Below are 55093 nucleotides of genomic sequence, written 5' to 3'. Positions count from 1 at the left end.
CCGCACCCCCTTCCCGGTTGTCCAGCGGAACGCCGGAGCCGCCCGTGAACCGCCAAGCCCGGATGCCGGGGAATCTCCCCGGAATCGGCTGGCGGGAATGGGTGGCCCTGCCCGAGCTGGGCATCGACGCCATCAAGGCCAAGGTGGACACCGGGGCGCGCACGTCCGCCCTGCACGCCTTCTTCGTGGAGCCCTATACCCACCGAGGGGTGCGGATGGTACGGTTCGGGCTCCACCCAGGACGGGAGGGGCACGCCGAGGTAATCACCCGGGCCCCCGCGTTGGACCGGCGGTGGGTGCGGGATTCCGGTGGGCACGGCGAGCGGCGCTATGTGATCGAAACCCTCGTGGTGCTGGGAGCCGCCGCCTGGCGGGTGGAGATGACCATCACCAACCGGGACACCATGCGCTTCCGCATGCTGCTCGGGCGGACGGCCTTGCGCGGGCGCTACACCGTGGACCCCGACCGCTCCTTCCTGAGCGGCCGTCCGGACCCGGCAGTCGCCCACCACAAGGGGAAGGAATGAAGCTGGCCGTCCTTTCGCGCAACCGCCGCCTCTACTCCACCCGCCGCCTGGCCGAGGCGGCGGTGCAGCGTGGACACGAGGTCCACATCATCGACCCCCTTCGCTGCACCATCGACATCGCCTCCCAGCGCCCCAGCATCCAGTTCAAGAAGCAGAGCCTCACCGGTTTCGACGCGGTGGTGCCGCGCATCGGCGCCTCCATCACCTTCTACGGCCTGGCGGTGGTGCGTCAGTTCGAGATGATGGGGGTCTACTCCCTCAACGAATCGGTGGCCATCGGCCGCTCCCGCGACAAGCTGCGCTCCCTGCAGCTCCTCGCCCGGTCCGGGGTGGGGCTGCCGCTCACCGGCTTCGCCCACTCCGTGGACGACACCGAGGCGCTGGTGGAGATGGTGGGCGGCCCGCCGCTGGTGGTGAAGCTCCTGGAGGGCACCCAGGGGCGCGGCGTGGTGCTGGCCGAGACGCAGAAGGCCGCGGAGAGCGTCATCGACGCCTTCCGCGAGTTGGACGCCAACTTCCTGGTGCAGGAGTTCATCGGCGAGGCCGCCGGGGCGGACATGCGCTGCTTCGTCATCGGCGACAAGGTGGTGGCCTCCATGAAGCGCCAGGCCAAGGAGGGCGAGTTCCGCTCCAACCTCCATCGGGGCGGGGCGGCCACCCTCACTCGGCTCACCCCCGAGGAGCGCTCCACCGCCTTGCGCGCCGCCAAGACCATGGGCCTGAACGTGGCCGGGGTGGACATCCTGCGCTCCAACCACGGCCCGGTGGTCATGGAGGTGAACTCCTCCCCGGGGCTGGAGGGCATCGAGGCCGCCACCGAAAGGGACGTGGCCGCCATGATCGTGCAGTTCATGGAGAAGAACGCCAAGCCCAACCACACCCGTACCCGGGGCAAGGGCTAGCGTCCCGGTGGCCCAGCCCTTCACCATCCACGGCCAGACCATCCGCCCCGGTACCCGGGCCACGGTGGACCTGCCGGTGGCCCAGCTCCACACCCACACCCCCGTGAACATGCCGGTGCAGGTGGTGCGCGGCCGCGGCGACGGCCCCCGCGTGTTCGTGAGCGCCGCCATCCATGGCGACGAGCTCAACGGCGTGGAGATCATCCGGCGCGTGCTGCGCCACAAGGCCCTCAAACGCCTGCGCGGCACCCTGGTGGCGGTGCCCATCGTCAACGTCCACGGCGTCCTCCACCACTCCCGCTACCTGCCCGACCGCCGCGACCTCAACCGCTCCTTCCCCGGCTCGGAGCGGGGCTCCCTGGCCGCCCGGCTGGCCCACCTGTTCATGAGCGAAGTGGTGGGCAACTGCGACTACGGCATCGACCTCCACACCGGCGCCATCCACCGCGGCAACCTGCCGCAGATCCGCGCTGACCTGGACGACCCCGAGGCGGACCGCCTGGCCAAGCTGTTCGGCGTTCCGGTGCTGCTCAACTCCGCCCTGCGCGACGGCTCCCTGCGCCAGGCCGCCGGCGACCGCGGGGTGCCGGTGCTCCTCTACGAGGCCGGGGAGGCGCTGCGCTTCGACGAGTTCTCCATCCGCGTGGGGGTGCGCGGCGTGCTCAACGTGCTGCGAGCCCTGGGCATGCTGCGCCCCAGCCGGCGCAAGCGGCCCCTGCCCGAGCCCTACGTGGCCCGCTCCAGCAACTGGGTGCGGGCGCCGCAGAGCGGCTTCCTGCGCACCACCGTCGAGTTGGGCGCCCTGGTGAAGAAGGGCGACCGCCTGGGCGTGGTCTCCGATCCCTTCGGCGAGCAGGAGGAGGCGGTGAAGGCCCTGGGGGAGGGCATCGTGGTTGGCCGCACCAACCTGCCCCTGGTAAACGAGGGGGACGGCCTGTTCCATATCGCCCGCTTCAAGGCCGCCGACGAGGTGGCCGCCGAGCTGGAGGCCTTCCAGTCCGAGGAGGAGGCCTTCTCCACCAACGAGCGGGGGGAGGAGTCGGAATAGGGGCTCCTCGCCGGGGCTCGGGCCGCCCGCGGAAGCCGCTAGCCACCAGCCGAAAGGAGGCCTGCATGCGCCGGTCAAACCGAGGCCCATCCTGTTTCCGTCTCCCGCTGCCCCTGGCCGCCCTTGGGCTCCTGGCGGGGAACGCCCTTGCCGGGGACCTCGACCTGCAGGAGGCCAACGTCGCCGAGGTGGCTGTGGCGGAAACGGGCGGCGCCTACCGCTTCGACGTGACCCTGTACCACGACGACGACGGCGAATCCGGCTACGCCAACTGGTGGCAGGTGGAGACCCTGGAGGGCGAGCGACTGGGCCGCCGGGAGCTGCTGCACGCCCACGGTACCCGGCCCTTCACCCGCTCCGACACCATCGAGGGCCCGGAGGAGCACACCCACGTGGTGGTGCGCGGCCACGACCAGGAGCACGGCTACGGCGGCCAGGCCGCGGTGGTGGAGCTGGAGACCGGCGCGGTGGAGCTGGTGGACCAGGGCCCGGAGCCGCAAGGCTTCGGCGGATACGCGGACAAGGAGGCCCGTGCGGGGGCGGACACGCTCGGGCTGTCCCAGCCCACGCCGTCGGCGGAGGATAGGAGCGACCGGGTGAACGCTACCGTGGTCGGGCATTCCGACGGCGCGCTGCTGGTGGCCCGGGACTGAACACGTGGCGGGTGGCCCGTCGCACCGCCTGATGGGGCTCCTGAACCGCTGGGTGGGGGTCCGGGAAGGGGAGGTGTGGGCCCTGGTCTGGGCCTTCCTGTACTTCTTCAGCCTCCTGGCCGCCTACTACGTGGTCCGGCCGCTGCGCGACGAGATGGGTATCGAGGGCGGGGTGGAGAACCTGCCCTGGATGTTTACCGCCACCTTCCTCGCCATGCTGGCGGCCGTTCCCCTCTACGGCGCCGCCTCCTCCCGCTTCCCCCGCCGCCGGCTGGTGCCGGGGGTCTACCTGTTCTTCCTGGCCAACCTGCTGGCCTTCTACGCCGCCTTCCGCATCGCCGAGGATCCTGCCTGGGTGGCGCGGGTGTTCTTCGTCTGGGTGAGCGTGTTCAACCTGTTCGTGGTGTCGGTCTTCTGGACCTTCATGGACGACCTGTTCACCAACGAGCAGGGCCGCCGGCTGTTCGGCGCCGTGGCCGCCGGGGGCAGCGCCGGGGCGGTGGCCGGTCCGGCGCTCACCACCGGGCTGGTGCAGGTCCTCGGCACCCACGAGCTGGTGCTCGTCTCCGCCGCCCTGCTCGCCTTTACCCTGCTGTGCATAAGTCGGCTTCTGGCGCAGGCCTCCCGGCTGCGCGCGGAAGGAAAGGCGGAGGAGGCAGGGGAGGGCGCCGGGCAAGAGGAGGTAGAGCGCGGGCTGGGCGGCGGCGCCTGGGCCGGGGTGCGTCTGCTGGCGCGCAGCCCCTACCTGCTCGGGGTGGCCGGCTACATCCTGCTGTACACCGCCACCTCCACCTTCCTCTACTTCCTCCAGGCCCACATCGTCGAGGACAATCTCGCCGACCCCGATGCCCGCACGACGCTGTTCGCGGCCATGGACCTGGCGGTCAATCTCCTCACGGTGGGCACCCAGCTTTTCGTCACCGGCCGGGTGCTGGCCCGGCTAGGGGTGGGCGTGGGCCTGGCCCTGCTGCCGGGGGTGGTGGCCGCCGGCTTCGCCGTCCTGGCCTTTGCGCCCGTGCTGGGGGTGCTGGTGGTCTTCCAGGTGCTGCGCCGGGCTTCCAACTACGCCCTGGCACGGCCCGCCCGCGAGGTGCTGTTCACGGTGGTGGGCCGCGAGGCCCGCTACAAGGCCAAGAACGTCATTGATACAGTGGCTTACCGGGGCGGGGACGCGGCCACCGGATGGGCCTTCGCCGGGCTCACGGGCCTCGGTCTGGGCCTGGCGGGGGTTGCGGCGGTGGCCGTGCCCCTGGCGCTGGTATGGCTGGGCCTCGGCCTGGCCCTGGGGCGGCGCCAGGAGGCCCTGCGCAGCGAATCCCATCCGGCGGCGGAACAAGGAGGGCAGGGATGACCAGCACCATACCCGGCATGAGCCGGCGCGCGGTCCTGAAACTGATGGCCGCCGCGGGCGGCTTGGCCGTTACCGGGGTGCCGTCGGTGGCGGCCCGGGAGGCCATGCGAAGCCGCGCGATTCCCTCCAGCGGCGAGGAGGTCCCCGTGGTGGGCCTGGGCACGGCGCGCACCTTCAACCTGGACCCCGGCGAGGAGCGGGAGCCCCTGCGCGGGGTGCTGCGGGAATTCTTCGCCGCCGGCGGGCGGGTCATCGATACCTCGCCCATGTACGGCACCGCCGAGACGGTGATCGGCGACCTGCTGGGGGACATGGACCACCCGGAGGTCTTCTACGCCACCAAGGTCTGGACCCGGGGGGAGGAGGCGGGCATCCGCCAGATGGAGGAGTCCGCCGAGCGCATGGGCACGGACGTCATCGATCTGATCCAGGTGCACAACCTGGTGGACTGGCGGACCCAGCTGAAGACCCTGCGCCGCTGGAAGGACGAGGGGCGCATCCGCTACCTGGGCATCACCCACTACCGGGTCTCGGCCTTCGACGACCTGGAGCGCATCATGCGCGAGGAGGGCCTGGACTGGGTGCAGCTGCCCCTGTCCCTGGCCACGCCCGACGCCGCCGACCGCCTGCTGCCCCTGGCCGCCGACCGTGGCATCGCCGTGCTGGTGAACCGCCCCTTCGAGAACGGCGGGCTGTTCCGCGCCGTTCGGGGCCGGGAGCTGCCGGAATGGGCGGGGGAGATCGGTGCCGAGAGCTGGGCCCAGCTGTTCCTGAAGTACATCCTCGGCCACCCGGAGGTGACCTGCGTCATCCCCGCCACCAGCGATCCGGAGCACGCCGCCGACAACATGCGCGCCGGCATGGGCCCGCTCCCCGACGCCGGACAGCGAAGGCGCATGCGGGAGTTGTGGGAGTCCCTGGTTTAGCCCCGGGAGGTCAGCGGCTGACTGAGGCCCCGGGGATGTCCTCCGGCCCGGCGGCGGTTACCTCCAGGTCGCGCAGCAGGCCGTCGTTCAGGGCGTAGATCCAGCCGTGGACCTGCAGGGGCTGACCGCGCTCCCAGGCTTCGCGCACCACCTGGGAGCGGCAGACGTTGGCCACCTGGTGGCTGACGTTGAGCTCGCAGAGCCGGCTCACCCGCTCCTCCTCGTCGAGGCCGTCCAGCTCCTCCCGGTGCCGGTCCGCCACGTCCCGGATCATCTCCAGCCAACCGGTGATGAAGCCCGAGCCCCCGCCCTTCAGGGCCGCCCGGATGCCGCCGCAGCCGTAATGGCCGGTAACGATCACATGGTGCACCTTCAGTACCTCCACCGCGTACTGGAGCACGGAGAGGTAATTAAAGTCGTTATGCGGGGCGAGGTTGGCGATATTGCGGTGGACGAACACCTCGCCGGGGGGAAGGTTGACGATCTGGTTGGCCGGGACCCGGCTGTCGGCGCAGCCGATCCACAGGTAGTCCGGGCTCTGTTGGTGGGCGAGCTGGGGGAAGAACTCGGGGTGCTCCTCCTGGATCCCTTCGGCCCAGCGGCGGTTGTTGTCGAGCAGGTTGCGGATTTCACCCATCGGAAGCGCTCCCATGCGAGAGGTCGTGCACACCCGGGCCCCAGGGTGGGCGGCGGGGTCGGGTCGGGCCATGATCGGCGTCAAGCCGGTTCTGCGCCCCGGGGCCCGGGTTTTGCCCAGAGCGGTCGAACGAGCCGGGCTAAGGCTACCACCGGTAAGGCCCGCAGGGGAGGCCCCCGCCCGGGTTGCCCCGTTACCTAGCGCCTTCACCGCGGGTATAATTCCCCGCAAACTGGCGGGGCCGCCGCGGGCGCGGCCCATCCAACCGGGAGTGAGCGATGCAACCGCTGGTAGGCCTGATCATGGGCTCGGCCTCCGACTGGGAAACCCTGCAGCACGCCGCGGAGACGCTGGAGCGGCTCGGCGTGCCCCACGAGGTGCGCGTGGTCTCCGCCCATCGTACCCCGGACCTGCTGTTCGAATACGCCGCGGAAGCGGAGGAGCGGGGTCTGGAGGTGCTCATCGCCGGCGCCGGCGGGGCCGCCCACCTGCCCGGCATGGCCGCCGCCAAGACCGCCTTGCCGGTGCTCGGCGTCCCGGTGCAGTCCAAGGCCCTGAACGGCGTGGACTCCCTGCTCTCCATCGTGCAGATGCCCGCGGGCGTCCCCACCGGCACCCTGGCCATCGGCCGTTCCGGGGCCGTTAACGCCGCCCTGCTGGCCGCGAGCATCCTCGGCAACAAGCACCCCGAGATCCGCCGGGCCCTGCACGACTACCGGCGGGAGCAGACGGAGGATGTCCTGGCGCGGCCCGACCCGCGCGAGGAGGGCTGAGGTGCGCGTCGGCATCCTGGGCGGCGGGCAGTTGGGCCGCATGCTGGCCCTGGCCGGGCATCCCCTCGGCCTGGAGACCACCGTGCTCGACCCGGGGGAGGCGCCCTGCGGGGCGGCGGTGGCCGCCCACCTGCGGGGCGAATACGACGACCTTGGGCTGCTGCGGCGGCTGGCGGAATGGGCCGACGTGGTCACCTACGAGTTCGAGCAGGTCCCGGAGGCCGCCCCCGCGGAGCTGGCGGGCCAGGTCCCTGTCCATCCCGGGCCGGAGGCCCTGGCCACCGGCCGCGACCGCCTCAACGAGAAGACCCTGTTCCGGGAGCTGGGGATCCCCACCGCCCGCTTCGCCGCCGTGGATTCGCGGGACGCTCTGAAGGCCGCGGTGGCCGACATCGGCCTGCCCGCGGTGCTCAAGACCCGCACCCTGGGCTACGACGGCAAGGGCCAGGCGGTGCTGCGCGAGGACGGCGACGTGGATGCCGCCTGGAACGAGATCGGCGGCGTGCCCCTGATCCTGGAGGAGGTGGTTCCCTTCGAGCGCGAGGTGTCCATGATCGCCGTGCGGGGCGCCGACGGCGCGCAGCGCTTCTACCCCCTCGCCGAGAACCACCACGAGCAGGGCATCCTGCTCGAGTCCCGGCCCCGGCCGGCCGACCCCCGCGAGGCGGACGCCGTGGATTACGCCGCCCGGCTGCTGGAGCGTCTGGACTACGTGGGCACCGTGGCGCTGGAACTGTTCGATGCCGGGGACCGGTTGCTCGCCAACGAGATGGCCCCGCGCGTCCACAACTCCGGCCACTGGACCATCGAGGGCGCCGAGACCAGCCAGTTCGAGAACCACCTGCGCGCCGTCTGCGGCCTGCCCCTGGGCGCCACCGACCCCGTGGGGCACAGCGCCATGCTCAACCTGATCGGGGTCCTGCCCGAGCGTGCCGACGTCCTCGCCGTTCCCGGCGCCCACCTCCACTTCTACGGCAAGGACTCCCGCCCCGGCCGCAAGGTGGGGCACATCACCGTGCGCGCCGACTCCGCGGCGGAGCTGGAAGGGCGGCTGGAGCGGGTGCGGCGCCTGCTCCCGGCCGCTTAGCCGGCGGCGGGGACCCGCGCTCCCCCATCCCATTCCTCCCAAGCAGCTCCCGGTCCCGGGGTGCATCCCTCCTAACCCATAGACGAAACTCTATTCCAGTCCTCGAAAAACTCGAATTTTCTTAATTCCTCATGACCGGCAGTCTTCCCGGGAAGAGGGGTAAGGCGGTACCTCAGTCCTTGACCGTCAGTAATGGGGAGACCAATGGACAGCGTTCTCAGTCCGGACTTCCGCCCGACGCAGGGGAAGGGGGCCGCCACGGTACTGGAGCGGATAGGGAACACGCCCTTGGCCCACCTGGAGGGGGTGTGGTGCAAGCTGGAGTTCCTGAATCCGTCCGGCTCGATCAAAGCGCGCATCGCGAAGCACATCATCGAGCGGGCCGAGGAGGCGGGTCAGCTGCGTCCGGGCGACACCATCGTGGAGGCCTCCAGCGGGAATACCGGCAACGCCATGGCCATGGTGGCGGCCGTGAAGGGATACCGCATGCTGGTGGTCCAGCCCGTGGGGATCAGCTCGGAGCGCCTGGCCCTGTCCCGGGCACTGGGGGCGGAGGTGATGGAAGTGGGCGACTTCCATGTCAACGAGGCCCTGGCGCGCGCCCAGGAGCTGGGCGAGACCGAGGGCTACTTCTGTCCCCGCCAGTTCGCTTCCGAATGGAACGTGGAGGAGAACCGGACGTGGCTGGGCCCGGAGATCCTACACCAGCTCCCCGAGGGCGCCGTGCCCGATGCGGTGGTGGCCGGGATCGGAACCGGCGGCACCCTGGTGGGTCTGGGGCAGGCCTTTCGGGCCGTCAATCCGGATTGCCTGGTGGTGGGGGTGGAGCCGACGGAGTCCCGCACCATCGCTACCGGAGCGGTGGGCCGCCACCAGATCGAGGGGATCTCCGACGGCTTTGTGCCGCAGATCCTCCAGGACCATCGGGACGAGGTGGATTATCTGTTGGCCGTCCCCAGCGCCGAGGCGGTGAGCGAGATGCGGCGCATCGCCCAGCAGCACGGGTGCTTCGTGGGGCCCAGTTCGGGGGCGCACTTGCTTGCGGCCAAGAAGCTCCAACGGGACCGTCCCGAGCTGAAGACCGTGGTCACCCTGTTCTGCGACGGTGGGGAAAAATACTTCTCGGAGCACTTCCTGTCGGCGGCGGTCCAGGGCAGCGAGTCGGGAGGGTAAAACGCGCTTGAATCCATCAATCCCCCCTTCGGGGGCGGCGAAGGAAAGGGGGCTGTCGTCATCTACAGGGAATTCAACGACGACCCGTGAAGTGTGAGTTCGGAACCAATTGTCCACCGGCGACGCCTCGCCGGCCTCAACCTCTGACCATAGGAGGGCGCCATGCGCTGGATCCCTTATAGAGAAGCCATCAATGACCTGTTCGCCCAGCAGCGCGACCGCCTCCGCCGCAATCACGAGGCGCTCGATGACATCGTCTGGAACGGTTATAGCGGCTTGACGAAGATGACCGCCGAGGAGGTGGGACGGGAATACGGGCGCGTATTTGGTGAGCCCGTGCGCATCGCCGTCGACCGCAGCTCGCCGGGGGACGACGAGGAGGTCGCCTGAGCGGCAACGGCCCACTACCCGGAAAGGGCCCCCCTGCGACACCAGGGGGCTCTTGGGATGGATTCGGTCTGGGGTCCTGATCCGGGCCGGAGGATACAGGAGGGCAGCCCCCATCGCCGGGCTGCCCTCTAGGTTTCGGCGGGGTTGATTTTGGCGCCCCCATGGGTGTGGATGGGGGTAAAGGGGCCCCATCCATTCCCCGGAGAACCCATGGCGGATGACGGATTGACCGGCCTGCTGTTCCTCGGCTTCGGGCTCGGCCTGCTGCACGCCTTCGACGCCGACCACATCATGGCCGTAACCGCCCTGGGTACGCGGCGTCCCGGCTGGCGGCGGGTGCTGCGCTTCTGCACCGCCTGGGCCCTGGGCCACGGTGCCACCATCCTCGCCATCGGCATCGTGGTGCTGGCCCTCGGCTGGCATCTTCCGGAGGGGCTGTACGCGCTGGCCGAGGGGGGTGTGGGCCTGGTGCTCATCGCCCTGGGCCTCTGGGTCTGGGCCGATCTGTGGCGGCGCGGGGTGCGCCTGCGCCCCCACCGGCACGGCAGCCGCCTCCACGTCCATCTGGCCACACCGGCCCATCTCCATCCACCCCGCACCGTCCGCCTGGCCGATCACAGCCCCACCATGGTGGGCATCCTCCACGGTTTCGCCGGCGCCGCGCCCCTGATGGCCCTGGTTCCCACCCTCCACCAGGGCGGTGCCTGGGCCGGTCTGGCCTACCTGCTGCTTTTCTCCCTGGGTGTGCTGGCCAGCATGCTCGCCTTCGGCCTCCTGTTCGGCGGCCTCCAGGGCTGGCTGGCCCGCCGCGGCGAGGCCCTCATGAACGGTTTCCGTCTCCTGGTGGGTGCCCTGTCCCTGGGGCTCGGCGGTGCCTGGCTGGCCGGGTGAGGGTCAGCCGTGGGCTTCCGGGAGGTCGTCAATGCCCTGGTCCAGATCCTGGAAGGCGTGGGGATCGCGGTCATCCTGGGCGGGTTCCTGGTGGCCACCGCCGTCTATCTGGGGCGTCTGCGGCACTGGTCCTCCCATCAAGCCTACCTGGAATACCGCCGGCGCAGCGTGCGCGGACTCATCCTGGGCCTGGAGTTCCTGGTCGCCGCCGACATCATCAAGACCGTGGCCATCGACTACACCCTGAACAGCGTGCTCATGCTCGCCATGATCATCCTGATCCGGACCTTCCTCGTCCTGGCCCTGCACCTGGAAATCGAGGGTCGGTTGCCCTGGGACGCCGTGGAGCAAGATGGCAAGGGCAGCCGCGGTGGTTCCGGTCGGGGGTAGCCGGGGCCACTACCGGCGCATTCCCGGCAAGTTGACCTTTTCCCATCTTGACCCGTAGTCTCTCCGGGTTCCGGGGATTCTTGCCCGACCGAGAATCCCAACCTGCTCCAGGTTCCCCGAGCCTCGCGGCCGGGGTGAAACGGGAAGTCCGGACGGCCCGCACGGCCCAACCGGCGCTGCCCCCGCAACGGTAAGCGAGTGATGGGCGGTCTTTGGCCACTGCGCCTGCGGGCGCGGGAAGGCAACCGTCCGGCGGCCCCGCCGCCAGCTCGTCAGCCCGGAGACCGGCCTGGAGCGGCTTGACCCACGGCGTCGCGGGGCGCGACGTGCGGGGAGCCGGCCCTTCCAGCCGCTGACCCGTCACTGACTCCCCCGCGCTGCCCGGAATCGCCCGATCCTGGAACCGGCGCAGCGGAGTTCTCATGTCTTTCCCGAATGCGGCGTGGCGCGCCGCACGAAGCGTCTTACTCCTTCTTCCCCTGCTAGCCGTCCTCCTGGCCCCGGCGGCCTCCGCCCAGGCGGCCAAGCTGGTGGGCGTCGTCTCGGAGCGCTCGGCGGCCATGGCCGCCGGCGGGGCGCACCGCTATCTGGACGACCATCCCAATCACGAGGTGGTGCTGCGGACCCCGAGCCAGCTCTCGGACCTCTCCGACGCCGAGGTGGCCGGGCTGTGGGCCGGGGCCGACGCCGTGCTCATGGCCGGGGTGTTCGGCGATGCCGCCGTGCGCCTTAAGCGGCTGCTGCGCCAGTCGCCTCCGCCCAAGGGGGCGCCGGTGTTTATCGTCAGCAGCACCCGCTCCCTGGTGCGCCAGTCGCGCCTGGACGGCGAGCGGCCGCTGGCCGATCTCTCCGGCGAGGCGAAAGCGGTGATCGGCGCCGATCCGGGGGCCGACGAGGATCCGCTGGCCTTCATGGAAGAGATGGCCGCCGAATACCCGGAGCAGGCCGAGTGGCTCCGTGGCCGGGCCTACTGGCGGGGGCGCGGCGCCGACAACGCCGCCAACCTGGTGGCCTGGCTATTGAGCAAGGGCGGGGTGGAGGTGAGCGCCGCCCCGCCGCAGCCGGCAGCCCCGCTGCGCTACCACCGCGACGGCGCGGTGGTAGCCGCCGACGAGCTGGACCTGCCCGAGGGCGAGCCGGCGGTGGCGGTGCTGGCCTACGACGACGGCGACGCCGCCGGCAAGCGCCGCCTTCTGGACGCCCTTTGCGAGGAGGTGGAGTCCCGGGGGCCGGCCTGCTTTGCCGTGCTGGCGCGCTGGGGCACGGCCAGCCGCCAGGCCGTGGAGCGCTTGAGCAAGGTGAGTGCCCCGGCGGACCTCGGGGCCGTAATCAGCCTGCAGGACTTCGTGGTGGGCGGCGGCGAGGGACGCGAGGCGGTGACCGGGGCCCTGAAGGAGCTGGACGTGCCCGTGCTCAAGGGCATCCGCCTCGCCGACCGCACCCGGGGCGAATGGCGGATGTCCGCCGACGGCCTGCCCCAGGACTCCATCCACTACCGTGTGGGCATGCCCGAGCTGCAGGGCGTCAGCCAGCCCCTGGTGCTGGCCGCGGCGGAGCCCGCGCACACCGACCCGCGCACGGGGCTGCGCTTCGCCACCACCCGCCCGGTGGAGCGGGAGGTGGCCGCCATAGCCGAGCGCGCCGCCAACTGGATCCGCCTGCGGCGCACCGACAACAGTGACAAGCGCGTCGGCATCCTCTACTACAACCATCCCCCGGGCCGGCACAACATCGGCGCCGACAACCTGGACGTGCCGCGCTCGCTGCTGCGCATCCTGCGCAACATGCGGGACGCTGGTTACGAGACCGGCGAGCTGCCCGGCTCCCCCGAGGCCCTGCTGGAGCGCATGCAGGAGCAGGGGGTGAACCTGCCCGAGAATCGCGAGGAGCTGGCGCGCCTGCACAGCGAGGTGCCCACCCTGTCGGCGGAGGCGTACCGGGAGTGGTTCGCCGGGCTGCCCGATCCGATCCGTGCCGAGATGCGCGACGGCCCCCTGGGCTTTCTGCACGAGACCCTGCGCGAGGCCGAGGAGTCGGGCCGGCTGGACCTGGGCCGGGACCTGCTGGAGCGCATGCACGGCGATCTGCGCCACTTGGTGGAGGGGGCGGACCATCCGGCGACCGCCCGTGCCCGGGACCTGCTGGACCAGCTGCGCGCCGAATACGAGTCCCTGCTCGCCGAGGAGCCCGATGCCAGCTGGGAGCAGGCGCAAAGGCTGGTGAACGGCCTGCGCGACACCGGCATCGAGGGCCTGCACGGCTGGGGTGAGCCCCCGGGGCGGGTCATGGTCCACGACGGCGACATGCTCATCCCCGGCCTGCGCTTCGGCAACGTCTGGATCGGCCCCCAGCCGCCGCGTGGTTGGGAGGTGAACGAGGAGCTGCTGCACGCCAACCTGGCCGTGCCGCCGCCGCACCAGTACCTGGGCTACTACCACTGGCTGAAGTCGCAGTTCGGCGCGGACGCCCTGGTCCACCTGGGCCGGCACTCCACCTACGAGTTCCTTCCCCGGCGCCGGGTGGGGCTCACCGACACCGACTATCCGCGGCTCATTGCCGGCGACATTCCCGGCGTCTACCCCTACATCGTCGACGGCGTGGGCGAAGGCCTGCAGGCCAAGCGCCGTGGCCTGACGGTGATGGTGGACCACCTCACGCCGCCGCTGTCCACCACGCCCCTGTACGACCAGCTTTTGGAGCTGCGTGGGCTGGTGGAGAGCTTCGAGTCGGCGGAAGGCCAGGGCAATACCCCCGCCCGTGAGCGCGCCCTGGACCGCATCCGCGACAAGATCGCCGAGCTGGACATGGTCTCCGAGCTGGAGTCGGAGCTGCGGGCCGAGCGGGGCAATCCCGAGCTGAGCCTGGACGAGGTGGGCGGCGACCTCCTGGTGCACGAGGTGGGCCACCACCTCACCGAGATGCAGGAGGAGTTCATGCCCCGGGGCCTGCACATCTTCGGCGCCGAGTGGGCCAATGAGGAGCGGCGGATGATGCTGGAGTCCATGGCCGGGGCGGGCGAGATCAAGGACAAATGGCGCAAGGCCCTGGCCGACTCGCCAGGTCGCGAGATGGACGGGCTGCTGGCCGGTCTGGACGGTCGATTCGTGGCCCCGGGCAAGGGCAACGACCCTGTCCGCACCCCCGAGGTGCTGCCCACCGGCCGTAACTTCTTCGGCTTGAACGGCAACCTGTTGCCCAGCCGCGTGGGCTGGGAGATGGGCGCGCAAATGGCGGCCGACGCCCGCAAGGAGGGCGATAACGGCCCGCCGCAGGGCAGCGAGGCGGTGGTGCTGTGGGCCTCGGATACGGTGCGTGACGAGGGCGCCATGGTGGCCTTCGGCATGGACATGCTGGGCATTAAGCCCGTGTGGAACAGCCGAGGTATCGTCGAGGGCATCGAGCGCCGGCCGCTGGAAGAAGGCCGCTACCGCCGTGACGTGGTGTTCACCACCTCCGGTCTGTTCCGCGACCTCTACGGCAACCTCAACGCCTGGCTGGATAAGTCCGTGCGCCTGGCCCTGGACGGTGCCAGCCAGACCATCCGGGAGAAGCATCCCGAGCTGACCCCGGCGCTGGAGGCGGCCCTGAAGCCCCTGGGCGAGCTGCGCGATGCCGGCACCGAGTCGCTAAAGCGCAATAAGGTGGCCGCCCATTGGGTGGCCGACGCCCGGCGGGGCGTGGAAGAGGGAGCCGAGCCGGCCGACGCCGGCAACCAAGCCATCCTGCGGGTCTACGGCGACGCCCCCGGCAGCTACGGAGCCGGCGTCAACCGCATGGCGGAGCGTTCCGGCTCCTGGGAAAAGCGGGATGAGGTGGCGGACACCTACCTGCGCCGTATGGGCCACGCCTATGGCGCCGGTGCCGCCGGCGAGGCCGCCCACGGCGATTTCCGGCGCAACCTGGGCCGGGTGGAGCGCACCTATCTGGGCCGGGCCTCCAACCTCTACGGGCTGCTGGACAACAACGACGCCTTCGACTACCTGGGCGGGCTGTCCATGGCCGTGGAGCAGGTCACCGGTGCGGCGCCGGATAGCCGCATCATCGACCATTCGGATCCGGAAAACCCGAGCATGCAGACCCTGGAGGCCGCCCTGCTGCAGGAGCTGCGCGGCCGCTTCCTCAACCCCGCCTGGCTCCGGGCCCAAATGGACCACGGTTACAGCGGCGCCCGCACCATGGGCTCCAAGTTCATGGAGCACCTATGGGGGTGGCAGGTCACCAATCCGGCGGTGATCGACGATTGGGTGTGGCAGGAGGTCAAGGACGTCTACCTCGACGACAAGCACGATCTGGACCTGGACGAATTCCTGGTCGAGGGCAACCGGGCCCACGTGCGCACCAACATGCTCGCCATCATGAATGTGGCCATCGCCAAGGGCTTCTGGGAGGCCTCCCAGGCCACCCAGCAGGAGCTTGCTGAGGAGCTGGCCCGGGCGGTTGTGGAAAACGGTCTGCCCGGCTCCGGCCATACCCGGCCCAAGCATCCCGTTTTCGACCACGTGAAGGGCCAGATCGGCGACGATCTGGCCGAGGCCCTGGACCAGAAGCTGAAAGCCGCCGGCGGCAAGCAGCCGGAGGAGCAGGGGCAGGCAGTGCAAACGGTAGCCGAGGTGAAGCAGGCCCCCGAAGCGCAATCGCTCGAAAGGAAGGATGCAGGAGCGGCGGCCCCCGCCGCGACCGAACGGGCCACCGAATCGGGGCAGGCCCGCCAGGTCGAGCGGAGCGAGGGCCGGCAATCCGACAGGGAATCGAACAAAGAGGCCCGCGATGGCGAAAGCCAATCCCGAGATCGCCACGTGCCCTGGTACCTGTGGGCCACGGCCGGACTGGCCCTGATCCTGCTCGGCGGCGGCTTCTATCGCGGACTACGCAGCGGAGGCAGCAATGTTTGACGGTGTCCTGGTGCAGTGGATCCACGCCGGCGTGAGCTGGCTGCTGGAGCCGGTGCTCGCCGCCCTGGCCGTGTTGGTGGCCCTGGCGGTATGGGAGGTGGGACAGGCTCTGGGCGAGGGCCTCGGCGGCCTGGCTCGCCTAAGCCGGATCGGTGACCGGGGTACGGTGGGCCGGGTGGGCCGGCGCCGCATCGAGCGGGCCGACCTCATCGCCCGGGTGGGCCCCATGCTCGGCCTCATGGGAACGCTCATCCCTCTCGGCCCGGGCCTGGCCGCCCTTGGGCGCGGCGAGCTGCAGACGCTCGCCCAAGCGGTGACGGTGGCCTTTGATACCACCGTCATGGGCCTGTTGGTGGGCATCGTCGGCTTCATCCTCGGCCGGGTGCGCCGACGCTGGTACGATTCCCTGCTTGACGCCCTGGAGGCCGGCGATGGCCGGGCGTGACTGGAGCCGGGGCCGCTTCGACGAGGCGGATGCCGAGCCCATGGGGCCCATGGCCAACCTGGTGGACATCATGCTGGTGTTCGCGGTGGGGCTCATCGCCGCCCTGGCCGCCAGCCAGGGGGGCAAGGACGCCCCGCTCGAGGAGCTGAGCAACCAGGAGATCACCAAGGGGCGTGAGCTACCCGAAGTGCCCGAGGGCATGGGCGGCGCCGGCTCCGGCTACGAGCCCATGGGCGAGGTCTACCGCGACCCGGAGACCGGCAAGCTCATCATGATCAAGGGCGGCGGAGGCGGGGAGTGACGGCCTTCTCCCAGCCCGAGATCGACGCCGTCTACCGCGCCATCGAGCAGCGCCGGGACATGCGCCATTTTCGCCCGGATCCGGTGGACCCAACGGTGCTGCGGCGGTTGCTAGGGGCGGCTCATCGGGCGCCCAGTGTGGGCTTCATGCAACCCTGGCGGTTCATTCGCGTCACCGATCCAGAGCTGCGCGAGGCCATCGCTGGGCTGGTTGAAGAGGAGCGCCGTCGCACCGCCGAGGCCATGGACGGGCGCAAGGCGGAATTCCTGCGTCTCAAGGTAGAAGGCGTGCGCGAGGCCGGTGAGTTGCTGGTGGCGGCCCTGGCCGACGGCCGGGAGCGGTTCGTGTTCGGTCGGCGGACCCTGCCGGAGATGGACCTGGCCTCGGTGGCCTGCGCCATCCAGAACCTGTGGCTCGCCGCCCGGGCCGAAGGCCTGGGTATGGGCTGGGTCTCGTTTTTCGATCCGCAGGCCCTGGGCGGCCTCCTGGGGCTGCCCGAGGGCGGCCATCCGGTAGCCGTGCTGTGCCTGGGCCATGTGGAGGCCTTCTACGAGGAGCCCATGCTGCAGCAGGAGGGCTGGGCCGAGCGCGAGCCCCTGGAGGAGCTGGTCTACGCCGATAGCTGGGGCAATCCGGGCGGCCTACCGGATTCCACGACCGAAATTGAGCAAGGAAACCATAAATGAGCGAAGGTCAGAGCGACGCCCGCTACGGTGAGCGCATGCAGAAGAAAAAAGAGATCATGGACAGCCGCATCGGCCAGGCCAATGACGAGCGCGGCGTGGTGATCGTCAATACCGGCACCGGCAAGGGCAAGAGCAGCGCCGGTTTCGGCATGGTGGCCCGGGCCCTGGGGCACGGCCAGCAGGTGGGGGTGGTGCAGTTCATCAAGGGCAAGTTCGCCACCGGCGAGGAGGCCTTCTTCCGCCAGTGCGACGGCGTGACCTACCACGTCATGGGCGAGGGCTACACCTGGGAGACCCAGGACCGGGAGCGGGACACGGAGATGGCCGAGGCCGCCTGGGAGAAGGCGCGGACGCTGCTGCAGGACGAGTCCGTCAGCCTGGTGCTGCTCGACGAGCTGAATATCGCCCTCAAGAAGGAATACCTCGACCTGCCCACGGTGATCGAGGACCTGGCCGGGCGTCCCTCCATGCAGCACGTGGTCATCACCGGCCGCGGTGCGCCCCAGGACCTCATGGAGGTGGCCGACACGGTCACGGACATGCGCAAGGAAAAGCACGCCTTCGAGGCGGGGGTGAAAGCGCAGAAGGGGGTGGAGCTGTGAGCGCCACCTGCCCGGCGGTGTTCATCGCCGCGCCCGCCTCCGGGCAGGGCAAGACCACGGTCACCGCCGCCCTGGCGCGCTACCACCGCGACCAGGGCCGCGCGGTGCGCGTGTTCAAGATGGGGCCCGATTTCCTCGACCCCATGATCCTGGAGCAGGCCTGCGGCCATCCGGTGGACCCGCTCCACCTGTGGATGGTGGGCGAGGAAGACTGCCGGGCCATGCTCCATGGCGCCGCGGAAACCGCCGACCTGATCCTGGTGGAGGGCTCCATGGGGCTCTTCGACGGCGACCCCTCGGGCGCCGACCTGGCCGTGCGCTTTGGCCTTCCGGTGCTGGGCCTCATCGACGCCAGCGGCATGGCGCAGACCTTCGGGGCCGTGGTCAACGGCTTGGCCACCTGGCGCCCGGACCTGCCCTTCGCCGGCGTCATCGCAAACCGGGTGGGCAGTGCGGGGCACGGCCGCATGCTGGGTGCGGCACTTCCGGAGGGGATCCGCTACTTCGGGGCTGTGCCGCGTAACGAGGCGGTTGGGCTGCCTGATCGCCACCTGGGCCTGGTGCAGGCCGAGGAGATCGACGATCTGGAGCAGCGCCTCGCGGCGGCCGCCAACGCCGTGGCCGAGGCCGAGGTGACCGGCCTCCCGGAGCCGGTGGCCTTCGAGCCGGGCTCCCTGCCGGAGCCCGAGGCGGAGCTGGGCGGCGTGCGCATCGCCATCGCCCGGGACGCCGCCTTCGCCTTCCTCTATCCCGGCAATCTGCGGCTGCTGGAGGCCATGGGCGCCGAGCTCGTCTTCTTCTCGCCGCTGGCCGGCGAGGGCCTGCCCGAGGCGGACGCCGTCTGGCTGCCCGGGGGCTACCCGGAGCTGCACCTGGATACCCTGACCGCCAACCAGGCCCTGAAGGCCGACCTGCATGCTCATCACCAGGCCGGACGGCCCATCCTGGCCGAGTGCGGCGGCTTCCTCTACTTGCTGGACACCCTGGCCGACGCCCAGGGCCACCGCGCCCCCATGGCCGGCCTGCTCCCGGGTGAGGCACAGCTGGAAGAGCGGGTGCAGGGCATCGGGCTGCAGGCCGCGCCGCTGCCCGAGGGCGAGATCCGCGGCCACACCTTCCACCACAGCCGCGCCGAGGTGAACCTCGAGCCTGTGGCCCACTGCATCCGGGCCCGGAACCGAGGAAGCACTGCGGAGGCCATCTATCGCCAGGGCCGGCTCACCGCCACCTACCTGCATGCCTGGTTCCCCTCCAATCCGAGTGCCGTGGCGGAGCTGTTCAAGCCATGAGCGGGCAAGACCCCTCCCTGCGCGAGCTCCTCTCCCGGGCGGTGCCCGGGAGCGGGGAAGACCTGGCCGGCCGGGTGGATCTGGTGGGGGCCGGGCCCGGCGATCCGGGCCTGCTCACCCTGCATGCGGTGGCGGCGCTGCAACGGGCGGAGGTGGTTCTCCACGACCGCCTGATCCCGCAGGAGGTGCTGGATCTGGCCAAACCGGACGCCGAGCGCGTCTACGTGGGCAAGGCGCGGGCGCGCCATCACTACAAGCAGGAGGAGCTCAACGCCCTGATGGTGGCCCGGGCGCGGGAGGGCCACTATGTGGTCCGGCTCAAGGGCGGCGATCCCTTCGTCTTCGGGCGCGGCGGCGAGGAGGCTGAGGCCCTGGCCGCCGAAGGCATCCCGGTGCGGATCATCCCCGGCATCACCGCCGCGGGGGGCTGCGCCGCCTATGCCGGCATCCCGCTCACCCACCGCGACCACGCCTATCGCTGCCAGTTCGTCACCGCCCACCGCCGCAACGGCGGCACGGAACTCGATTGGGCCGCCCTGGTGCAGCCGCAGCAGACCGTGGTGGTCTACATGGGGCTGCACGGCCTCGACAAGGTGTGCACGGAGATGGTGGAGGCCGGGGCACCGTCGGCCATGCCCGCCGCCCTGGTGGAGCGGGGCACCCTGGCCGCGCAGCGGGTGGTGACCGGCACCCTCGGCGACCTCCCCGGCCGGGTGGCGGGCCTGGAGATCCAGTCGCCGGCCCTGCTCATCGTGGGCGAGGTGGTCCGTTTGCGCCAGGCCGCCGGCTGCGAGCCGGTAGCTGGAGAAGGAGAGGCGGATGCCGGAGCCTGAGGACGGCCCGCAGGCGGGCGCCATGCGGCCGGAGAGCCGCGAGGGCGGCGGCCCGCTGCGCACCGGGCTCACCACCGGCGTCTGCGCCACCGCGGCCGCCGCGGCGGCCGCACGCCTGGCCCTGGGCGGGGAGCAGCGGACGCCGGTCCCGGTGACCCTGCCCCGGGGCGAGGCGGTGACCCTGCCGCTCCAGGACCTCCGGGCGGTGGAGGGGGGCGCGGAGGCCGGCGTGATCAAGGACGGCGGAGACGATCCCGACGCCACCCACGGGGCCCGGGTCTGGGTGCGGATCGTGCCGACTCCGGAAAGCGGGGTGGCCTTCCAGGCGGGCGCCGGGGTGGGCACCGTCACCCGCTCCGGCCTGCCGGTTCCCCCCGGGGAGCCGGCCATCAATCCCGTACCGCGACAGATGATTACCGAATATTTGCAAGAGGTGGCCGCTGAACTGGGCCACCCCGGAGGCTTCACCGTCACCGTGGGCGTGGACGGCGGCGAGCGCATCGCCCAGCGCACCATGAACCCGCGCCTGGGCATCGAAGGCGGCATCTCCATCCTGGGCACCACGGGGATCGTGCGGCCCTTTTCCTGCTCCGCCTACATCGCCTCCATCCACCAGGCCATCGACGTGGCCCGCGCCAACGGGCTGGGTCGGGTGGCCTGCTGCACCGGGGGGACGAGCGAGGCCGCGGCGCAGGCCCACTACGGCCTCGACGACATGGCGCTCATCGAGATGGGCGACCTGTTCGGCGCCGCCCTCAAGTACCTGCGCCAGCATCCCATTCCCGCCGTGGTCCTGATGGCGGGCTTCGGCAAGCTCAGCAAATTCGCCGACGGCCACCTCGACACCCACAGCCGCAAGTGCGCCATCGACCTGGCCGGCCTGGCCGCCGAGGCGGAACAGCTCGGGGCCGGCGGGGAGCTGGTGGCCCGGGTGGCCGATGCCAATACCGCCATGGAGGCCCTGGCGGCCTGCCAGGAGGCCGGGCTCCCCCTGGCCGACCGGGTCTGCGCCCGGGCCTGGGTCCAGGCCCGGCGCCTGCTGCCCGCCACCACCGCGCTGGAGGTCTGCGCCGTGGACCGCCGGGGTCGGGTGGTGGGCCAGGCGGCCGGGGAGCCGGAGGCGCAGCCATGAGCGGTGCCGCCATTGCCCTGGAGGGTGTCTCTAAAAGCTATCCCGGCGGCCGGGTGGGCCTGGCCGGGGTGGACCTGACGGTGCCCGACGGCAGCTTCTTCGGCCTGCTCGGCCCCAACGGCGCCGGCAAGACCACCCTTATCGGCCTGCTCACCTCCCTGGTCCGGCCGGACAGCGGCCGGGTGCGGGTGTTCGGCCACGACCTGGACGGGGACGCGGTGGCGGCCAAGGAGTGCATGGGCGTGGTGCCGCAGGAGGTGAATTTCAACAGCTTCGAGCCGGTGGGGGAAATCGTCGAGACCCAGGCGGCCTACTACGGCCTGCCGCCCCGCCGGGCCCGCCAGCGGGCCGGCGAGGTACTGACGCAGGTAGGCCTGGCCGAGCGCAGCCGGCAGACCGCCTGGGGGCTGTCGGGCGGGCTCAAGCGCCGCCTGATGATCGCCCGGGCCCTGGTGCACGAGCCCCGCCTGCTGATCCTCGACGAGCCCACCGCAGGCGTGGACCTGGAGGCTCGCCACGCCACCTGGGATCTGCTGCGCGGGCTGAACGCGGACGGCGTCACCATCCTGCTGACCACCCATTACCTGGAGGAGGCCGAGGCCCTGTGCGGGGAGCTGGCCATCCTCGACGAGGGCCGCATCCTGGCGCGGGGCGGGACCACGGACATGCTCCACGGCCTCGCCCACCAAACCCTGGTGCTTGAGCTGGCCGCGCCCGTGGAAGAGGTACCCTGCCTCGACCCGGCCACGGTGCGCTGCCCGGATGCCTGGACCCTGGAGGTGGACCTCGCCGCCGACGAGGACATCACCGCGCTGTTCGGGCGGGTAGCCGCCGCCGGCCTGCAGGTGGCGGGGCTGCGTAACAAGCAGAACCGGCTGGAGTCGCTGTTCCTGGAGCTGGTGGGCAAGGGGGAGGCCCGGCCATGAGGGCGCGGCGCTACTGGTACGCCTACCGCGGTATGGTGGTGAAGCAGACCCGCCGCTTCCTGCGTGCCTGGGTGCAGAACCTGCTGCCGTCGGTGGTCACCGCCGCGCTCTTCCTGACCATCTTCGGCCACCTGGTGGGGCGCGAGCTGAGCGGCATGGGTGGGGTGCCTTACGCGGACTTCCTCCTGCCCGGGCTGATCATCCTGGCGGTGGTCACCAACGCCTACAGCAACGTCACCCTGGCCTTCTACGGGGCCCGGCTCCAGCGCCACATCGAGGAGCTGCTGGTGGCCCCCCTGCCGGCCTGGCTGATCGTGGCGGGGTTCGCCACGGGCGGGGTGCTGCGCGGCCTGCTGGCCGGGGCCCTGGTGCTGGCGGTGGCGCTGCCGTTCACCTCGCTGCAGGTGCACTATCCGCTGGCCACGCTGGGGATCGCCATAACGAGCGCCTTGCTGTTCGCCCTGGCCGGGCTCCTCAACGGCCTGTTCGCCCGCAGCTTCGACCACACCTCGGTGATCTCCACCTTCGTGCTAACCCCGCTCATCTACCTCGGCGGGCTGTTCTACCCGGTGGAGCGGCTCGATGAACCGTGGCAGACGGTGGCGGCGGCGAACCCCATGCACTACATGATCGCCGGCTTCCGCCACGGGCTGCTGGGCACCGGCGGCTTCGACGGAACCGTCACCTTCGGCATCCTGGCGGCGGCCACCGTCGCGGTGGGCGGCCTGGCCTGGGGGCTGGTGGCGCGAGGCGTCCGCATCCGGGCCTGAGGGCCCGTGGGCGGAACGCTCCCATGGGAGCTCGGAGCTGGAAGGGTCCAGAACCCAAGGGACGGAAGGTGGAAGAGGCATGATGCAAAATGAAAAGCCCGGCCCCTGGGTTCGCGAGGCCTGCCCCGGCGTGGCCGCCCCCATGGCAACCGGAGACGGCCTGCTACTGCGGCTTCGCCACCCCATCGGCGGGCTCGATCCCGAGCAGGCCCGCACCATCGCCCGGGTCGCCCGACAGTACGGCTCCGGCGCCCTGGAGCTGACCAACCGGGCCAACCTCCAGCTGCGGGGGTTCACGGCGGAGACCCTGCCGGCCGCCCAGGAGGAGCTGGCGCGGACCGGCCTGACGGACGCGGATCCCGCTCGGGAGGCGGTGCGCAATGTGGTGGCCTCCCCCGTGGCCGATCGCGATCCGGAAGCGGCGGCGGATGTCCGTCCCCTTGCCCGAGCCCTGGCGGAGGCCATCACCGCCAGCCCCGCCCTGCGCGAGCTGCCGCCCAAGGTGGGGGCGGTGGTGGACGGCGGCGGTCGGGCGCGTCTGGATGACCTGCCCGCCGATGTGCGCCTGGAGGCGGTCGCCACCGGGGCGGGGGTCCGCTATCGGGTCGCGGTGGGCGGTACCGCCCGCTCGGCCGCCGTGCTGGGCTGGGTGTCGGCGGAAGGGGCGGTGCCGGCCGCGGTGGCGGTGCTGGAGCGTTTCCGCGCCCTCCGCGAGGCCGCGGCCGAGCCGCCCCGGCGGTTGGCGGAGGCCGTGGACCGCTTCGGCACGGAGCCTTTCCAGGGGATGGCGGGACTGGAACCGGTATCCGGGGCGGACCCGGTAGCCCGGCGCCCGGCCGCGGCCTCTGGCGATTTCCTTGGCCGCGATCCCCAAGGCGCCTGGGTGGGCGCGGCCTTTCCTTTTGGCGCGTTGAGTGCCGACCAGCTGGTGGGCCTGGCCGGGCTGGTGGAGCCCGGCTCCGGGACTACACTGCGCGTTACCCCGTGGCGGGCGGTGCTGGTCACCGGGGCCGGTTCGGACGCCCTTCCGGTACTGGAGGCGATGGGTGTCATTAGTGATCCCGCCGACCCCCGGCTTAGGGTAAGCGCCTGCATCGGCGCCCCCGGCTGCGATTCGGCCGCAGCGGCCACCCGGGCGGATGCGCCCACCTTGGTTGATGCAGCGGCCGATCTGCTGGAGCGGGGTGGCCGGCTCCATGTGAGCGGCTGTGAAAAGGGCTGTGGAGAGCCCGCCGCGGCCACGGTGGTCCTGACCGCGCTCGAGGACGGCTACGCCCTGACCGTGGCGGACGACTCGGCGGCGGAGCCGCTGCAAACGGGGCTGGCTCCGGAGGCGGCCCGACGCTGGCTGGCGGCGCTTGGCCGGGTGGTGGCGACCGAACAACGACAAGGAGAGCGTGTGGAGAAAACCATGGAACGGTTGGGCAAAAGCACCTTGGCCGCCCGGGTCCGGAGGGAGGCGGGGCATGGCGGATAGCGGCCCCACGGACTACATCCGTGACGGCAAGGCCATCTACGAGGAGTCCTTCGCCATCATCCGGGCCGAGGCGAATCTGGATCGGTTTCCGGACGACCTCGTGCCCGCGGTGGTGCGCATGATCCATGCCTGCGGCATGACCGATCTGCCCGGGGACATCGGCTTCTCCGCCGGGGTCGCCGCGTCGGCCCGGTCGGCACTGGCTGCGGGTGCCCCCATCCTCTGCGACAGCGAGATGGTGGCCCACGGCATCACCCGCGCCCGCCTGCCGGCGGACAACCCGGTGGTCTGCACCCTGCGCGACGAGCGCGTACCGGACCTGGCGGCGGAGCTGGGCAACACCCGCTCGGCCGCGGCGCTGGAGCTGTGGCGCCCCCAGCTGGAGGGCGCCGTGGTGGCCATCGGCAACGCCCCCACGGCGCTGTTCCGCCTGCTGGAAATGCTGCAGGAGGGCGCCCCCCGGCCCGCGGCGGTGCTCGGCATCCCCGTGGGCTTCGTGGGAGCCGTGGAGAGCAAGGAGGCCCTGGCGGAAAGCCCGCTGGGGCTGGAGTACCTGACCGTGCATGGGCGGCGCGGCGGCAGCGCCATCACCGCCGCCGCCGTCAACGCGCTCGCGAGTGACCGTATATGAGCAACGACCCAAGCGCCCGGCCGGGCACCCTGTACGGCATCGGCACCGGCCCCGGCGACCCGGAGCTGATTACCCTCAAGGCCGCCCGCCTCATCGGCGAATGCCCGGTGGTCGCCCACTTCTGCCGCCGCGGCGGCGCCGGCCAGGCGCGCCGGATCTCCGAGGCCCACCTGAAGGCCGACCAGGAGGAGCTGCCCCTGGTCTATCCGATCACCACCGAGCTGCCCCACGGCTCCCCGGAGTACCGCGAGCGCATCGAGGCCTTCTTCGACGAGTCGGCGGAGCGGCTGGCCGAGCACCTGGCGGCCGGGCGCGACGTGGCCGTGCTCAACGAGGGCGACCCCTTCTTCTACGGTTCCTTCATGCACGCCTATCTGCGCTTGAAGGACCGCTTCCCCACCGAGGTGGTCCCCGGCGTGCCGTCGCCCCTGGCCGCGGCGGCTCAGCTGCCCAAGCCGCTGACCATGCGCGACGACGTGCTGACAGTGATTCCCGGAACCCTGCCCGAGGCGGAGCTGCGCGCCGCCCTGAGCGGGGCGGATGCGGTGGTGATCATGAAGGTGGGGAGCCACCGCGACCGCATCGTCGCCCTGCTGGAGGAGCTGGGGCGCAGCGAGGAGGCTTGGTACGTGGCCAAGGCGAGCATGGCCGACGAGGCGGTCATGCCCCTGGCCGAGGCGCCGGCGAAGGCGCCCTATTTCTCCCTGATCGTGCTGCCGGGCCGGGGGGTGCGCGCCGATGAGCGGTGAGGGCTGGGTGGCGGTGGTGGGCACCGGTCCCGCAGGTCCGGAATGGCTGACCCCGGAGACCGCCGGAATCCTGGAGCAGGCCACGGACCTGGTGGGCTACGGGCCCTATCTGGACCGGGTCGCCGCGGGCCACCAGCGCCGCCACGCCTCGGACAACCGGGAAGAGCTTGCCCGGGCTGGCCACGCCCTGGATCTGGCCGCCGAGGGGGCGAAGGTGGCGGTGGTTTCCGGCGGGGATCCCGGGGTTTTCGCCATGGGGGCGGCGGTGCTGGAGGCCGTGGATCGGGACACGGCGGGCCGCTGGCGGGATGTGGAGGTCACCGTACATCCCGGAGTGTCGGCCATGCAGGCCGCGGCCGCCCGCCTGGGCGCCCCCCTGGGGGCCGACTTCTGCGCCATCTCCCTGTCGGACAACCTCAAGCCCCTGGCGGTGGTGGAGCGGCGTGTGCGGTTGGCGGCCGAGGCGGGGCTGGTCATGGCCCTGTACAACCCCGCCTCCCGCGCCCGGCCCTGGCAGCTGGGCCGGGTCCTGGAGGTGCTCGGCGAGGTCCACCCGCCGCAGACGCCGGTGATCTTCGCCACCGCCGCCGGCCGCGGCGACCAGGAACGGCTCACCGTCACCACCCTGGCCGAGGCCGATCCGGCCCGCGCGGACATGCGCACCCTGGTGCTGGTGGGCATCCCGGCCACCCGGGTCCTGCAGCGGCCCGACGGCACGCTCCGGGTCTATACCCCGCGGTACTACGAGGAGGCGGAATGACCGCCGGCGGCGAGGTCTTCCAGCCACTGCAGGGCCGCGGCCGGGTCGTGGTGCACCGGCACGCCCTCGGGGCGGGCCGGGCGCTCCACCATGATTACCGGGATGCCGCGCTCGCGGGCGGCGTCGAGCTTGCCGCGGGTGGCGTCGCCGCCGCTGTTCTTGGTCACCAGCACCTCGATGCCGTGCTCGTCCATGAGCGCCGCCTCGGCGTCCCGGTCGAAGGGACCCCGGTCCTGGATGTAGGCCGCATCGGGCAGGGCGGGGGGCGGCTCCGGCGGGTCGATGGTGCGGATCACGTAGTGCTTGTCCGGGGCGCGCTCGTAGGGGGCCAGCTCCTGGCGCCCGGTGGTGACCAGAACCCGGTGGCCGAGGGTATGCAGGGCCTCGGCCGCGGCGTCCAGGTCGGCCACCGGGATCCAATGGTCCCCTGCGGTGGGCTCCCAGGGCGGGCGCTCCAGCGCCGCCAGGGGAACGCCGGCCTGCCGCGCCGCGGCGGCCGCGTTGGTACTGATGCGGGCGGCGAAGGGGTGGGTGGCGTCCACCACGGCTTCCATGCGGTTGGTGCGCAGGTAGTCCGCCAGCCCCGCCACCCCGCCGAAGCCTCCGGTGCGCTGGGGCAGGTTGGAGCGGGCTGGCCGCGCCGTGCGTCCGGCCAGGGAAACGGTGCCGTCGAGCCGGGGATGGCCCTCCAGAAGCCGGGCCAGGGCCGTGGCCTCGGTGGTGCCCGCAAGGATCAGTACCTGCATGGAAGCGCTCCCGGATGGAGAGGGGGAGGGGACGATGCCACAGGCCGGTAATGATGAAAGCCCCGCCCGGGATGGGCAACCGTGGCTCACCCTGGTGGGCCTCGGCGAGGACGGTCCGGCGGGGCTGACTCCCGCCGCCCGGGCCGCCGTAGAGCAGGCGGAAACCGTGTTCGGCGGGGACAGGCATCTGGGTCTGGTGCCGGAGGTTCCCGGGCAGGAGCGCATCGCCTGGCCCTCGCCCCTCACCGACGCGCTGCCGTGGATCGAGGCGCGGCGCGGCCGGCCGGTCTGCGTCCTGGCCAGCGGCGACCCCTTCTGGCACGGCATCGGCGCCACCCTGGCCCGCCGCCTGCCGCCGGAGGAGATGGTGGCCCATCCGGCGCCTTCGGCCTTCAGCCTGGCCGCGGCGCGACTGGGATGGCCGCTGCAGGAGACCCGCTGCCTGTCCCTGCACGGCCGGGCCCTGGAGCGCGTGCACCCCTGGCTGCACGACGGTGCGCGCCTGCTGCTTCTCAGCTGGGACGGCTCCACCCCCGCGGCCCTGGCCCGGCGCCTGGTGGAGCGCGGCTTCGGCGCCTCCACCCTGACCGTGCTGGAGCGCATGGGCGGGCCGGAAGAGCGCCGCCGGGAGGCCCGGGCCGCCGACTGGGGGGAGGCCACGGTGGCGGACCTGAACACCATCGCCCTGGCCTGTCGGGCGGATCCCGAAGCCCGGCCTGTGGCCCGCGCACCGGGCCGGCCGGAGGAGGCCTTCACGCACGACGGCCAGATCACCAAGCGGGAGGTGCGCGCCGTCACCCTGGCCCACCTGGCGCCGGGCGCCGGCGAGCTGCTGTGGGACATCGGTGCCGGCTCGGGCGCCATTGCCATCGAGTGGATGCTGGCGGACCCGGCCAACCGCGCCGTGGCGGTGGAGCCGCGCCCGGAGCGGGCTGCGAATATCGCCGCCAACGCCGGGGAGCTGGGGGTTCCGGACCTGCAGACCGTCGAAGGCAAGGCCCCCGAGGCCCTGGAAGGGCTGCCGGCGCCCGATGCGGTATTCATCGGCGGCGGCCTGACCACGCCCGGGCTCGTGGAGCGCTGCCGGCAAGCCCTGCGTCCCGGCGGACGCCTGGTGGCCAACAGCGTCACCGTGGAAGGGGATGCCGTGCTGGCGGCGGCGCGGGAGCGCCTGGGGGGGCAGCTTACCCGGCTGGCGGTGGACCGCGCCGAGCCCCTGGGCGGCTTCAGCGGCTGGAGCCCCCTGCGCCCGGTGACCGTCTGGTCGCTGGTGGTGCGGTGATCGCCCTCGGTGTGGGGTTCAGCGCCCGGTGTACCGCGGCGGAGCTGGAGGCGCTCGCCGCCGGCGTCCTGCGGGCAGTCCCCGGCGACAGAGGCCCCCGGCGCATCGCCACCCTGGAGCGCAAGCGGGAAACCGGCCTCCTGGAGGCGGTGGCGGAGCGCCTGGACCTGACGCCGCTGTACCTGAGCGCCGAGGATCTGGCCCCGTTCCAGGAGGGGCTGAGTCGCTCAGCGCCGGCCGAGGCCGCCGTGGGCCTGACGGCGGTGGCGGAGGCCGCGGCCCTGGCCGCCGCGGCTCCCGGGGCGCGGTTGGTGGTGGCCAAGACGGCCAGCCCCCGGGCCACCTGCGCAGCGGCCATAGGGCAGGGGGCCGGATGAAGCCGCGGCTCGGCAGGATCGGGGCCCCGGGTCTGTAGGAGCCTGCTTCAGCAGGCGAGCCGTGAAACCGGTACCGGGGCCAATCAAAGACTCGCTTGCTAAAGCAAGCTCCTACGGTGCGCTGCCACGGGTTCACGCTGCCCATTCCAATCTTGCTCCCCGACAGCGGTGACCCTTTCAGGAGGAAGCATGACCGTCCACTTCATCGGCGCCGGCCCCGGCGCCCCCGATCTGCTCACCCTGCGCGGCCGCGATCGGATCGCCGCCTGTCCGGTGTGCCTCTACGCCGGCTCCCTGGTCCCCGAGGGGGTGTTGGCCCACGCCCCGGAGGACGCCCGGGTGGTGAATACCGCGCCCATGACCCTCGACGAGATCATGGCGGAGATCGAGCGGGCCCACGCGGCCGGCCAGGATGTGGCGCGGCTGCATTCGGGGGATATGTCCGTCTACAGCGCCATGAGCGAGCAGGTGCGGCGGCTGGAGGCGGCGGGCATCGACTACACCATCACCCCCGGCGTACCGGCCTTCTCCGCGGCGGCCGCCACCCTGGGCCACGAGCTCACCGTGCCCGAGGTGGCGCAGTCGGTGGTGCTGACCCGGACCCAGGGGCGCGCCTCCTCCATGCCGTGCGGGGAGACCCTGGAGGCCTTCGCCGCCACGGGGTCCACCCTGGCCGTCCACCTGTCCCTGCACAACATCGAGGATGTGGTGGCCCGCCTGACCCCCTACTACGGGGCCGAGTGTCCCGCCGCCGTGGTCCTGCGGGCGAGCTGGCCCGACGAGACCGTCCTCACCGGCCGCCTGGACACCATCGCCGACCAAGCCGCGGATCTGCCGGTACGGCGCACCGCCTTGATCCTGGTGGGGCCCGCCCTGGATCCCGGCGATTTCCGGAACAGCGCCCTCTACGACCCGAAGCACGTGCGCCGTTTCCGGGGCCAGGAAAACGGCAACTAGGTTCCCGGGCCTACTTCCCTTTATAACTGTGGGAAGCGGCCAGGCTTTGACGTCCCCTGGTGGCCCATGTAGGTTATAGGCCATCTTTTTGCCGGGGATGTCCCGGCAATGGCAATCCAGAAAACCCGCCTCAGGTGTTCCGCGGCCCCGGCAGGGCCGTGGAATGAAACGGGAAGTCCGGTATGGCCCGCCTTGGGAGACCAGGGGAGCCAAAGCCGGCGCTGCCCCCGCAACGGTAGGCGAGTGACGGGACGGCCTTCATGCCACTGCGCGAAAAGCGCGGGAAGGCGGCTGTCCCGGCGGTGTCCCGGAGAGGACCCGCCAGCTCGCCAGCCCGGAGACCGGCCTGAGGTTTGGCTGCGGCACTGCGGAGGGCGGTGCCGGGCGCGGACCTCCGCCGTCCTGTCCCGCCTGTGAAGTCCTCCGAGATGCCCGGCCCGTGCGGGTGTGCACGTCTCAGGAGGACAACTTGCTTCAATCCCGTATTCCGTATTCCGGAACCGTGCTGCTCGGCGCGGCCATCCCCCTCGCTTCCGCCACCGCCGCGCCCCAACTTGCCGAGACCGTGGTCACCGCGAGCCGGACCACCCAGTCCCTGTCCGAAACCCTGGCGGCCACCACGGTGATCGACCGGAGCGATATCGAGGACAGCAGCGCCCACAGTGTGCAGGATCTGCTGGAGCAGCGGGTCCCGGGCCTGCAGATGAGCAACAGCGGCGGCGCCGGGAAGGACTCCAGCGTCTTTCTGCGCGGCACCAACAGCGACCACGTTCTGGTGCTGGTGAACGGCATCAAGCAGAATTCGGCCACCACCGGCAAGGCGGCCTTCCAGCATCTGCCCGTGGAGCAGATCGAGCGCATCGAGGTGGTGCGCGGGCCCCGCTCCAGCCTGTATGGTGCCGAGGCCGTGGGCGGGGTGATCCAGATCTTCACGCGCCGGGGCGAAGAAGGCTTTCATCCCCATGCGGAAGTCGGCTACGGCAGCCACAACCACCGGGAAGCCAGCGCCGGGGTGCGGGGCGGCAGCGCCGGCACGCGCTATAGCCTGGGCCTTGACCATGTGGCCACCGAGGGCATCGACGTCCAGGATGGCGGCAACCCCGACCATGACGGCTACGAGCGCACCTCCGCCTCGGCGAGCTTGAAGCAGCAGCTGTGGACGGGGGCCGAGGCCGGGCTGGATTTCATGCGCGCCGAGGGAACTACGGAGTTCGACCGTTCCTGGGAGCCCGATATCGATCATGAGGACGAGATCGTCCAGCAGTCCGCTGCCGCGACCTTTCTGCAGTCCATGGGTGCCGTCTGGGACACTCGGCTGCGGGTCGGGGAGGGCCGGGACGAGAGCGAAATCTTCAAGGACGGCCAGCGCACCGACTTCTACGAGACCCGGCGGCTGGAGGGCTCCTGGACGAACAGCTTCTATGTCACTGACTATCAGGAACTGGTCCTGGGGGCCGACTACCAGCAAGACCAGGTGGACTCCAGCCGGGATTACGCCGCGGACAGCCGGTACAATCGGGCGGTGTTCGCCCAGTGGCTCGCCGACTGGCGTCCGGTGGAGGTCGGGCTCGGCCTGCGGCATGACGACAACGAGGCCTACGGCGAGCACACCACTGGCAACGCGAACCTCGGCTTTCGTCTCTCCGAGGGGTTGAAGCTGGTGGCCTCCTACGGCACGGCCTTCAAGGCGCCCACCTTCAACCAGCTCTATTACCCCGGGTTCAGCAATCCCGGTTTGAAGCCGGAGGAGTCCCGCTCCACGGAGCTGGGCCTGGAGGGCCGGGCCGGCTGGGGGAGCTGGGAGCTGCGGGTCTTTGAAACCCGGGTGGAGGACCTCATCGTTAATGTGGATACCAACGAAGATGGCTGGGTAGATACCCCGGTGAACCTCGCCGAGGCCCGCATCCGCGGTGCCGAGCTCTCCGCGGACCTGAACAAGGGCGGCTGGCGGGTGCGTCCCGCGGTGACCTACCTGGAGCCCGAGGACGAGGAGACCGGCAACCAGCTTCCCCGGCGTGCCAAAGCCAGCGGCGCCCTGGACATCCAAAAAACCTGGGCGGACCGGTGGGCCTTCGGCGGTACCGTGGTGGCCAAGGGCCCGCGCTACGACCGGGTGGATAATACCGACGAGCAGGAGATGCCCGGCTACGCCCTCCTGCACCTGCGAGGGTCCCGCTCCCTTGGAAGTGTCTGGCGGTTAAAGGTGGAGGCCAACAATATTCTTGATAAGGACTATGAATTGGCGCAGGGCTACAACACCCATGGCCGGGAATTCTTCGTGAGCCTGAGCTATGGGGCGCGCTAGGCCCGCTTTCCGGGAAGGCGCCCGGAGGGCGCCTATCCCCCTGTCCCTTCGGACCGCTGCGGTCCTGGTCGCCGCGGTCTTGCTGGGGACGCCGGCCGACGAAACGGGAGCCGCCGAGCGGCCCACCGTGGCCTCCATCAACGCCTGCACCGACCAGCTGGTGCTGGAACTGGCCGATCCGGGGCAGCTCGTCACCGTCTCGGAGTACGCCCGCAGTCCGGCCTTCTCCTACATGGCCGAGGCCGCCGCGGAATATCCGCTGAACAGCGGCCACGCCGAGGAGGTGATGGCCCATGACCCGGACCTGGTGGTCGGCGGTCCCTACACCAAGCGGGAGACCCGCAACCGCCTGGATGCACTGGGCTACCGGATGGTCACCCTGGACAGCCCCGACACCTTTCCCGGCATCCGCGAGACCATCCGGCGCATGGCCGGGCTGCTGGGCCATCCCGAGCGCGGGGAGCGGCTGATCGCCGAGATGGACCGCACCCTGGAGGCCGTCGCCGAGCGCCTGCCGCCGCGGGAGGAGCGGCTGCGGGCCCTGGCGCTGCGGGCCAACGGCGTGACCGTGGGGGAGGGCGCCCTGCTGGATACCATCATGGAGGCCGCCGGGCTGCGCAATGTGGGCCGCGAAGTGGGCGCCGGATCCTACAAGGAGTTTCCCCTGGAGAAGCTGGTAACCACCCGGCCGGATCTCCTTATTCTGGCCGGCTTCGCCAAGGCCGAGCCCTCCCTGGCCCAGGGGGTGATGCACCATCCGGTGTTTGCCTCCCTGGAGACCAAACGTCCCCGCATGTGGCTGCCGGGCCGGCTGTGGTCCTGCGGGGGCTGGTTCAATGCCGAGGCGGTGGCCCGCCTGGCCGAGCACGCCTACGGCATTAGCGTTCCGCAATCCGGCAATACCGATCGTCCGTAGGAACTCACTTCGGTGCGCGAGCCTTCCCCATCCACGGCTCGCCCTCCGAAGCGGGCTCCCACAGGGACTGGCGGTTAAAGGAAAGGTCTATGGGATTGATTCGAGCTTGCAGGAGGCCATGACATGCCCCATGAGGTGAGCCGGCCCTGGCTGCTGCCCCTGCTGGGGGCGGTGGTTCTGGCCTTGATGGGGTTCAGCCTGGTCCTGGGCTATGTGGCCATTCCCCCGGGCCAGGTATGGGCGGCCCTGGTGGCCCCCGATGAAACCCCTGTCTCGCAGATCGTCCAGGAGCTGCGCCTGCCGCGCACCCTGCTCGGGGTGGCGGTGGGGGCGAGCCTCGGCATCGCCGGCGCCGGGCTGCAGGGCCTGCTGCGCAACCCCCTGGCGGAGCCCGGGGTGCTGGGCATCTCCAACACCGCCGCCCTGGGGGCCGTGGTTACCCTCTACACCGGCGTGGCCGCCGCCGTTCCCCTGGCCCTCCCGGCGGCCGCCATGGCGGGCGCCCTGGTGTCCATGCTGGTTCTCTATGGCCTCGCCGGACGGGAGGCCAATGTCCAGACCCTGATCCTCGCCGGGGTGGCCATATCCAGCCTGGCCGGGGCGCTCATCTCCGTGGCCCTCAACCTCGCGCCAAGCCCGCACGCCACCACCGAGATCCTGTTCTGGCTGCTCGGCTCCCTGGCCGACCGGGGCATGGACCACGTGGCCTGGGGCCTGCCGTTCATGGGGGTGGGGGTGGCGTTGCTGCTGTCCGCCGGGCGGGCCCTCGACGCCCTGAGCATGGGCGAGGAGACGGCGCGCAGCCTGGGCTTCAACCTGAGCGCCCTGCGCTTCCGGGTCATCGCCGGGGCCACCCTGGCGGTGGGCGCCGGGGTGGCGGTTTCCGGGAGCATCGGCTTCGTCGGCCTGGTGGTGCCGCACCTGCTGCGGCCGCTGGTGGGCTACCAGCCCGCCCGGCTCCTGGCGGCCAGCGCTTTGGGCGGGGCCATCCTGCTGCTTCTGGCCGACATGGGCCTGCGCCTGGCCAGCGACGAGGTGGACCTCAAGCTGGGGGTGGTCACCGCCCTGGTAGGGGCGCCCTTCTTCCTCCACCTGGTGCTCAAGACCCGGAGGATGACCGTATGAGCCTCACGGCGGAAGCCCTGACTCTGGAGCAGGGCGGAACGGCTGTGGTGCACGGGGTCAGCCTTGGGCTGCAGCCCGGCGAAGTGGCGGGCATCCTCGGCCCCAACGGCGCGGGCAAGAGCACCCTGCTGCGCGCCCTGGCCGGGCTGCATACGCCGGCGCAGGGCGAGGCGCGTCTGAACGGCGAGCGGCTGCACCGCTTCCGCGGCCGCGACCGGGCGCGCGAGCTTGGCTACCTGCCCCAGGCGGCCACGGTCCACTGGCCGCTGCCCGTGGAGCGGGTGGTGGCCCTGGGCCGGCTGCCCCACCTCGGCCCCTGGCAGCGCCTGGGGAGCGAGGACGCCTACGCCGTGGACCGGGCGCTGGCGGCCACCGGGGTGGAGGAGCTGCGCGACCGGCCCGTGACCCAGCTCTCCGGCGGCGAGCGCGCCCGCGTGCTCCTGGCCCGGGTGCTGGCCGGCGAGCCCTCCATCCTACTGGCCGACGAGCCCGTGGCCGGCCTCGACCCCTACCACCAGGTCCACTTCATGGAGCTGGTTCGGGACTACGCCCACCAGGGGCGTACGGTGGCCCTGGTGCTGCACGACCTGAACCTCGCCGCCCGCTTCTGCGACCGCCTGTTCCTCATGGACGAGGGGGAGCTGGTGGCCCAGGGAACGCCCAAGGAGGTGCTGGACCCCCGCCATCTCGACGAGGTATTCGGCATCCGGGCGGTGTACGGCGAGGTCGAGGGCGAGCCCTACGTGGTGCCGTGGGGGCGGGCGTGAAGGAGCTGGTCCTGGGCGGCGCCCGCAGCGGCAAGAGTCGCCTGGCCGAGCAGCGCGCCGTGGAATCCGGGGCGGAAGTGGTCTACGTGGCCACCGCCACCGCCGGGGACGAGGAGATGGCGGCGCGCATCGCCCGCCACCGGGCGGACCGCCCCGACCACTGGGGACTGGTGGAAGAGCCGGTGGCCCTGGCCCGCGTGCTCCGCCAGGAGGCCAGGCCAGGCCGCTGCCTGCTGGTGGACTGCCTGACCCTGTGGCTGGGCAACCTGCTGGGGGAAGGCGAGGAGGTCCTGGAGCGGGAGCGGACCGCTTTTCTGGAGGCCCTGGCGTCGGCGCCCGGCGAGGTGCTGCTGGTGAGCAACGAGGTGGGGCAGGGGGTGGTGCCCGCCGATCCGTTGTCGCGCCGGTTCGTGGACGAGGCGGGGCGGCTGCACCAGGCGGCGGCGGAGCGCTGCGAGCAGGTGACCTTGGTGGTGGCGGGGCTGCCCTGGACGCTGAAGGACGAGTGGTAGGAGCGGTGCCCCTCTCGCCATCGCCATGCCGTTGGAAGGTGGTCGCGGCCGGGGCGGCCGCTCCTACGGTCCCTGTCGCGCACAGGGATCTGGTTTTCCGGGTGGGCTCCTACGGAGACGTTCGTAGGAGCGATGGCCCCCGTCGCGACCGCGATTCTGGTTCCGCAACGAGATTTCCCATAAGACACCAGAAGGAATCCCATGACCGAGCCCTGGTACCTCCGGCCCGTGGCATCCATCGACGAGGCGGCCGAACAGGCCGCCCGCGACCGCCAGGGCCAGCTCACCAAACCGCCCGGCTCCCTGGGACGGCTGGAGGAGGTGGCCGTGCGGCTGGCGGCCTGGCAGGGCGCGCCCAAGCCCGCCCTGGACCGGGTCTGGATCAGCGTGTTCGCCGGGGACCACGGCGTGGCGGCGGAGGGCGTCTCCGCCTTCCCGCAGGCGGTGACCACCGAGATGATCCGCAACTTCAGCCGCGGCGGGGCCGCCGTCAGCGTCCTGGCGCGGGAGGCCGGTGCCAACCTGGAGGTGGTGGATCTGGGGGCGGTGGAGGATCCCGGCTCCCTGCCCGGCGTCCGCCCGGCCCGCATCGCCCCGGGGACGGGCAACCTGCGCCGGGAGCCCGCCATGACCGCCGAGGAGCTGGCGGCGGCCCTGGCGGCCGGAGCCGAGGCCGCCAGACGGGCGGAGGCGGAAGGCGCGCAGCTGTTCATCGGCGGCGAGATGGGCATCGCCAACACCACCGCCGCCACCGCCGTGGCCTGCGGCCTCACCGGGGACAGCCCCGAAGCCCTGGCCGGGCCGGGGACCGGCCTGGACGCGCGCGGGGTGGACCACAAGGCCGCGGTGGTGCGCGACGCCCTCGGCCTGCACGCCCCGGACCCCGCCAACCCGGCGGAGGCGCTCAGGCGGGTGGGCGGCTTCGAGATCGCCGGTCTGGCGGGGGCCTTCGTGGCCGCCGCCCAGCGCGGCATCCCGGTATTGGTGGACGGCTTCATCGCCACCACCGCCGCCCTGGCGGCCGTGCGCCTCAACCCGGGCGTGGCGGACTGGCTCGCCTTCGGTCACCGCTCCGCCGAGCCGGGCCACGCCGCCGTGCTGGCGGAGCTGGGGGCCGCGCCCTTGCTGGACCTGGACATGCGGCTGGGCGAGGGCAGCGGCGCCGCCGCGGCGGTACCGCTTTTGCGACAGGCCGTTACCCTGCACAATCGAATGGCGACCTTCGAGGAAGCCGGGATCCCCTCCTGACCGGAGGGTGCATGCACCAATAGAGGGCGGCCATGGACCAGACGGCTACGACGATCGACCTGATCCGCCACGGGGAGCCCGAGGGCGGCCGCATGTTCCGCGGCCGCACCGATCATCCCCTGAGCGAGAAGGGCTGGGGCCAGATGCGCCTGGCCTCCGCGGGCGAGGCGGGCTGGGAGGTGGTGGTGTCCTCCCCCATGCTGCGCTGCAGCGAGTTCGCCGAGGAGCTGTCCCGCGCCCGGGGCCTGGACCTGAAGTACGAGCACCGCCTGCGGGAGATGGACTTCGGCGAGTGGGACGGGCGCACCGCCGAGGACATCCTGGCCAACGGGCCGGGCGACCTGAGCGCCTTCTGGGCCGACCCGCCCAACGCCCAGGCCCCGGGTGGCGAGGCCCTGCAGGACTTCGCCGAGCGGGTGGCGGCCGGCTGGGAGGACCTGGTGCGTCAGCACGCCGGCCGCCACGTACTGGTGGTGGGCCACGGCGGCGCCATGCGGGTCCTCATCGCCCATGTCATGGGCATGCCGCTGAGCAACCTGTTCCGCATGGAGGTGCCCTACGCTTGCCGCACCCGCATCCGGGCCGACATCGACGGCCGGGAGGTGAACGCACGCCTGGTTTCCCACGGAGTGATCACCTGATGCTGGTACCCCTACGGCTTGCCGTGCAGCTGCTGACCCGGATCCCGGTGGCCGTGCCCGCCGAGACCACTCCGCGGGACTGGGGCCGTTCGGTGCTGTTCTACCCCCTGGTGGGCCTGGCCATCGGCGTGGTGCTCCTGGCCGCCACCGCCGTCCTCGGCACCGGCCACGCCGGTATGACCGCCGTGCTGGTGGTGGCCCTGTGGCTGCTGCTTACGGGCCTCCTGCACGTGGACGGCCTGGCGGACAGCGCCGACGCCTGGCTGGGTGGCCACGGCGACCGGGACAAGACCCTGACCATCATGAAGGATCCCAGTACCGGCCCGGCCGGCGTGGTCGTGGTGGGCGTGGTGCTGGTGGTCAAGGTGGTGGCGCTCACCGCCCTGCTGGAGAGCGGGGCCACCCTGGGCCTGCTGGCGGCCCCCCTGCTGGCCCGCACCGCGGCGGTGTGGCTGTTGCTCACCCTTCCGTACGTGCGCGCCGAGGGGCTGGGGGCGGGCCCCGCCGAGCACCTGTCCCCCTGGCCCGCCTGGGGCGTGGTGGCCGGCTCCCTGCTCCTGGGCCTCATCCTCACCGTAGGCATGGGCTTCGCCGGGCTGGTGACCGGGGCCATCGTCCTGATCTTCCTGCGCTGGCTGATGGAGCGGCGCCTGGGCGGCGTCACCGGCGACACCATCGGCGCCGCCATCGAGGTGGGGGAAGCGGCCTTCCTGGTGGGGATGGTGTACGCGCTGGGGTGAGATAGGGACTGTGGGAGCGGTCCATGACCGCGACTTGGCGGATTCCTGGGAAGGTGTCCGCCGAAGGACCTACAGGCCCAGGCACCGCCGAAGCGGCTCGGTCCAGAGATGGTCATCCACCGCATCCGCCAGGCGCTCGATGCCCTCCTCCGTGCGGGCGTGGTGGTCCCTGGCCTCGGCGTCTCCCAGGCCCGCCCAGCCCAGCAGGGCGGCGCAGGCCTCGCCCTCGTCGAACAGGCCGTGCAGGTAGGTGCCGCGTACCCGGTCGTCCGCCGATCGGGCGCCGTCATCCCCCTCCGGCAGGTCCGCCAGGGGGCGGGACAGGTCGGGCCCCTCCGACACCCCCATGTGGATCTCGTAGCCGGCCACCGGCGCCCCTTCGGGTGCCAGCCGCCCCCGCACCCGGGTCAGCCGCTTCTCCGGGGCCAGCGTGCTCTCCATCGCCAGCAGCCCCAGCCCCGGGGAGGAGCCGGCCGGGCCTTCCAGCCCCTCCGGGTCGTGGAGGGCGGTGCCGAGCATCTGGAAGCCGCCGCAGACGCCGAGGACCCGCCCGCCGTAGCGCAGGTGGCGCTGGATCTGCGCCTCCCAGCCCTGGGCGCGTAGCCAGTCCAGGTCGGCGCGCACGGACTTGGAGCCCGGCAGCAGGATCAGGTCGGCGCCCTCCAGGGAATCCCCGGGGCCGACCAACCGCAGATCCACCCGGGGGTGGTGCCGCAGGGGATCGAGGTCGGTGTGGTTGCTGATGCGCGGGAAGGCGGGGACGTGGACGCGCAGGGCGTCGGCGCCTTCCGTGGGGGCCGGCGCGCCGTCCAGGCGGTCCTCCGCCTCCAGGTACAGTCCCTCCAGGTGGGGCAGCACTCCCGCCACCGGGATGCCGGTGTAATCCTCCAGCCAGTCCAGGCCCGGCTGGAGCAGCGTCTGGTCGCCGCGGAAGCGGTTGATGACGAAGCCGGCGAGGCGGGCGCGCTCGCTGTCGGCGAGGAGCTCGGCCGTGCCCACCAGCTGGGCGAAGACGCCGCCGCGGTCGATGTCGGCCACCAGGAGCACGGGGCAGTCCACCGCCTCGGCGAAGCCCATGTTGGCGATGTCGTGCTCGCGCAGGTTCACCTCCGCGGGGCTGCCGGCGCCCTCCACCACCACCACGTCGTACGCCCGGGCCAGCCGGGCGTGGGCCGCCAGCACTGCCTCGCGAGCGGTGCGCTTGTATTCGTGGTAGGCGAGGGCCTCCATGGTGCCCACGGCGCGGCCGTTGACGATCACCTGGGCGCCGGTGTCGGTGTTGGGCTTGAGCAGCACGGGGTTCATGTCCGTGGTAGGCTCCAGCCCCGCGGCCTGGGCCTGCGCGGCCTGGGCCCGGCCGATCTCGCCGCCGTCCGCGGTGACCGCGCTGTTCAGGGCCATGTTCTGCGGCTTTAAGGGCGCCACCCGCAGCCCGCGGCGGCGCAGCGCCCGGCACAGGCCGGTCACCAGGGCGCTCTTGCCGGCGTCGGAGGTGGTGCCCTGAATCATGAGGGTGGTGGCTGGCATGGCGCGGATTGTCGCATATCCTTGAGGCGCCCCCTACGGCGAACCGGGCCATCTTGTAGGAGCGACGGCCCCCGTCGCGACCTGTGGGAGGAGCCTCCTCGGTTGATTGCGACGGGGGCCGTCGCTCCTACTGGCCGCTCCCACAGCCCGCACTACCCGGGTGCTAATACTTTTACTTTCTCTCGGCCGAGCCCGGTCAGGGGGGCTGTGGGAGCGGTCCGCGACCGCGACCCAAGTGGCCCCTTCGGCCGGTCGCGATCGCGGATCGCTCCAACATGGTCCTTTTCCGCCAGAGGACCGGCCTGATCAGGAACAACGAACCAGAGTAGCCCTGACCATCGCCACATAACGGCCCCAACACGAGCCTGCTCCTAGTGACCGTACTGTTCGTAGCCATCGCCGCCCTCCTCCTGGACGCCCTCCTCGGCGACCCCCGCCGCGGCCATCCGCTGGCCGCCTTCGGGGCCCTGGCCGACGCCGTCGAGCAGCGGCTCAACCGGGGGAAGGGGGGTGGGCTGCGGGGCGCGGCGGCGGTGGTCCTGCTGGTGGCGCCCTTCGCCCTGGCCGCCTGGTGGCTGGGGCGGGTGCCCGTGGTGGGGGAAGCGGTGGCGGCGCTGGTGCTGTACCTCGCCGTGGGGCTGCGCAGCCTGGGGGAGCACGCGCGGGCGGTGGCCGGCCCGCTGGCGGCCGGGGACCTGGCGGGCGCCCGCGAGGCGGTGGGCCGGCTGGTGAGCCGCGATCCTACCGCCCTGGATGGGAACGGGGTGGCCGGCGCCACGGTGGAGTCGGTGCTGGAGAACGGCAGCGACGCGGTGTTCGCCAGCCTGTTCTGGCTCGTGGTGCTGGGGCCGGCGGGGGTGGTGCTGCACCGCCTCGCCAACACCCTCGACGCCATGTGGGGCTACCGCACGGCGCGCTATCGCGATTTCGGCTGGGCGGCGGCCCGTTTCGACGACTTGCTGAACGCCCCGCCCGCCCGGCTCACCGCCCTGACCTACGCCCTGCTCGGCCGGACCGGCGCCGCGCTGCGCAGCTGGCGCGCCCAGGCCCGGGCCTGGAAGAGCGCCAACGCCGGGGCGGTGATGGCCGCGGGGGCCGGGGCCCTGGGCGTGCGCCTGGGCGGCGCGGCCCGCTACCACGGCGCCGAGGAGCGGCGGCCCGAGCTGGGGGAGGGCGGGGCGCCCGACGCCGGCAGCATCCGGGCGGCGGTGTGCCTGGTGCAGCGGGGGGTCTTGCTGTGGGTGGCCCTGATCGGCGCGGGAGGGATCCTGCTTGATTGAGCACGGCGGCAACCTGGCGGCCGCGCGGGCCCGTTTCGGCGAGCCGGAGGGGGGGTGGGTGGATCTGTCCACCGGCATCAATTCTCGCGGCTACCCGGTTCCCGAGGTTCCGGAGCCGGCTTGGCACCGCCTCCCGGAGGGCGACGACGGCCTGCTGGAGGCGGCGGCCGCCTACTACGGCACGCCCGAGCTGCTCGCCGTCCCTGGCTCCGAGGCGGCCATCCAGCTCCTGCCGCGGCTGCGCCGGGCGGGGCGGGTGGCGGTCCTGTGGCCCACCTACGGCGAGCACGCCTTCCGCTGGGCATGGGCCGGCCACCACGTGGAGCGGGTGACGGCGGAGGAGCTGGAGGCCGCCGCCGGGCGGGTGGACGTGCTGGTGGTCACCAATCCCAACAACCCGGACGGCCGGCGCTTCGCCGCCGAGGACCTGCTGGCCTGGCACCGGCGGCTGGCGGCCCGCGGCGGCTGGCTCATCGTGGACGAGGCCTTCGCCGACGTGGCCCCGGAGCACAGCCTGGCCGGTACGGCGGGCCGCGCGGGACTGGTGGTGCTGCGCTCGCCGGGGAAGTTCTTCGGCCTGCCCGGGGCCCGGGTGGGCTTCGTGGCCGCCGAGGGCGCCGTGCGCGAGGCCCTGGCCGCGGAGCTGGGGCCGTGGCCGGTGGCCGGCCCGGCGCGGGAGGTGGTGCGCCGGGCCCTGGAGGACCGCTCCTGGCAGGAGGCGAGCCGGGAGCGCCTGGCCGCGAATGCCCGGCGCCTGGGGGACCTCCTGGAGCGGGCCGGCTGGGCATCGCCCGGGGGCACGGACCTGTTCCGCTGGGTGCCGGGGACGGAGGCCGCCGCGCGCCATCGGCTCCTGGCGGAGCGGGGCCTGTGGACGCGCTTGTTCCAGGAGCCCGCCGGGCTGCGCATCGGTCTGCCCGGCAGCGAGGCGGGGTGGGCGCGGCTGGAGGGGGTGCTCGCCCGCTGAAGCGGGCTCCTACGGCTGGGAGCCGGCACTCGTAGGAGCCCGTTTCAGCGGGCGAATCCCGGGAGCGCCGGGGCGCCGAATTGTTCCAGGCCTAGCCGGCCGCCTCCCTGGGAGCGGCCCCTGTGGGAGCGGCTACCAGCCGCGACCAGGGAGGCGGCCCCGGCTGTCGCGGCCGATGGCCGCTCCCACAAGAGGCATTCCCGGGTAGAGGTCGCCAAGCGGCTTTCCCGCACGCCCCGTAATGGTATCCTTCCCCTCCGGTCCCCCAGCGGTTCGCCGATCTTGCTCTACGCCCTGCCCGCCGCCCTCGTCCTCGGCCTGTTCAGCTCCCTGCACTGCGTGGGCATGTGCGGGGGCATCATGGGCGCCCTCACCATGGGGTTGTCCCCGGAGGTGCGCGGCGACCGCCGCCGGCTGCTCCTGTACGTGGGCGGCTACAACCTGGGGCGGATCCTCAGCTACGCGCTGATCGGCGCGCTGGTGGGGGCGGTAGGGGCCGGCCTGTTCGCCGTCATCGACCCCGAGCGCGGCCCCATGGTCCTGCGCAGCATCGCGGCGCTGCTGGTGGCGGCGGTGGGGCTGCACCTGGCCGGCTGGTTCCCCCGCTTCGCGACCGTGGAGCGCCTCGGCGTGCCGCTGTGGCGGCGGCTGGAGCCCCTTGGGCGGCGGCTGTTCCCCGTCTCCAGCCTGCCCGCCGCCTTCGCCTACGGCCTGATCTGGGGCTGGCTGCCCTGCGGCATGGTGTATTCCGCCGTGATCCTGGCGGCGGGGCAGGGTGGGGCGCTCCCCGGCGCCCTGTTCATGCTGGCCTTCGGCATCGGCACCCTGCCGGCGGTGGCGGGGGCGGGGGCCGCCGCCGGCCTCGTTGCCCGCCTGCGGCGCATCCCCCATCTGAGCCGGGTGCTGGGCTTGATCCTGGTCGTGTTGGGGCTGGCGGGCTTCTGGTATAGTACGAATCACCCAATCGAATTAGGGATTTAAGCCGGCCCCTTGGGGCCGGCGCACGGGCGAGGGAAAAGGGTCATGGCGGATGCCTTCGAGCGAACGCTGATCGGCAGGGCGCCCAGCTTCCAGGCGGCGCTGCGCACCGCCGCGGTCGCCGCGGCCACGGACGTCTCGGTCCTGGTCCTGGGCGAGACGGGCACCGGCAAGGAGCTGCTGGCGCGCGCCCTGCACGCCGAGAGCCCCCGGTCCGGAGGCCCCTTCGTGTCGGTGAACTGCGCCGCCCTGCCCGAGGAGCTGGCGGAATCCCAGCTCTTCGGCCACCGCAAGGGGGCCTTCACCGGCGCGGTGGACAACAGCCCGGGAATGGTGGCCTCCGCCGAGGGCGGCACCCTGTTCCTGGACGAGGTGGGCGAGCTGTCGGCGGGGCTGCAGGCCAAGCTGCTGCGCTTCCTGGAGGCCGGGGAGTACCAGCCGGTGGGGGCCGCCGCGCCGCAGCGCGCCAACGTCCGCCTAGTCGCGGCCACCAACCGGGACCTGTTCCAGGAGGTGCGGGCCGGCCGTTTCCGGGAGGATCTCTACTACCGCCTGCACGTGGTCCCCGTGGAGCTGCCGCCGCTGCGGGAGCGGCCGGGGGACGTGTCCCTGCTCCTGGAGCGCCTCACCGCCGATCTCGCCGACCGCTACGACCTCGCCGCCCCCCGTTTCAACAGCGCGGCCCGCGCCCGACTGGAGGCCTACGCCTGGCCGGGCAACGTCCGGGAGCTGCGCAACCTGTGCGAGCGCCTGGTGATCATGCTTCCGGGGTGGGAGGTGGGGCCCGGGAACCTGCCCGAGGAGCTGGGCCGGGAGGAGGCGGCCCCGGCGGGCCCCTTCACCCTGCCCGAGACCGGCCTGCGCCTGGACGCCCTGGAGGCCGACCTGATCCGCCAGGCCCTGGAGCGCACCGCGGGCAACCGCAGCCGGGCCGCCCGCCTCCTCGGCCTCACCCGCGACACCCTCCTGTACCGCCTGAAGAAATACGCCATTCAAGCCTGAGGCCGGAAGGGGCCCGGCGCTCCGGACGGCCATTTGACCGGGGTCACCGCGGCGCCTCCATCCCGTCCCGCGGCTCGGGCAGAATGGGGGAACCATCCGTTTTCCAAAGGGGAAGCCATGGGCGAGCCGATCACTTGCTTCAAGGCCTACGACGTCCGGGGCCGGGTCCCGGACGACCTGAACCCCGGAACGGCCCACCGCATCGGCCAGGCCTTCGCCGAGGAGCTGGGCGCCCGGCACGTGGCCGTGGGCCGGGACGTGCGCCTCACCAGCCCGGAGCTGCTGGAAGCGCTCGCGGCCGGGCTGGAGGCCGGCGGCGCCAAGGCGCACGACCTGGGCCTGTGCGGCACGGAGACCGTCTACTTCGCCACCTTCCACTACGGCCTGGACGGCGGCGTCATGGTGACCGCCAGCCACAACCCCATGGACTACAATGGCCTCAAGCTGGTGCGGGAGGAGGCGCGGCCCATCAGCGGCGACTCGGGGCTCGCCGCGATCCAGGAGCGGGCCAACGCCATTGAGGCCCCGGCCACCTTCAGCGCGCGGCCGGAGCCGCTGGACGCCCGGGCGGACTACGTGGAGCACCTCCTGGGCTACCTGGACAGCCCCGACCGCCTGCGCCCCCTGCGCATCGTCACCGACCCCGGCAACGGCGGGGCGGGCCCGGTGCTCGACGCCCTGGCGCCACACCTGCCCTTCGAGCTCATCCGGATCCACCACGAGCCCGACGGCCGCTTCCCCAACGGCATCCCCAACCCGCTGCTGCCGGAGAACCGGGACGCCACGGCCGCGGCGGTGCGGGAGCACGGCGCCGACCTCGGCGTCGCCTGGGACGGTGACTACGACCGCTGTTTCCTGTTCACGGAGGACGGCGCGTTCGTGGAGGGCTACTACCTCATCGGCCTGCTCGCCCAGTCTTTCCTGCGCAAGCAGCCGGGCGAGCGCATCATCCACGACCCGCGGCTCACCTGGAACACCATCGAGACGGTGAAAAACGGCGGCGGCACTCCCGTGCAGAGCAAGACGGGCCACGCCTTCATGAAGGAGAGCATGCGCCGGGAGGACGCCGTGTACGGCGCCGAGATGTCCGGGCACCACTTCTTCCGCCGCTTCGGGTACTGCGACAGCGGCATGATCCCCTGGCTCCTGGCCGCCGAGCTCATGAGCCAGGAGGGGAAGTCCCTGTCCCGGCTGGTGGGCGAGCAGCAGGCGGCCTATCCCTGCAGCGGGGAGATCAACTTCGAGGTGCGCGATCCCCATGCGGTCATGGAGACGGTGGTGGGCGCCTACCGGGGCGAGGATCCGGAGGTGGACCGCACCGACGGCGTGAGCGTGGAATTCGCCGGGTGGCGCTTCAACCTGCGCCCCTCCAACACCGAGCCCCTGCTGCGGCTCAACGTGGAGACCCGCGCCGACCCGGACCTGCTGCGCGAGAAGACCGAGGAGCTGGGCCTCCTGATCCGGGCGAACGCCTGAGGCCCCCCCACCGTAGGAGCCCGCTTTAGCGGGCGAGGGGTATTCCGGCACTGCGTCTCGGGCGGGAATCGCCCACTAAAGTGGGCTCCTACGGGTGCCGATGGGCGATTGTAGGAGCCCGCTTTAGCGGGCGAAGGATATCCGGCACCGAGGCGCGGGCAGGGATCGCCCACTAAAGTGGGCTCCTACGGATGCCGGTGGCCGGCTGTAGGAGCCCGCTTTAGCGGGCGAAAATTGGGGCAGCAATTCAAAGCATGGACGATCCCGCCTTTTCTTTTCCCTCCTCCAGCCAGACCGCGTCCCAATAGGGGTAGTCGCCGATATCCTGAACCAGATTTTTCCGGAGCGGATTGCCGACTATATATCTGGCCACATCCCTTATGTCTTCCTCCTTCCGGATCGCGCGGTCATGGAACCCTTTTTGCCACACCTTGGTCCCCATCGTGTGACTTACTTTGGCTTTGTAAAACCAAACCATTTGGGACAGAGGGCTTCCTCCAGTCAGTTGCAGGAGCCAATGGATATGGTCCGGCATGACCACGAAGGCCAGTGTTGTACCTTTCTCCTTCAAACGGGGGTCGTGGAAGGTTCGGGCGGCAATTCGTGCATTCTGGGGGGTATCGAAGATAGAAAGGCGGTTTCGGGTAACGGTGGTAACTAAATAAGGTCGGCCTGCCTCCGAAAAGCGGCCTTTTCGCAGTTTGTGTCCGTGGCCAGGCGTGTCCCTCAATTTCCCCCTCCCCCGCTAGTATTCCCTGCTTTGCACAAGGTCGCCCACTAAAGTGGGCTCCTACAGGTTCCTGTGGGCGGCCCCGTGGGAGCCCGCTTCAGCGGGCGAAGGCCATCCGGCACCGCGTCTGGGGCGGGAATCGCCCACTGAAGTGGGCTCCCACGGATGCCGGTGTGCGGTTGTAGGAGCAAGGTGGGTTCGGTTAGGGCCGGGAGACCCCTTGGCCGGGATTACAGGGAATATTCGACGAGCTTGCGCAGGTCGGAGGCCAGGGTATCCGGGGTATCGGCCTGCTGGCCGGTCATCTTGCCCATGAGCTGGGCCTTGCCCTCGGGGCCGAAGATGAGTACCCCGCCGGTGTGGCCCACCTCGTAGTCCTCGTCCTCGGGGCCGTCCTTATACAGCTTCACGTGGATGTGGTAGCGGTCCCGGAGCGTTTCGAATTCCTGCCCGACGCCGCGCAGGCCCACCAGCTGCGGCATGTCGAACTGGTCCACGTACTCGCGGATGGCCTTGGGGGTGTCCCGCTCCGGGTCCACGGCGACGAACAGCACCGTGATCCGGTCCGCGTATTCCTCTTCCAGCGTCCCCACCGCCTGTCGGATCCGGCTCAGGGTCATGGGGCACACGTCGGGGCAATGGGTGTAGCCGAAGAACAGCAGCACCACGTCGCCCCGGAAGTCCTCGGCGGTCCGGGGCTCGCCGCTGGCGTCCGGCAGCTCCAGCTGCAGGTCCGGTAGCTTCCCCTGGAGGCTCGACAGCTCGTACTCCGGCGGCTCCTCGGTGCAGCCGGCCACCGCCAGCAGGCCGGCGAGGGCCAGCAGCCCGAGCAGCGCGCGCCAGCGTCCACGGAATCCGGTCATTTCGGTCCCTGCGCGTAAGGGGGGCGGAGAGGGAACGACACGGTCTTCTCCCGGCCACCGACGAAGCGGAGGGTGACGGCGACCTCCTCGCCCACCGCCAGCTCCTCCCGCGGGGCCATGAGCATCAGGTGGTAGCCGCCCGGGGCGAAGTCCACCCGGCCGCCGGCGGGCACGTCCACCCGGTCCACGTGCTCCATCCGGCTGCTGCCCTCCTCGCTGCCGCTGCGGTGGAGCATGATGCGGCGGAAGGCGGGGGATTCGGCGGCCACCAGCCGCACCGCGCTGTCCGTGCCGTTGTGGATCCGGAAGTAGCCGCCCGAGGGGGTGTCCCCGGGCATGTGGCGGATCCAGGGCTCCCGGATCTCCACGTCACCGGCGTGGGCGGCCCCCGCCCAGACCAGGCCGGCCAGCAGCAACAGCAGGCGGACACTCCCTGTGGACCGCTTCATCGAGCCCTCCGTTCGATGAGATAAGGTGCCAAAAGCCTAGCATATCGGTCGGGGGAATCCCGATTACCCGGAAGTGGTAACCGCTCTCCATTCCAAAGGAAATCGCTGCCACTGGCCGCCCCTACAGGGCCGGGTACCCCAACTCGGGCAAGTACCATAAAAAGCGCCCGGGAGGCCATGGAAAGGCCGTACCGGGCGCCGGAGGGAGAGCGGAGGATCCTTGGGGCCTAGAAGGCGGCCTCCAGGCGCGCCCAGACCGAGCGGCCCGGCTCGTTGACCAGGATGGCCTCGCCGCTGGTGCTGTCCTGGCGGTTGATGTGGGTGGCGTAGGTCTTGTCCAGCAGGTTGTCGACGCCGAGACGGAGCTTGATGCCCTCCCGCAGGCGCACCCGGCTGAACAGGTTGACCACGGCGTAGCCGGCGGTCTCCTGCAGGTCCTGGCCGCTTGCCAGGTCCACCCGGTCCTGGCGGTCCACGGCCCGCACCTCGCCGCCGAGCCGGAAGGCGGGGCGCTCGTAGGCGATGCGCAGGGTGCCCTCCAGCGGCGGGATCTGGGACAGGGCCTCGCCGTCGGTGTCGTTCTCGCCGTGGACGTAGGAGCCCGTGAGGCGGGCCGTCCAGTGCTTTCCGAAGCCCTGCTCGGCGCTCACCTCGCCGCCGATGAGAGTGGCGTCCACGTTGCGGTGGATGGTGGCGTAGTTGCCGTTGGGGTCCTGGGCGCCCCGGTCCACCAGGATGTAGTCGGTCACGTCGTTGTAGTAGGCGCTCGCCTCCAGGCGGGTGGCTTCCCGCTTCCACACCAGCCCCAGCTCGGCCTGGTGGTGCTGTTCCGGGTCGATCTCCGGGTTACCCACCCAGTCGCCCATCATCATGGTGCGCTCGGAGGCGAGGAAGCGCTCCGTCTCGTCGGCGGTACGCACGGCCCGGCTCAGGGTGGCGAAGCCGGTGACCGCGTCGCCGAAGTCGTGGCCGTAGCGCAGCAGCCCCCCCACGTTGTCCTCGGTCTGCTCGTCGGCGGTGGTGCCGTAGTGGCGCTGGTAGAGGTCGTCGGGGCTGGTGCCGGAGGCGGTGGCCTCGTCGGCCCGGCCCGCGTCGGTGGTGACCCGGTCGTAGCGCAGGCCCACCCGCACCCGGTCCGCGGACCCCAGCTCGTGGTCCACCTGTGTGAAAACGCCCAGCTGGTCCTGGCTGATGTCGGGCCACATGAGCGACTGCACCGCGTTCACGTTGTCGGCGCTCATGCCCTGGTAGCGGATGGCCTCGCGCTCCCGGCCCTGGTAATCCACGCCCACCGTCCAGTGGGAGCTCGCCCCGGCGAACACCTCGCCGAGCACCCGGCCGCCGTAGGTGGTGGAGTCCGACGGCGTGCGCATGAACATCATGGGGTCGTCGCGCAGGGAGTAGTTGTCCATGAGGTGGTAGACGTCGTTGTAGTAGGCCTCCACCGTCAGACCGTCCAGGCCGCCCACCGGGGCCTCGCGCTCGAAGCTGAGCCGGGCGCCGTCCTTCTCCGACTCCGGCGAATCCATCATGCCCGCGTAGAGGGTGTCCTCGGCGCGGAAGGCCTCGGCGCCCAGCTCGAGGGTGGTGTGGTCGTCGGGGGTGTAGCCGAGCAGCAGGTTGCCGTCGCGGTGGGTGTAGGCGCTGCGCACCTCGTTGCCGTCGCCGTCCTCGTAGCTGTCGGCGTCGCTGTAGCTGCCGATGAGGCGGGCGTACCCCGTGGGCGTGCCGGCGGCCACGTCCGCATAGCCTTCCTTGGCGTCGGCGTTGGAGCGGTAGCCGCCGCCCACCTCGGCGCGCAGACCCTCGCCCTCCCGGAAGGGCGGCGTGTCGCGCTCGAACCGCACGGTGCCACCGCTGCCCCCGCCCCCGTAGAGGACGGTCTGGCTGCCCTTGATCACCTCCACTCGGTCAAAGGTCTCCGGCACCGCGTAGGCGGTGGGCGGGTCCATGCGGTTGGGGCAGCCGCCGTGGGTGTAGCCGCCGTCGGTGAGGACATTGAGCTGGGTCTCGTCCTGGCCACGGATCGTGGGGTCCGTGCCCGCGCCCCCGAAGCGGCTGCCCCAGACCCCGGGCACGCTGCGCAGCAGCTCCCCGCCGTCCGCGGCCGGCGCTTCGGAGAGCTCCTCCGGCGCGGCGCTCTCCAGGGAGGGCGGGGTGATGCGCGTGGCCTCCACCACCGTCTCGGGCAGGATCACGTCCTGCGCCAGGGCGGGCTGGACGGCCAGGGTGCTCAATACGGCGGTTGCAAGGCCCCGTTTCGACAAGGTGACTCCCCTCCTGGGTGTGGGTGCGAGGACGCCCACCGGGAGGCAAGACCCGTGCCTATGAGGGGTTTCCCGTAAAAACAGCGGGTTAGTGCTAATAGGGGCGGGGCGGGGGTGTGGCAAATGCCACAGGGGTGCGGGAAATCCCTTACCGCAGGTCGCGGCTGATAGCCGCTCCTACAGAGGCTATCGGCTGGAGCCGGGGGTCCTTCGGGGAGGAATCCTGGGGCGATTGTAGGAGCGGCCAGTGGCCGCGACATTCAAGGAGGCCCGGAGGAGGCAGCGGCGGTCGCGGCTAGTAGCCGCTCCTACAGGGGCCCGCATGGGCTGCAATGCCCTTGTGGGAGCGGCCAGTGGCCGCGACTGGGAAGGGGAGGGGAATACCCGGTCAGGGCTCCGGCGCCTCGGTCCGAAAGGCGATGCGCTCCACGCCGGCGCCGCGCACCCGGGAGAGCAATTGCGCCATCTTGCCGTAGGGCACGGAGCGGTCGGCGCTCAGGCGCACCACCAGGTCGGGATCCTCCTCCAGGCGTGCCTTGAGGCGGTCGGTCAGCTCCGCCGCGGAGACGGTCCGGTTGTCCAGCGCCAGGGTGCCGTCGGCCGCCACGCTCAGGTCGGCCACCACCGGCTCGGCGGAGGGCGGCGCCTCCGCCTCGGGCAGGTCCACCCGCAGGGCCTGGGCGAACATGGGCGCCAGGATGATGAAGATCACCAGCAGGACCAGCATCACGTCCACCAGGGGGGTGACGTTGATGTCCGAGATGGGCTCGTCGGCGTCGCCGGCGTGCTGTCCGAAGGCCATGGTTCGGCTCCTTGGGTCTATCAGCGGGGGCCGTTTCGCCCCGTAGGAGCGGCGTCCTCGCCGCGATTCAGCCAAGGCAAAACGGCGGTCGCGGCGGGGACGCCGCTCCTACAAGTTCCGGGAAACCGTTAGCTGCCCCCCAGCACCCGGTCCAGGACCCGCTCGGCGTTGGCGGCCACCCTGGCCATGATGCGGTTCTGCCAGCGCACCAGGAGGTTGTAGCCGATCACCGCCGGGATGGCGGTGAACAGGCCGGCGGCGGTGGCCACCAGGGCCTCGCCCACCGGCCCGGCCACCGCGTCGATGCTCAGGGCCTCGGCGGAGCCCAGGGCCTGGAGGGCGTGCATGATGCCCCACACCGTGCCGAACAGGCCGATGAAGGGGGCGGAGTTGCCGATGGTGGCCAGCAGCGTGAGGTTGTTGCCCAGCACCAGCCGCTGCTCGCCCAGCCAGCGCTCCAGGTGGGCGGCGAGGGTGGCGCGGTCGGCTACCGGGGCGGTGGGCCGCTCAGTGATGTGCAGGCCGGCCTTCAGCAGGGCCCGGGTGGGCAGGTGCGGGCGCAGCTCCCCCAGGAGGTCCCCGTTGTCCCGATTGCTGTCCAGCAGGGACGTGGCCGCCCGCTCCGCGCGTAGGATGCCGGCGAAGCGGGCCAGCTTGGCCAGGATCACCGTCCAGCTCAGCACCGACAGCGTCACCAGCAGCAGGAAGACCGCCCGGACCACCCAGTCGGCCTCCAGCCACCAGCCCGTCCAAATGCCTTCCGCCAAGGTGCTTTCCTCTTTCTCGTAGGTTGTTCGGTCGCGGTCACGGACCGCTCCCACGCCGTTGTGGGCGGGCCTATCCTTCCGACAGCCGGAACCGCACGGGTACCCGCACGGTGCCCTCCACCGCCCTTCCGCCGCGGCGGGCCGGCTCGAACGCCCAGTCCCGCACCGTCTCCCGGGCGGTGCGGTCGAGGATGCCGTGGCCCGAGCTCTCGTCCACGCGGACCGCCACGGGCTCCCCCTCCGGGCTCACGCGGACCTGCAGTAACACGGTCCCCTCCAGGCCCCGGCGGCGGGCGCGCAGGGGATAGCTCGGGGGCGGGTTGCTCTTGTAGCCGGAATGGGTGCTGGGGGGCTGGTAGCGGCCCGCGCCGCTGGAGGTCTCGGTCTCCTCCTCCGGCTCGGGCTCCTGCTCGGCGGGCTCCGCGGCGCGCTCGCCGGCCTCGCCGGCGGCGTCCTCCGGCCGGGCAGGCTCTGGCTGTTCCGCCTCCGGTTCGGGCTCCGCCTCGGGGGCCCGGGCGACCCTTTCCCGGTCCGGTTCCTCCGTTCGGCGCGGCTCTTCGGGGGCGGTCCGGCGCTTGACGAGCCCGTCCGGGGACTTGGTCCCCGGGACGGGGTCGGAAGGGGAGTCGGCGGGCTCCGCCCGCGCTTCGGGGTCCGGCCGGGACGCTTCCGGCTGCTCGGCGGGCTCGGGATCCGGTTCGGGGGGCTCGGGGGTGGACTCGGTCGGGGCCTCCTCCGGCTCTGGCTCGGGGGCCTCGGTCCGCTCCGGTGCGGACTCCTCCCCGGGCACACTGACCACCTGGAACCCATCCGGACCGGAGCGCGGCCGCGGGGCCTCCCCGGAGACGCCCACCATCCCGGCCGCCAGGGCCACGTGCAGGGCCACGGCGCCGGCGAAGGCCGCTACCAGGGGAAGGTAGCGCCGCCCGGCGCGGTGGGGAATGGGGTCGGGAAGTGCGCGGCTCATGGAACGGGCCCGGCCTCGCGCTGGAGGCTTCCGGAGGTTCGAAGGAGAGCTATTCTACCAGAGGCCCCGCCCCGGCCGGCTACCAGCCGATGCGGTAGAGGAATTCCCCGGTCTGCACCACCACCTGCTCGGTGTACTCGCCCTCGAAGAAGTGCCCGGCCCCCTCCAGGACCCGCCGCGTGACGTCGGCGTTGCCGGGCAGGGTCTCGGTGCGTTCCGCGAGGTCCGGGACGTTCTCGTCCTCGGTGCCCACCATCAGCTTCACCGGGCGCTTGGCGTCGGGAAGGATGGAGGGGGTGTCCAGGGCCTCGTCCCCGCCGTAGTAGCTCAGGAAGCTGGCGACCTTGACCCGGGCATCCGGGCAGTAGAGGAAGGGCACATGGTTCATCCAGGCGTCTTGGTAGCCCTCCTCGGCCATGGCTTGTGCCCGGGAAAGGGGCTTCTCCAGGGGGGTGTCGAAGCGTTGCTCGAAGGCCGCGGCGACCGACTCCTCGTCCCAGGTGGCGGGGGCCAGAAGCACCGCCCCGCGCACCGCCTCGGCGGGCTCCTCGGCGAGGTAGCGGGCCACCTGGTTGCCGCCCCGGGAATGGCCCAGCAGGGCAAGCCGCTCCACGCCCTGCTCTTTGGCCCAGCCGATCCAGGCGCCCATCTCCGCCAGGGCCTCGGCGTTGGTGTAGTCGTGGGCCGGCTCGCACTTGCGGATGCCGTGGCGGTCGTCCACCCCGAGGCTGAGGTTGATGGCCAGGGAGGCGATGCCGCGCTTCGCCAGGCCCTCCTGGATGTTGCGGAGCAGGTCCATGCCGAAATGGCCGCGGGTGCCGTGCACCATCAGGAGCAGCCGGTCGGTGTCGGATACGGCCTCCGCTCCGGCCTCCGCTCCGGCCAGATTGGCGTTCAGGGTCGTGCCGTCGTGCTCGATCTGGAGCTCGCCGGCAGAGGCGGGAAGTGGCAGGAGGAAGAGCAGCAGGACCAGGCAGGCGGCGATGCGCAAGGTTTTCTCCAGGGGTGGACGTTTCCGGGCCAGTGTACACAAGGAGGGCGCGCCGGGCGTAGGGGGTGCCAGGGCTCTGGCGGAAGGCGCCCCGGGAGACCGTTGATTTCCAAGAGGCCCGCCGTATGCTAGCTTCCTGTGCTTGTGGGAAGGGCGCCGCCCTTCCCCGATGGGGAACCGGTCCAGTTTTCAAAAGGGGTAGGCATGGCCGAAGAGGACAGACGGGAGGACCCGCAATACCGCGCCGACGATGAGATCGACCTTGCCGATCTCGTCGGGGTGCTCTACCGGCAGCGCTGGCTAATCCTGGGGGGGACGGCGGCGGTGTTCCTGCTGGCCCTGGCGTTCTCCCTGCTCCAGCCCGCCAAGTACCAGGTGGAGTCCTACCTCCGCGTGGGGACGGTCGGGGAGGACTATCTGGTGGAACCGAAGGCCGTGGCCGCGCAGATGAAATCCCTGGGTCGGGTCGTGGGGGAGGACGTCTTCCAACCGAACGACCGGGAGATCGACTACGACAACGGCTGGTCCGTAACGGCCCAGGGCGGCGGCGTGGTCCGCGCGCGCATCCCGGAGGTTGCCCGCGCCGACGTCTACACCGAGTTCCTCGAGGCGGTGAATCAGCAGGTCATCGAGGAGCACAACCAGCGCCTGGAGGGTCGGCGTTCCTGGGTCGAGGAGGAAGCGGCGCGCGTCGAGGCCACCCTGGAAAACCTGCGGGAGCGCCGTTCCGAGCTGGCGGACCGCATGGACCAGCGGCTCCAGGGGGACGGCACCGGCCCGGGCGGCGACCAGCAGCTCATGGCGCTGCGCGACCTCTACGCGGACGTGGGCACCCAGATTTCGGAACGGGAGTCCCGGCTCTCCGAGCTGCAAGCGGAGCTGAGCAACCTCCAGCCCACCAAGATGCTGCTCCCCCCGCGCTTCTCCGAGAACCCAGTCTCGCCCAACACCCGCCTGAACCTCGCCCTCGGCCTAGTGCTGGGGCTGTTCCTTTCCGTGTTCCTGGCCTTCCTTCGGGAGTTCTGGCGCAACAACCGCCAGCGGATCGTCCAGGGCGAGGAAAGCTAAACGGGCCGGCCGTAGGCCCTTCCGGCGTTCGCCCACAGGACAGAAACCGGCACCCTACGGTCCAAGAACCAGGCAATGCGAGGGAAAGGCCATGGGAGCCCGCTGGCCTGCGGCGGCCCTGATCGGTCTCGGCCTGGTCCTGGCCGGGCCGGTTGCCGCCCAATCCACCGATGACGCCGGACTGTTCCGGGAGCTGGCCGAGGAGGGCAGCGCCGAGGCCCAGTTCGTCCTCGGCCAGAGCTACGACTACGGCGAGGGTGTGCCCCGGGACCGTGAGCGGGCCGCCCGCTGGTACCGCCGGGCCGCCGAACAGGGCCACGCCGAGGCCCAGAACAACCTCGCCTTCCTCTACGCCAACGGCACCGGCGTCCCCGAAGACCTCGCTACCGCCTACATGTGGTTCCTGATCTCCGCGGAGGGCGGCTGTGTACGCGCCGAGAACGCCCTGGAGGCCTTCCGCGACCGCCTGAGCCCCGAAGAGAAGGCCGAGGCCCGCCGCCGGGCCCGGGAGCGTGGCTGGGAAAACGCCGAATAGCCGTTTGCCCCCCTGCGCTCCCCGTGGTGCAATGCCAAGCATGCATTCAACGGATGAACAAGCCGTGGCCAGCGAAGACACCCACTACCATCTCCTGCGGATCCTGGAAGCCAACCCCGAGGCCACCCAGCGCGAGCTGGCCGAGGCCATGGGCGTTTCCGTGGGCAAGATGCACTACGTCCTGCGGGGCCTCATCGACAAGGGCCTGGTGAAGGCCCACAACTTCCGCCGCTCCGACAACAAGCGCGCCTACCTCTACCAGCTCACCCCCGCCGGCGTGGCCGAGAAGGTCCGCATCACCCGCCGCTATTTGGCCCGACGCCGGGAGGAATACGAGCGGATTCAGGATGAAATCGAGGTCCTGGAGGCGGAGCTGAAAGACCGGGGGGCGGAGGGCAGGGAGCAGTGATCAGACGTAAAGCCCTTCATCACTCGCCTGACCGGAAGCCCCCTGTGGGAGCGGCCAGTGGCCGCGACACCGTCCTGAATATCGAGGCGATCCAATGCGCCTGACCGAGCAACAACGCCAGACAATCCGGGAAGAGGTGGCCAACACCTTCGGCCCGA

General features: G+C 71.5%; 57 protein-coding genes and 2 riboswitches (1 of these 59 cut by a window edge). Of the genes, 46 read left to right on the top strand and 11 right to left on the bottom strand.

The features are described 5' to 3' along the window. The first annotated feature begins 62 nt into the window (after nt 1-62). The 6 genes from AN478_RS12280 (at nt 63) to AN478_RS12255 (ending at nt 5407) form a co-directional block, all read left to right on the top strand. Nucleotides 63-527, top strand: coding sequence for an ATP-dependent zinc protease family protein (locus tag AN478_RS12280; protein ID WP_054967113.1), 465 nt, complete (start codon nt 63-65; stop codon nt 525-527). Then, on the top strand, nt 524-1429 hold the full coding sequence (gene rimK, locus AN478_RS12275) for a 30S ribosomal protein S6--L-glutamate ligase (RefSeq protein ID WP_054966916.1): 906 nt from the start codon (nt 524-526) through the stop codon (nt 1427-1429). The genes AN478_RS12280 and rimK overlap by 4 nt, the downstream gene beginning before the upstream one ends. 7 nt (nt 1430-1436) lie before the next feature. Continuing rightward, complete coding sequence (locus AN478_RS12270; RefSeq protein ID WP_054966915.1) at nt 1437-2477, top strand: succinylglutamate desuccinylase/aspartoacylase family protein; 1041 nt, start codon at nt 1437-1439, stop codon at nt 2475-2477. A gap of 65 nt (nt 2478-2542) precedes the next feature. Further along, complete coding sequence (locus AN478_RS14875; RefSeq protein WP_399354546.1) at nt 2543-3130, top strand: hypothetical protein; 588 nt, start codon at nt 2543-2545, stop codon at nt 3128-3130. Between the two features lie 4 nt (nt 3131-3134). Next, nucleotides 3135-4481, top strand: coding sequence for an NTP/NDP exchange transporter (locus tag AN478_RS12260; RefSeq protein ID WP_231627421.1), 1347 nt, complete (start codon nt 3135-3137; stop codon nt 4479-4481). Further along, nucleotides 4478-5407 carry an aldo/keto reductase gene (locus tag AN478_RS12255; RefSeq protein ID WP_143004029.1) on the top strand — a complete coding sequence of 310 codons (930 nt, stop codon included), beginning with the start codon at nt 4478-4480 and terminating at the stop codon, nt 5405-5407. The genes AN478_RS12260 and AN478_RS12255 overlap by 4 nt, the downstream gene beginning before the upstream one ends. Nucleotides 5408-5417: 10 nt before the next feature. Here AN478_RS12255 and can read toward each other — a convergent pair whose 3' ends face one another. Beyond that, nucleotides 5418-6044 (bottom strand): carbonate dehydratase, encoded by a 627-nt coding sequence (gene can, locus AN478_RS12250; RefSeq protein WP_054966913.1) that lies wholly within the window; start codon nt 6042-6044, stop codon nt 5418-5420. A 278-nt stretch (nt 6045-6322) separates the two neighbouring features. Here can and purE point away from each other — a divergent pair, with 278 nt between their 5' ends. The 20 genes from purE to cobJ all read left to right on the top strand — a co-directional run bounded on the left by purE (nt 6323) and on the right by cobJ (nt 26241). After that, nucleotides 6323-6817 (top strand): 5-(carboxyamino)imidazole ribonucleotide mutase, encoded by a 495-nt coding sequence (gene purE, locus AN478_RS12245; protein WP_054966912.1) that lies wholly within the window; start codon nt 6323-6325, stop codon nt 6815-6817. Nucleotide 6818: 1 nt separating this feature from the next. Then, nucleotides 6819-7904 carry a 5-(carboxyamino)imidazole ribonucleotide synthase gene (locus tag AN478_RS12240; protein ID WP_054966911.1) on the top strand — a complete coding sequence of 362 codons (1086 nt, stop codon included), beginning with the start codon at nt 6819-6821 and terminating at the stop codon, nt 7902-7904. A 204-nt stretch (nt 7905-8108) separates the two neighbouring features. Beyond that, the gene (locus tag AN478_RS12235) at nt 8109-9077 is read left to right on the top strand and encodes a PLP-dependent cysteine synthase family protein (protein ID WP_054966910.1); all 969 of its coding nucleotides are present in this window, start codon (nt 8109-8111) and stop codon (nt 9075-9077) included. A 162-nt stretch (nt 9078-9239) separates the two neighbouring features. Further along, complete coding sequence (locus AN478_RS12230) at nt 9240-9467, top strand: hypothetical protein (protein WP_054966909.1); 228 nt, start codon at nt 9240-9242, stop codon at nt 9465-9467. Nucleotides 9468-9677: 210 nt separating this feature from the next. After that, nucleotides 9678-10358 carry an urease accessory protein UreH domain-containing protein gene (locus AN478_RS12225; protein WP_054966908.1) on the top strand — a complete coding sequence of 227 codons (681 nt, stop codon included), beginning with the start codon at nt 9678-9680 and terminating at the stop codon, nt 10356-10358. A gap of 9 nt (nt 10359-10367) precedes the next feature. Beyond that, nucleotides 10368-10748, top strand: coding sequence for a DUF1622 domain-containing protein (locus tag AN478_RS12220; protein WP_054966907.1), 381 nt, complete (start codon nt 10368-10370; stop codon nt 10746-10748). 92 nt (nt 10749-10840) lie between these two features. Beyond that, nucleotides 10841-11055: riboswitch (cobalamin riboswitch) on the top strand. Between the two features lie 115 nt (nt 11056-11170). Then, nucleotides 11171-15640 carry a cobaltochelatase subunit CobN gene (locus AN478_RS12215; protein ID WP_143004031.1) on the top strand — a complete coding sequence of 1490 codons (4470 nt, stop codon included), beginning with the start codon at nt 11171-11173 and terminating at the stop codon, nt 15638-15640. After that, on the top strand, nt 15633-16085 hold the full coding sequence (locus AN478_RS12210) for a MotA/TolQ/ExbB proton channel family protein (protein ID WP_054966906.1): 453 nt from the start codon (nt 15633-15635) through the stop codon (nt 16083-16085). The genes AN478_RS12215 and AN478_RS12210 overlap by 8 nt, the downstream gene beginning before the upstream one ends. Next, complete coding sequence (locus AN478_RS12205) at nt 16072-16386, top strand: DUF2149 domain-containing protein (RefSeq protein ID WP_054966905.1); 315 nt, start codon at nt 16072-16074, stop codon at nt 16384-16386. The genes AN478_RS12210 and AN478_RS12205 overlap by 14 nt, the downstream gene beginning before the upstream one ends. Continuing rightward, complete coding sequence (gene bluB / locus AN478_RS12200) at nt 16383-17072, top strand: 5,6-dimethylbenzimidazole synthase (protein ID WP_054966904.1); 690 nt, start codon at nt 16383-16385, stop codon at nt 17070-17072. Before AN478_RS12205 ends, bluB begins: the two co-directional genes overlap by 4 nt. Further along, nucleotides 17069-17674 (top strand): cob(I)yrinic acid a,c-diamide adenosyltransferase, encoded by a 606-nt coding sequence (gene cobO / locus AN478_RS12195; RefSeq protein WP_054966903.1) that lies wholly within the window; start codon nt 17069-17071, stop codon nt 17672-17674. The genes bluB and cobO overlap by 4 nt, the downstream gene beginning before the upstream one ends. Next, entirely contained in the window at nt 17671-18963 is a 1293-nt protein-coding gene (locus tag AN478_RS12190; RefSeq protein WP_054966902.1) for a cobyrinate a,c-diamide synthase, read from the top strand. The genes cobO and AN478_RS12190 overlap by 4 nt, the downstream gene beginning before the upstream one ends. Next, the gene (cobA, locus tag AN478_RS12185) at nt 18960-19796 is read left to right on the top strand and encodes a uroporphyrinogen-III C-methyltransferase (RefSeq protein WP_054966901.1); all 837 of its coding nucleotides are present in this window, start codon (nt 18960-18962) and stop codon (nt 19794-19796) included. The genes AN478_RS12190 and cobA overlap by 4 nt, the downstream gene beginning before the upstream one ends. 22 nt (nt 19797-19818) lie before the next feature. Further along, nucleotides 19819-20928: a cobalt-precorrin-5B (C(1))-methyltransferase gene (locus AN478_RS12180; RefSeq protein ID WP_054967110.1), complete on the top strand. Its 1110-nt coding sequence runs from the start codon at nt 19819-19821 to the stop codon at nt 20926-20928. Continuing rightward, the gene (locus AN478_RS12175; protein ID WP_054966900.1) at nt 20925-21854 is read left to right on the top strand and encodes an ABC transporter ATP-binding protein; all 930 of its coding nucleotides are present in this window, start codon (nt 20925-20927) and stop codon (nt 21852-21854) included. The genes AN478_RS12180 and AN478_RS12175 overlap by 4 nt, the downstream gene beginning before the upstream one ends. Further along, entirely contained in the window at nt 21851-22624 is a 774-nt protein-coding gene (locus tag AN478_RS12170) for an ABC transporter permease (protein ID WP_074471188.1), read from the top strand. The genes AN478_RS12175 and AN478_RS12170 overlap by 4 nt, the downstream gene beginning before the upstream one ends. A gap of 82 nt (nt 22625-22706) precedes the next feature. After that, complete coding sequence (cobG, locus tag AN478_RS12165; RefSeq protein ID WP_074471221.1) at nt 22707-24101, top strand: precorrin-3B synthase; 1395 nt, start codon at nt 22707-22709, stop codon at nt 24099-24101. Then, complete coding sequence (locus AN478_RS12160; protein ID WP_054966899.1) at nt 24091-24732, top strand: precorrin-8X methylmutase; 642 nt, start codon at nt 24091-24093, stop codon at nt 24730-24732. The genes cobG and AN478_RS12160 overlap by 11 nt, the downstream gene beginning before the upstream one ends. Further along, on the top strand, nt 24729-25481 hold the full coding sequence (locus AN478_RS12155) for a precorrin-2 C(20)-methyltransferase (RefSeq protein WP_054966898.1): 753 nt from the start codon (nt 24729-24731) through the stop codon (nt 25479-25481). Before AN478_RS12160 ends, AN478_RS12155 begins: the two co-directional genes overlap by 4 nt. Beyond that, nucleotides 25471-26241 carry a precorrin-3B C(17)-methyltransferase gene (gene cobJ, locus AN478_RS12150; RefSeq protein WP_054966897.1) on the top strand — a complete coding sequence of 257 codons (771 nt, stop codon included), beginning with the start codon at nt 25471-25473 and terminating at the stop codon, nt 26239-26241. The genes AN478_RS12155 and cobJ overlap by 11 nt, the downstream gene beginning before the upstream one ends. Here cobJ and AN478_RS12145 read toward each other — a convergent pair. Beyond that, a complete protein-coding gene (locus tag AN478_RS12145) occupies nt 26223-26987 on the bottom strand; it encodes a cobalt-precorrin-6A reductase (protein WP_054966896.1) in 765 nt (254 codons plus the stop codon). The two genes, cobJ and AN478_RS12145, sit on opposite strands and share 19 nt — an antisense overlap. Before the next feature lie 34 nt (nt 26988-27021). Between AN478_RS12145 and AN478_RS12140 the strand changes: the two genes are divergently transcribed. From AN478_RS12140 to AN478_RS12090, 11 genes are all read left to right on the top strand, one after another. Then, nucleotides 27022-28269, top strand: coding sequence for a bifunctional cobalt-precorrin-7 (C(5))-methyltransferase/cobalt-precorrin-6B (C(15))-methyltransferase (locus tag AN478_RS12140; RefSeq protein WP_054967107.1), 1248 nt, complete (start codon nt 27022-27024; stop codon nt 28267-28269). Further along, nucleotides 28266-28646 carry a cobalamin biosynthesis protein gene (locus tag AN478_RS14170; protein WP_054966895.1) on the top strand — a complete coding sequence of 127 codons (381 nt, stop codon included), beginning with the start codon at nt 28266-28268 and terminating at the stop codon, nt 28644-28646. The genes AN478_RS12140 and AN478_RS14170 overlap by 4 nt, the downstream gene beginning before the upstream one ends. Nucleotides 28647-28835: 189 nt before the next feature. After that, on the top strand, nt 28836-29603 hold the full coding sequence (cobM, locus tag AN478_RS12130; RefSeq protein WP_054966894.1) for a precorrin-4 C(11)-methyltransferase: 768 nt from the start codon (nt 28836-28838) through the stop codon (nt 29601-29603). A gap of 115 nt (nt 29604-29718) precedes the next feature. Continuing rightward, nucleotides 29719-29967, top strand: a riboswitch (cobalamin riboswitch). A 105-nt stretch (nt 29968-30072) separates the two neighbouring features. Continuing rightward, nucleotides 30073-31908, top strand: a complete 1836-nt coding sequence (locus AN478_RS12125) for a TonB-dependent receptor domain-containing protein (RefSeq protein ID WP_054966893.1) — start codon at nt 30073-30075, stop codon at nt 31906-31908. A 79-nt stretch (nt 31909-31987) separates the two neighbouring features. Next, the gene (locus AN478_RS12120; protein WP_176758709.1) at nt 31988-32824 is read left to right on the top strand and encodes an ABC transporter substrate-binding protein; all 837 of its coding nucleotides are present in this window, start codon (nt 31988-31990) and stop codon (nt 32822-32824) included. A 123-nt stretch (nt 32825-32947) separates the two neighbouring features. Next, complete coding sequence (locus AN478_RS12115; protein ID WP_054966891.1) at nt 32948-33949, top strand: FecCD family ABC transporter permease; 1002 nt, start codon at nt 32948-32950, stop codon at nt 33947-33949. Further along, nucleotides 33946-34716 (top strand): ABC transporter ATP-binding protein, encoded by a 771-nt coding sequence (locus AN478_RS12110; protein ID WP_054966890.1) that lies wholly within the window; start codon nt 33946-33948, stop codon nt 34714-34716. Before AN478_RS12115 ends, AN478_RS12110 begins: the two co-directional genes overlap by 4 nt. Continuing rightward, complete coding sequence (gene cobU, locus AN478_RS12105) at nt 34713-35228, top strand: bifunctional adenosylcobinamide kinase/adenosylcobinamide-phosphate guanylyltransferase (protein WP_054967106.1); 516 nt, start codon at nt 34713-34715, stop codon at nt 35226-35228. The genes AN478_RS12110 and cobU overlap by 4 nt, the downstream gene beginning before the upstream one ends. Before the next feature lie 201 nt (nt 35229-35429). Next, complete coding sequence (gene cobT, locus AN478_RS12100) at nt 35430-36476, top strand: nicotinate-nucleotide--dimethylbenzimidazole phosphoribosyltransferase (protein WP_054966889.1); 1047 nt, start codon at nt 35430-35432, stop codon at nt 36474-36476. Between the two features lie 32 nt (nt 36477-36508). Next, a complete protein-coding gene (locus AN478_RS12095; protein WP_054966888.1) occupies nt 36509-37117 on the top strand; it encodes a histidine phosphatase family protein in 609 nt (202 codons plus the stop codon). Continuing rightward, nucleotides 37117-37857, top strand: coding sequence for an adenosylcobinamide-GDP ribazoletransferase (locus AN478_RS12090; protein ID WP_231627419.1), 741 nt, complete (start codon nt 37117-37119; stop codon nt 37855-37857). The genes AN478_RS12095 and AN478_RS12090 overlap by 1 nt, the downstream gene beginning before the upstream one ends. Before the next feature lie 69 nt (nt 37858-37926). Here the strand turns inward: AN478_RS12090 and AN478_RS12085 are convergent, their stop codons facing one another. Next, a complete protein-coding gene (locus tag AN478_RS12085; RefSeq protein ID WP_054966887.1) occupies nt 37927-39384 on the bottom strand; it encodes a cobyric acid synthase in 1458 nt (485 codons plus the stop codon). A gap of 374 nt (nt 39385-39758) precedes the next feature. Between AN478_RS12085 and cbiB the strand changes: the two genes are divergently transcribed. The 5 genes from cbiB to AN478_RS12060 all read left to right on the top strand — a co-directional run bounded on the left by cbiB (nt 39759) and on the right by AN478_RS12060 (nt 45087). Next, nucleotides 39759-40664 carry an adenosylcobinamide-phosphate synthase CbiB gene (cbiB, locus tag AN478_RS12080; RefSeq protein ID WP_054966886.1) on the top strand — a complete coding sequence of 302 codons (906 nt, stop codon included), beginning with the start codon at nt 39759-39761 and terminating at the stop codon, nt 40662-40664. Further along, nucleotides 40657-41631: a threonine-phosphate decarboxylase CobD gene (gene cobD, locus AN478_RS12075; protein WP_054966885.1), complete on the top strand. Its 975-nt coding sequence runs from the start codon at nt 40657-40659 to the stop codon at nt 41629-41631. The genes cbiB and cobD overlap by 8 nt, the downstream gene beginning before the upstream one ends. A gap of 282 nt (nt 41632-41913) precedes the next feature. Then, the gene (locus AN478_RS12070; protein WP_054966884.1) at nt 41914-42612 is read left to right on the top strand and encodes a sulfite exporter TauE/SafE family protein; all 699 of its coding nucleotides are present in this window, start codon (nt 41914-41916) and stop codon (nt 42610-42612) included. Between the two features lie 42 nt (nt 42613-42654). After that, nucleotides 42655-43611, top strand: coding sequence for a sigma-54 interaction domain-containing protein (locus AN478_RS12065; RefSeq protein WP_054966883.1), 957 nt, complete (start codon nt 42655-42657; stop codon nt 43609-43611). 117 nt (nt 43612-43728) lie between these two features. Continuing rightward, nucleotides 43729-45087, top strand: coding sequence for a phosphohexomutase domain-containing protein (locus AN478_RS12060; RefSeq protein WP_054966882.1), 1359 nt, complete (start codon nt 43729-43731; stop codon nt 45085-45087). Between the two features lie 247 nt (nt 45088-45334). Here the strand turns inward: AN478_RS12060 and AN478_RS12055 are convergent, their stop codons facing one another. From AN478_RS12055 to AN478_RS12020, 8 genes are all read right to left on the bottom strand, one after another. Next, the gene (locus AN478_RS12055; RefSeq protein ID WP_054966881.1) at nt 45335-45817 is read right to left on the bottom strand and encodes an REP-associated tyrosine transposase; all 483 of its coding nucleotides are present in this window, start codon (nt 45815-45817) and stop codon (nt 45335-45337) included. A 230-nt stretch (nt 45818-46047) separates the two neighbouring features. After that, the gene (locus AN478_RS12050) at nt 46048-46680 is read right to left on the bottom strand and encodes an SCO family protein (protein ID WP_054966880.1); all 633 of its coding nucleotides are present in this window, start codon (nt 46678-46680) and stop codon (nt 46048-46050) included. After that, a complete protein-coding gene (locus AN478_RS12045; protein WP_054966879.1) occupies nt 46677-47129 on the bottom strand; it encodes a copper chaperone PCu(A)C in 453 nt (150 codons plus the stop codon). Before AN478_RS12045 ends, AN478_RS12050 begins: the two co-directional genes overlap by 4 nt. A gap of 227 nt (nt 47130-47356) precedes the next feature. Then, nucleotides 47357-49396 (bottom strand): TonB-dependent copper receptor, encoded by a 2040-nt coding sequence (locus tag AN478_RS12040; RefSeq protein ID WP_176758710.1) that lies wholly within the window; start codon nt 49394-49396, stop codon nt 47357-47359. Nucleotides 49397-49784: 388 nt separating this feature from the next. Beyond that, complete coding sequence (locus AN478_RS12035; protein ID WP_054966877.1) at nt 49785-50198, bottom strand: ExbD/TolR family protein; 414 nt, start codon at nt 50196-50198, stop codon at nt 49785-49787. Between the two features lie 128 nt (nt 50199-50326). After that, nucleotides 50327-50965 carry a MotA/TolQ/ExbB proton channel family protein gene (locus tag AN478_RS12030; protein WP_054966876.1) on the bottom strand — a complete coding sequence of 213 codons (639 nt, stop codon included), beginning with the start codon at nt 50963-50965 and terminating at the stop codon, nt 50327-50329. Nucleotides 50966-51035: 70 nt separating this feature from the next. Further along, nucleotides 51036-51932 (bottom strand): energy transducer TonB, encoded by an 897-nt coding sequence (locus AN478_RS12025; protein ID WP_054966875.1) that lies wholly within the window; start codon nt 51930-51932, stop codon nt 51036-51038. 79 nt (nt 51933-52011) lie between these two features. After that, nucleotides 52012-52923 carry an alpha/beta hydrolase gene (locus AN478_RS12020; protein ID WP_054966874.1) on the bottom strand — a complete coding sequence of 304 codons (912 nt, stop codon included), beginning with the start codon at nt 52921-52923 and terminating at the stop codon, nt 52012-52014. Between the two features lie 204 nt (nt 52924-53127). Here AN478_RS12020 and AN478_RS12015 point away from each other — a divergent pair, with 204 nt between their 5' ends. The 4 genes from AN478_RS12015 to AN478_RS12000 form a co-directional block, all read left to right on the top strand. Continuing rightward, entirely contained in the window at nt 53128-53991 is an 864-nt protein-coding gene (locus AN478_RS12015; protein WP_054966873.1) for a Wzz/FepE/Etk N-terminal domain-containing protein, read from the top strand. Between the two features lie 91 nt (nt 53992-54082). After that, the gene (locus AN478_RS12010; RefSeq protein WP_054966872.1) at nt 54083-54526 is read left to right on the top strand and encodes a tetratricopeptide repeat protein; all 444 of its coding nucleotides are present in this window, start codon (nt 54083-54085) and stop codon (nt 54524-54526) included. Nucleotides 54527-54566: 40 nt separating this feature from the next. Further along, nucleotides 54567-54935: a MarR family EPS-associated transcriptional regulator gene (locus tag AN478_RS12005; RefSeq protein ID WP_074471190.1), complete on the top strand. Its 369-nt coding sequence runs from the start codon at nt 54567-54569 to the stop codon at nt 54933-54935. Nucleotides 54936-55029: 94 nt separating this feature from the next. Continuing rightward, nucleotides 55030-55093, top strand: partial view of a nucleotidyltransferase domain-containing protein gene (locus AN478_RS12000; protein WP_054966871.1) — the 5' portion only. It continues 236 nt past the right edge of the window; only the first 64 of its 300 coding nucleotides appear in the window; its start codon is at nt 55030-55032; the stop codon falls past the right edge of the window.

The sequence above is a fragment of the Thiohalorhabdus denitrificans genome, assembly GCF_001399755.1.
Classification (GTDB): Bacteria; Pseudomonadota; Gammaproteobacteria; order Thiohalorhabdales; family Thiohalorhabdaceae; genus Thiohalorhabdus; species Thiohalorhabdus denitrificans.
Note: the sequence above shows the minus strand (reverse complement) of the source record. Positions and strands in the feature narration are given on the sequence as shown.

Coding starts and splice junctions, on each gene's coding strand:
- AN478_RS12170 (WP_074471188.1), top strand. CDS start 21,851: ATGAGGGCGCGGCGCTACTGGTACGCCTACCGCGGTATGGTGGTGAAG.
- AN478_RS12140 (WP_054967107.1), top strand. CDS start 27,022: ATGCCACAGGCCGGTAATGATGAAAGCCCCGCCCGGGATGGGCAACCG.
- AN478_RS12235 (WP_054966910.1), top strand. CDS start 8,109: ATGGACAGCGTTCTCAGTCCGGACTTCCGCCCGACGCAGGGGAAGGGG.
- AN478_RS12280 (WP_054967113.1), top strand. CDS start 63: ATGCCGGGGAATCTCCCCGGAATCGGCTGGCGGGAATGGGTGGCCCTG.
- cobO (WP_054966903.1), top strand. CDS start 17,069: ATGAGCGAAGGTCAGAGCGACGCCCGCTACGGTGAGCGCATGCAGAAG.
- AN478_RS12205 (WP_054966905.1), top strand. CDS start 16,072: ATGGCCGGGCGTGACTGGAGCCGGGGCCGCTTCGACGAGGCGGATGCC.
- AN478_RS12095 (WP_054966888.1), top strand. CDS start 36,509: ATGGACCAGACGGCTACGACGATCGACCTGATCCGCCACGGGGAGCCC.
- AN478_RS12230 (WP_054966909.1), top strand. CDS start 9,240: ATGCGCTGGATCCCTTATAGAGAAGCCATCAATGACCTGTTCGCCCAG.
- AN478_RS12155 (WP_054966898.1), top strand. CDS start 24,729: ATGAGCAACGACCCAAGCGCCCGGCCGGGCACCCTGTACGGCATCGGC.
- AN478_RS12065 (WP_054966883.1), top strand. CDS start 42,655: ATGGCGGATGCCTTCGAGCGAACGCTGATCGGCAGGGCGCCCAGCTTC.
- AN478_RS12060 (WP_054966882.1), top strand. CDS start 43,729: ATGGGCGAGCCGATCACTTGCTTCAAGGCCTACGACGTCCGGGGCCGG.
- AN478_RS12045 (WP_054966879.1), bottom strand. CDS start 47,129: ATGAAGCGGTCCACAGGGAGTGTCCGCCTGCTGTTGCTGCTGGCCGGC.
- cobJ (WP_054966897.1), top strand. CDS start 25,471: ATGAGCGGTGAGGGCTGGGTGGCGGTGGTGGGCACCGGTCCCGCAGGT.
- AN478_RS12090 (WP_231627419.1), top strand. CDS start 37,117: ATGCTGGTACCCCTACGGCTTGCCGTGCAGCTGCTGACCCGGATCCCG.
- cobA (WP_054966901.1), top strand. CDS start 18,960: ATGAGCGGGCAAGACCCCTCCCTGCGCGAGCTCCTCTCCCGGGCGGTG.
- AN478_RS12115 (WP_054966891.1), top strand. CDS start 32,948: ATGCCCCATGAGGTGAGCCGGCCCTGGCTGCTGCCCCTGCTGGGGGCG.
- rimK (WP_054966916.1), top strand. CDS start 524: ATGAAGCTGGCCGTCCTTTCGCGCAACCGCCGCCTCTACTCCACCCGC.
- AN478_RS12175 (WP_054966900.1), top strand. CDS start 20,925: ATGAGCGGTGCCGCCATTGCCCTGGAGGGTGTCTCTAAAAGCTATCCC.
- purE (WP_054966912.1), top strand. CDS start 6,323: ATGCAACCGCTGGTAGGCCTGATCATGGGCTCGGCCTCCGACTGGGAA.
- AN478_RS12215 (WP_143004031.1), top strand. CDS start 11,171: ATGTCTTTCCCGAATGCGGCGTGGCGCGCCGCACGAAGCGTCTTACTC.
- AN478_RS12210 (WP_054966906.1), top strand. CDS start 15,633: ATGTTTGACGGTGTCCTGGTGCAGTGGATCCACGCCGGCGTGAGCTGG.
- AN478_RS12255 (WP_143004029.1), top strand. CDS start 4,478: ATGACCAGCACCATACCCGGCATGAGCCGGCGCGCGGTCCTGAAACTG.
- cobT (WP_054966889.1), top strand. CDS start 35,430: ATGACCGAGCCCTGGTACCTCCGGCCCGTGGCATCCATCGACGAGGCG.
- AN478_RS12005 (WP_074471190.1), top strand. CDS start 54,567: ATGCATTCAACGGATGAACAAGCCGTGGCCAGCGAAGACACCCACTAC.
- AN478_RS12085 (WP_054966887.1), bottom strand. CDS start 39,384: ATGCCAGCCACCACCCTCATGATTCAGGGCACCACCTCCGACGCCGGC.
- AN478_RS12015 (WP_054966873.1), top strand. CDS start 53,128: ATGGCCGAAGAGGACAGACGGGAGGACCCGCAATACCGCGCCGACGAT.
- AN478_RS12180 (WP_054967110.1), top strand. CDS start 19,819: ATGCGGCCGGAGAGCCGCGAGGGCGGCGGCCCGCTGCGCACCGGGCTC.
- AN478_RS14875 (WP_399354546.1), top strand. CDS start 2,543: ATGCGCCGGTCAAACCGAGGCCCATCCTGTTTCCGTCTCCCGCTGCCC.
- AN478_RS12225 (WP_054966908.1), top strand. CDS start 9,678: ATGGCGGATGACGGATTGACCGGCCTGCTGTTCCTCGGCTTCGGGCTC.
- AN478_RS12050 (WP_054966880.1), bottom strand. CDS start 46,680: ATGACCGGATTCCGTGGACGCTGGCGCGCGCTGCTCGGGCTGCTGGCC.
- can (WP_054966913.1), bottom strand. CDS start 6,044: ATGGGTGAAATCCGCAACCTGCTCGACAACAACCGCCGCTGGGCCGAA.
- AN478_RS12010 (WP_054966872.1), top strand. CDS start 54,083: ATGGGAGCCCGCTGGCCTGCGGCGGCCCTGATCGGTCTCGGCCTGGTC.
- cobM (WP_054966894.1), top strand. CDS start 28,836: ATGACCGTCCACTTCATCGGCGCCGGCCCCGGCGCCCCCGATCTGCTC.
- AN478_RS12110 (WP_054966890.1), top strand. CDS start 33,946: ATGAGCCTCACGGCGGAAGCCCTGACTCTGGAGCAGGGCGGAACGGCT.
- AN478_RS12145 (WP_054966896.1), bottom strand. CDS start 26,987: ATGCAGGTACTGATCCTTGCGGGCACCACCGAGGCCACGGCCCTGGCC.
- AN478_RS12160 (WP_054966899.1), top strand. CDS start 24,091: ATGGCGGATAGCGGCCCCACGGACTACATCCGTGACGGCAAGGCCATC.
- AN478_RS12025 (WP_054966875.1), bottom strand. CDS start 51,932: ATGAGCCGCGCACTTCCCGACCCCATTCCCCACCGCGCCGGGCGGCGC.
- AN478_RS12035 (WP_054966877.1), bottom strand. CDS start 50,198: ATGGCCTTCGGACAGCACGCCGGCGACGCCGACGAGCCCATCTCGGAC.
- cobG (WP_074471221.1), top strand. CDS start 22,707: ATGCAAAATGAAAAGCCCGGCCCCTGGGTTCGCGAGGCCTGCCCCGGC.